Source organism: Lelliottia sp. RD5 (genome assembly GCF_056032945.1).
Genome location: NZ_JBVYHQ010000001.1, coordinates 1,479,336 through 1,537,006 on the forward strand (window position 1 = coordinate 1,479,336; position 57,671 = coordinate 1,537,006).

General features: G+C 52.9%; 54 protein-coding genes and 7 tRNA genes (2 of these 61 cut by a window edge). 44 read left to right on the forward strand and 17 right to left on the reverse strand.

What is annotated here, in order from left to right:
* On the reverse strand, positions 1-1,925 hold the 5' portion of the coding sequence (gene nagE / locus AC0LWE_RS07405) for an N-acetylglucosamine-specific PTS transporter subunit IIBC (RefSeq protein WP_202667172.1). It extends 97 nt beyond the left edge of the window; the window shows 1,925 of its 2,022 coding nt (coding positions 1-1,925); it begins with the start codon at positions 1,923-1,925; its stop codon lies beyond the left edge, outside the window.
* A gap of 324 nt (positions 1,926-2,249) precedes the next feature.
* Here nagE and nagB point away from each other — a divergent pair, with 324 nt between their 5' ends.
* The 12 genes from nagB to AC0LWE_RS07465 all read left to right on the forward strand — a co-directional run bounded on the left by nagB (position 2,250) and on the right by AC0LWE_RS07465 (position 9,124).
* On the forward strand, positions 2,250-3,050 hold the full coding sequence (gene nagB, locus AC0LWE_RS07410; protein ID WP_012016593.1) for a glucosamine-6-phosphate deaminase: 801 nt from the start codon (positions 2,250-2,252) through the stop codon (positions 3,048-3,050).
* 59 nt (positions 3,051-3,109) lie between these two features.
* Entirely contained in the window at positions 3,110-4,258 is a 1,149-nt protein-coding gene (gene nagA, locus AC0LWE_RS07415; RefSeq protein ID WP_216981715.1) for an N-acetylglucosamine-6-phosphate deacetylase, read from the forward strand.
* A gap of 8 nt (positions 4,259-4,266) precedes the next feature.
* Positions 4,267-5,487, forward strand: coding sequence for a DNA-binding transcriptional regulator NagC (nagC, locus tag AC0LWE_RS07420; protein ID WP_174342292.1), 1,221 nt, complete (start codon positions 4,267-4,269; stop codon positions 5,485-5,487).
* 47 nt (positions 5,488-5,534) lie between these two features.
* On the forward strand, positions 5,535-6,287 hold the full coding sequence (gene nagD / locus AC0LWE_RS07425; protein WP_012016590.1) for a ribonucleotide monophosphatase NagD: 753 nt from the start codon (positions 5,535-5,537) through the stop codon (positions 6,285-6,287).
* 250 nt (positions 6,288-6,537) lie between these two features.
* The gene (gene asnB, locus AC0LWE_RS07430; RefSeq protein WP_012016589.1) at positions 6,538-8,202 is read left to right on the forward strand and encodes an asparagine synthase B; all 1,665 of its coding nucleotides are present in this window, start codon (positions 6,538-6,540) and stop codon (positions 8,200-8,202) included.
* Between the two features lie 223 nt (positions 8,203-8,425).
* A tRNA-Met gene (locus AC0LWE_RS07435) sits at positions 8,426-8,502 on the forward strand.
* Between the two features lie 9 nt (positions 8,503-8,511).
* Positions 8,512-8,596: transfer RNA gene (locus tag AC0LWE_RS07440), tRNA-Leu, on the forward strand.
* 22 nt (positions 8,597-8,618) lie between these two features.
* A tRNA-Gln gene (locus tag AC0LWE_RS07445) sits at positions 8,619-8,693 on the forward strand.
* 31 nt (positions 8,694-8,724) lie between these two features.
* Positions 8,725-8,799: transfer RNA gene (locus AC0LWE_RS07450), tRNA-Gln, on the forward strand.
* Positions 8,800-8,815: 16 nt separating this feature from the next.
* Positions 8,816-8,892 (forward strand) — tRNA-Met (locus tag AC0LWE_RS07455).
* A gap of 45 nt (positions 8,893-8,937) precedes the next feature.
* A tRNA-Gln gene (locus AC0LWE_RS07460) sits at positions 8,938-9,012 on the forward strand.
* Between the two features lie 37 nt (positions 9,013-9,049).
* Positions 9,050-9,124, forward strand: a tRNA-Gln gene (locus tag AC0LWE_RS07465).
* 102 nt (positions 9,125-9,226) lie between these two features.
* Here AC0LWE_RS07465 and ubiF read toward each other — a convergent pair.
* Positions 9,227-10,402, reverse strand: coding sequence for a 3-demethoxyubiquinol 3-hydroxylase (gene ubiF, locus AC0LWE_RS07470; RefSeq protein ID WP_131487643.1), 1,176 nt, complete (start codon positions 10,400-10,402; stop codon positions 9,227-9,229).
* 136 nt (positions 10,403-10,538) lie between these two features.
* Here ubiF and miaB point away from each other — a divergent pair, with 136 nt between their 5' ends.
* From miaB to rihA, 10 genes are all read left to right on the forward strand, one after another.
* Positions 10,539-11,963: a tRNA (N6-isopentenyl adenosine(37)-C2)-methylthiotransferase MiaB gene (gene miaB, locus AC0LWE_RS07475; protein ID WP_059178651.1), complete on the forward strand. Its 1,425-nt coding sequence runs from the start codon at positions 10,539-10,541 to the stop codon at positions 11,961-11,963.
* Positions 11,964-12,135: 172 nt separating this feature from the next.
* On the forward strand, positions 12,136-13,182 hold the full coding sequence (locus tag AC0LWE_RS07480) for a PhoH family protein (protein WP_202665228.1): 1,047 nt from the start codon (positions 12,136-12,138) through the stop codon (positions 13,180-13,182).
* Positions 13,179-13,646 (forward strand): rRNA maturation RNase YbeY, encoded by a 468-nt coding sequence (gene ybeY, locus AC0LWE_RS07485; RefSeq protein ID WP_012016585.1) that lies wholly within the window; start codon positions 13,179-13,181, stop codon positions 13,644-13,646. The genes AC0LWE_RS07480 and ybeY overlap by 4 nt, the downstream gene beginning before the upstream one ends.
* A 103-nt stretch (positions 13,647-13,749) precedes the next feature.
* Entirely contained in the window at positions 13,750-14,628 is an 879-nt protein-coding gene (corC, locus tag AC0LWE_RS07490) for a CNNM family magnesium/cobalt transport protein CorC (protein ID WP_059178653.1), read from the forward strand.
* A gap of 5 nt (positions 14,629-14,633) precedes the next feature.
* Positions 14,634-16,172 (forward strand): apolipoprotein N-acyltransferase, encoded by a 1,539-nt coding sequence (gene lnt / locus AC0LWE_RS07495; RefSeq protein ID WP_174342294.1) that lies wholly within the window; start codon positions 14,634-14,636, stop codon positions 16,170-16,172.
* Between the two features lie 357 nt (positions 16,173-16,529).
* Positions 16,530-17,435, forward strand: coding sequence for an amino acid ABC transporter substrate-binding protein (locus tag AC0LWE_RS07500; protein ID WP_012016582.1), 906 nt, complete (start codon positions 16,530-16,532; stop codon positions 17,433-17,435).
* Positions 17,436-17,590: 155 nt separating this feature from the next.
* A complete protein-coding gene (locus AC0LWE_RS07505; protein ID WP_012016581.1) occupies positions 17,591-18,331 on the forward strand; it encodes an amino acid ABC transporter permease in 741 nt (246 codons plus the stop codon).
* Positions 18,331-19,008 carry a glutamate/aspartate ABC transporter permease GltK gene (gene gltK / locus AC0LWE_RS07510; RefSeq protein WP_012016580.1) on the forward strand — a complete coding sequence of 226 codons (678 nt, stop codon included), beginning with the start codon at positions 18,331-18,333 and terminating at the stop codon, positions 19,006-19,008. The genes AC0LWE_RS07505 and gltK overlap by 1 nt, the downstream gene beginning before the upstream one ends.
* Positions 19,005-19,730, forward strand: a complete 726-nt coding sequence (locus AC0LWE_RS07515) for an amino acid ABC transporter ATP-binding protein (protein WP_059178655.1) — start codon at positions 19,005-19,007, stop codon at positions 19,728-19,730. Before gltK ends, AC0LWE_RS07515 begins: the two co-directional genes overlap by 4 nt.
* Before the next feature lie 125 nt (positions 19,731-19,855).
* The gene (gene rihA / locus AC0LWE_RS07520; RefSeq protein ID WP_474265128.1) at positions 19,856-20,791 is read left to right on the forward strand and encodes a pyrimidine-specific ribonucleoside hydrolase RihA; all 936 of its coding nucleotides are present in this window, start codon (positions 19,856-19,858) and stop codon (positions 20,789-20,791) included.
* 169 nt (positions 20,792-20,960) lie between these two features.
* Here the strand turns inward: rihA and AC0LWE_RS07525 are convergent, their stop codons facing one another.
* Positions 20,961-21,443 (reverse strand): zinc ribbon-containing protein, encoded by a 483-nt coding sequence (locus tag AC0LWE_RS07525; protein ID WP_059178750.1) that lies wholly within the window; start codon positions 21,441-21,443, stop codon positions 20,961-20,963.
* A gap of 214 nt (positions 21,444-21,657) precedes the next feature.
* Here AC0LWE_RS07525 and leuS point away from each other — a divergent pair, with 214 nt between their 5' ends.
* The 14 genes from leuS to lipA all read left to right on the forward strand — a co-directional run bounded on the left by leuS (position 21,658) and on the right by lipA (position 36,623).
* Positions 21,658-24,240, forward strand: coding sequence for a leucine--tRNA ligase (leuS, locus tag AC0LWE_RS07530; protein WP_165500929.1), 2,583 nt, complete (start codon positions 21,658-21,660; stop codon positions 24,238-24,240).
* A gap of 14 nt (positions 24,241-24,254) precedes the next feature.
* Positions 24,255-24,824, forward strand: a complete 570-nt coding sequence (gene lptE, locus AC0LWE_RS07535) for an LPS assembly lipoprotein LptE (protein WP_059178657.1) — start codon at positions 24,255-24,257, stop codon at positions 24,822-24,824.
* Positions 24,824-25,855 carry a DNA polymerase III subunit delta gene (holA, locus tag AC0LWE_RS07540; RefSeq protein ID WP_216981719.1) on the forward strand — a complete coding sequence of 344 codons (1,032 nt, stop codon included), beginning with the start codon at positions 24,824-24,826 and terminating at the stop codon, positions 25,853-25,855. Before lptE ends, holA begins: the two co-directional genes overlap by 1 nt.
* Complete coding sequence (nadD, locus tag AC0LWE_RS07545; RefSeq protein ID WP_202667177.1) at positions 25,848-26,519, forward strand: nicotinate-nucleotide adenylyltransferase; 672 nt, start codon at positions 25,848-25,850, stop codon at positions 26,517-26,519. Before holA ends, nadD begins: the two co-directional genes overlap by 8 nt.
* A gap of 258 nt (positions 26,520-26,777) precedes the next feature.
* The gene (gene rsfS, locus AC0LWE_RS07550) at positions 26,778-27,095 is read left to right on the forward strand and encodes a ribosome silencing factor (protein ID WP_012016572.1); all 318 of its coding nucleotides are present in this window, start codon (positions 26,778-26,780) and stop codon (positions 27,093-27,095) included.
* Positions 27,096-27,098: 3 nt separating this feature from the next.
* Entirely contained in the window at positions 27,099-27,566 is a 468-nt protein-coding gene (gene rlmH, locus AC0LWE_RS07555; RefSeq protein ID WP_012016571.1) for a 23S rRNA (pseudouridine(1915)-N(3))-methyltransferase RlmH, read from the forward strand.
* Positions 27,567-27,594: 28 nt separating this feature from the next.
* Positions 27,595-29,496 carry a peptidoglycan DD-transpeptidase MrdA gene (gene mrdA / locus AC0LWE_RS07560; protein WP_219346881.1) on the forward strand — a complete coding sequence of 634 codons (1,902 nt, stop codon included), beginning with the start codon at positions 27,595-27,597 and terminating at the stop codon, positions 29,494-29,496.
* 2 nt (positions 29,497-29,498) lie between these two features.
* Entirely contained in the window at positions 29,499-30,611 is a 1,113-nt protein-coding gene (mrdB, locus tag AC0LWE_RS07565) for a peptidoglycan glycosyltransferase MrdB (protein WP_012016569.1), read from the forward strand.
* 16 nt (positions 30,612-30,627) lie between these two features.
* Positions 30,628-31,743: an endolytic peptidoglycan transglycosylase RlpA gene (gene rlpA, locus AC0LWE_RS07570; RefSeq protein ID WP_059178661.1), complete on the forward strand. Its 1,116-nt coding sequence runs from the start codon at positions 30,628-30,630 to the stop codon at positions 31,741-31,743.
* A 139-nt stretch (positions 31,744-31,882) separates the two neighbouring features.
* Entirely contained in the window at positions 31,883-33,094 is a 1,212-nt protein-coding gene (dacA, locus tag AC0LWE_RS07575; RefSeq protein ID WP_012016567.1) for a D-alanyl-D-alanine carboxypeptidase DacA, read from the forward strand.
* 105 nt (positions 33,095-33,199) lie between these two features.
* A complete protein-coding gene (gene ybeD / locus AC0LWE_RS07580; protein WP_012016566.1) occupies positions 33,200-33,463 on the forward strand; it encodes a DUF493 family protein YbeD in 264 nt (87 codons plus the stop codon).
* 94 nt (positions 33,464-33,557) lie between these two features.
* Positions 33,558-34,199: a lipoyl(octanoyl) transferase LipB gene (gene lipB / locus AC0LWE_RS07585; RefSeq protein WP_202667179.1), complete on the forward strand. Its 642-nt coding sequence runs from the start codon at positions 33,558-33,560 to the stop codon at positions 34,197-34,199.
* Positions 34,200-34,499: 300 nt separating this feature from the next.
* The gene (locus AC0LWE_RS07590; protein ID WP_202667180.1) at positions 34,500-35,453 is read left to right on the forward strand and encodes a YbeF family transcriptional regulator; all 954 of its coding nucleotides are present in this window, start codon (positions 34,500-34,502) and stop codon (positions 35,451-35,453) included.
* A 204-nt stretch (positions 35,454-35,657) separates the two neighbouring features.
* Positions 35,658-36,623 carry a lipoyl synthase gene (gene lipA, locus AC0LWE_RS07595; RefSeq protein ID WP_012016563.1) on the forward strand — a complete coding sequence of 322 codons (966 nt, stop codon included), beginning with the start codon at positions 35,658-35,660 and terminating at the stop codon, positions 36,621-36,623.
* An 81-nt stretch (positions 36,624-36,704) separates the two neighbouring features.
* On the opposite strand, the gene tatE is transcribed toward lipA, so the two are convergent.
* On the reverse strand, positions 36,705-36,908 hold the full coding sequence (gene tatE, locus AC0LWE_RS07600) for a twin-arginine translocase subunit TatE (protein ID WP_059178664.1): 204 nt from the start codon (positions 36,906-36,908) through the stop codon (positions 36,705-36,707).
* 128 nt (positions 36,909-37,036) lie between these two features.
* Positions 37,037-37,825 carry a deaminated glutathione amidase gene (locus AC0LWE_RS07605; RefSeq protein WP_219346882.1) on the reverse strand — a complete coding sequence of 263 codons (789 nt, stop codon included), beginning with the start codon at positions 37,823-37,825 and terminating at the stop codon, positions 37,037-37,039.
* Between the two features lie 66 nt (positions 37,826-37,891).
* On the opposite strand from AC0LWE_RS07605, the gene crcB reads away from it, so the two are divergent.
* The gene (gene crcB, locus AC0LWE_RS07610) at positions 37,892-38,275 is read left to right on the forward strand and encodes a fluoride efflux transporter CrcB (protein ID WP_219346883.1); all 384 of its coding nucleotides are present in this window, start codon (positions 37,892-37,894) and stop codon (positions 38,273-38,275) included.
* A gap of 220 nt (positions 38,276-38,495) precedes the next feature.
* Here crcB and cspE read toward each other — a convergent pair whose 3' ends face one another.
* From cspE to AC0LWE_RS07645, 7 genes are all read right to left on the reverse strand, one after another.
* Positions 38,496-38,705, reverse strand: a complete 210-nt coding sequence (cspE, locus tag AC0LWE_RS07615; protein WP_000034826.1) for a transcription antiterminator/RNA stability regulator CspE — start codon at positions 38,703-38,705, stop codon at positions 38,496-38,498.
* A 191-nt stretch (positions 38,706-38,896) separates the two neighbouring features.
* Positions 38,897-39,472: a lipid IV(A) palmitoyltransferase PagP gene (gene pagP / locus AC0LWE_RS07620; protein WP_131489549.1), complete on the reverse strand. Its 576-nt coding sequence runs from the start codon at positions 39,470-39,472 to the stop codon at positions 38,897-38,899.
* 161 nt (positions 39,473-39,633) lie between these two features.
* Entirely contained in the window at positions 39,634-42,750 is a 3,117-nt protein-coding gene (locus AC0LWE_RS07625) for an efflux RND transporter permease subunit (protein ID WP_219346884.1), read from the reverse strand.
* Positions 42,747-43,952, reverse strand: a complete 1,206-nt coding sequence (locus tag AC0LWE_RS07630; RefSeq protein WP_219346885.1) for an efflux RND transporter periplasmic adaptor subunit — start codon at positions 43,950-43,952, stop codon at positions 42,747-42,749. Before AC0LWE_RS07630 ends, AC0LWE_RS07625 begins: the two co-directional genes overlap by 4 nt.
* The gene (locus tag AC0LWE_RS07635; protein WP_219346886.1) at positions 43,949-45,205 is read right to left on the reverse strand and encodes a TolC family protein; all 1,257 of its coding nucleotides are present in this window, start codon (positions 45,203-45,205) and stop codon (positions 43,949-43,951) included. The genes AC0LWE_RS07630 and AC0LWE_RS07635 overlap by 4 nt, the downstream gene beginning before the upstream one ends.
* Before the next feature lie 11 nt (positions 45,206-45,216).
* Positions 45,217-45,528 (reverse strand): copper-binding protein, encoded by a 312-nt coding sequence (locus tag AC0LWE_RS07640; RefSeq protein ID WP_219346887.1) that lies wholly within the window; start codon positions 45,526-45,528, stop codon positions 45,217-45,219.
* Positions 45,529-45,584: 56 nt separating this feature from the next.
* Positions 45,585-45,986: a hypothetical protein gene (locus tag AC0LWE_RS07645; RefSeq protein WP_059178672.1), complete on the reverse strand. Its 402-nt coding sequence runs from the start codon at positions 45,984-45,986 to the stop codon at positions 45,585-45,587.
* Between the two features lie 341 nt (positions 45,987-46,327).
* Between AC0LWE_RS07645 and dcuC the strand changes: the two genes are divergently transcribed.
* Positions 46,328-47,701 carry an anaerobic C4-dicarboxylate transporter DcuC gene (dcuC, locus tag AC0LWE_RS07650; protein WP_059178673.1) on the forward strand — a complete coding sequence of 458 codons (1,374 nt, stop codon included), beginning with the start codon at positions 46,328-46,330 and terminating at the stop codon, positions 47,699-47,701.
* A gap of 89 nt (positions 47,702-47,790) precedes the next feature.
* On the forward strand, positions 47,791-48,600 hold the full coding sequence (rna, locus tag AC0LWE_RS07655; RefSeq protein ID WP_202665237.1) for a ribonuclease I: 810 nt from the start codon (positions 47,791-47,793) through the stop codon (positions 48,598-48,600).
* A 36-nt stretch (positions 48,601-48,636) separates the two neighbouring features.
* On the opposite strand, the gene AC0LWE_RS07660 is transcribed toward rna, so the two are convergent.
* Positions 48,637-49,260 carry a flavin reductase family protein gene (locus AC0LWE_RS07660; protein ID WP_059178675.1) on the reverse strand — a complete coding sequence of 208 codons (624 nt, stop codon included), beginning with the start codon at positions 49,258-49,260 and terminating at the stop codon, positions 48,637-48,639.
* 91 nt (positions 49,261-49,351) lie between these two features.
* The gene (locus AC0LWE_RS07665) at positions 49,352-50,182 is read right to left on the reverse strand and encodes an alpha/beta fold hydrolase (RefSeq protein ID WP_219346888.1); all 831 of its coding nucleotides are present in this window, start codon (positions 50,180-50,182) and stop codon (positions 49,352-49,354) included.
* A gap of 255 nt (positions 50,183-50,437) precedes the next feature.
* On the opposite strand from AC0LWE_RS07665, the gene rnk reads away from it, so the two are divergent.
* The 3 genes from rnk to uspG all read left to right on the forward strand — a co-directional run bounded on the left by rnk (position 50,438) and on the right by uspG (position 51,639).
* Positions 50,438-50,848 (forward strand): nucleoside diphosphate kinase regulator, encoded by a 411-nt coding sequence (gene rnk / locus AC0LWE_RS07670; protein WP_131489542.1) that lies wholly within the window; start codon positions 50,438-50,440, stop codon positions 50,846-50,848.
* Between the two features lie 137 nt (positions 50,849-50,985).
* Positions 50,986-51,075 carry a small membrane protein YldA gene (yldA, locus tag AC0LWE_RS07675; protein ID WP_273542855.1) on the forward strand — a complete coding sequence of 30 codons (90 nt, stop codon included), beginning with the start codon at positions 50,986-50,988 and terminating at the stop codon, positions 51,073-51,075.
* Positions 51,076-51,210: 135 nt separating this feature from the next.
* Entirely contained in the window at positions 51,211-51,639 is a 429-nt protein-coding gene (gene uspG / locus AC0LWE_RS07680) for a universal stress protein UspG (RefSeq protein ID WP_059178678.1), read from the forward strand.
* Positions 51,640-51,704: 65 nt separating this feature from the next.
* On the opposite strand, the gene ahpF is transcribed toward uspG, so the two are convergent.
* Positions 51,705-53,270 (reverse strand): alkyl hydroperoxide reductase subunit F, encoded by a 1,566-nt coding sequence (gene ahpF / locus AC0LWE_RS07685; protein ID WP_202694207.1) that lies wholly within the window; start codon positions 53,268-53,270, stop codon positions 51,705-51,707.
* 391 nt (positions 53,271-53,661) lie between these two features.
* Complete coding sequence (ahpC, locus tag AC0LWE_RS07690) at positions 53,662-54,225, reverse strand: alkyl hydroperoxide reductase subunit C (protein WP_059178680.1); 564 nt, start codon at positions 54,223-54,225, stop codon at positions 53,662-53,664.
* A gap of 664 nt (positions 54,226-54,889) precedes the next feature.
* Between ahpC and AC0LWE_RS07695 the strand changes: the two genes are divergently transcribed.
* Together AC0LWE_RS07695 and AC0LWE_RS07700 are read left to right on the forward strand one after the other, a co-directional pair.
* Positions 54,890-56,113, forward strand: coding sequence for a phosphoadenosine phosphosulfate reductase (locus AC0LWE_RS07695; RefSeq protein ID WP_216981724.1), 1,224 nt, complete (start codon positions 54,890-54,892; stop codon positions 56,111-56,113).
* A complete protein-coding gene (locus AC0LWE_RS07700; protein ID WP_219346889.1) occupies positions 56,098-56,724 on the forward strand; it encodes an IbrB-like domain-containing protein in 627 nt (208 codons plus the stop codon). The genes AC0LWE_RS07695 and AC0LWE_RS07700 overlap by 16 nt, the downstream gene beginning before the upstream one ends.
* Here the strand turns inward: AC0LWE_RS07700 and AC0LWE_RS07705 are convergent, their stop codons facing one another.
* Positions 56,725-57,671 carry the 3' portion of a pyridoxal phosphate-dependent aminotransferase gene (locus AC0LWE_RS07705; RefSeq protein ID WP_219346890.1) on the reverse strand. 214 nt of this gene lie beyond the right edge of the window, so 947 of the gene's 1,161 nt are visible here — the last part of the coding sequence; its start codon lies beyond the right edge, outside the window — the gene reads right to left on this strand; it ends in the stop codon at positions 56,725-56,727.

A 57,671-nucleotide genomic window follows, 5' to 3' on the forward strand; every position in this document is an offset into this window, starting at 1 on the left:
ACAACCGGGCTTATCATGGAGCGCGCATGGGCGTTCAGGAAGTCCAGATCCATTTCCAGAATCGGCTCACCTGCGACCACTTCTGCGCCCTCTTCAACCAGACGCGTAAAGCCTTTACCCCCCAGAGCAACCGTATCAATGCCCATATGGACAACGATTTCGGCACCCTTTTCGGTTTCCAGACAGAACGCATGGTTGGTGTTGAAGATTTTAACGATAGTGCCGGCCGCTGGTGATACGACGAGTTTTTCGGTTGGAATCACTGCCACACCGTCGCCCACCGCTTTGCTGGCAAAGGCTTCGTCAGGAACCTGTTCAATCGCCACAACTTCGCCGGTCACTGGCGAAACCAGCGCTGCAATAGTGGTTGCGTTGGGGACGGCCTGCGGTTTGGCGGCGACTGGCGCTGCAACTGGAGCAGAACCGGATTCTGATGCGGCAACCGGACCGGTGGTTTTCATTGCGTTAGCGATTTTTTCGGCAACGAAGCCAACAATAATCTGCACGCTGGTTTTATTCAGACGAATCACGCCTGATGCACCCAGGCGTTTTGCCAGCGCTTCGTTAACCAGAGAGGAGTCTTTCACGTTCAGGCGCAGACGCGTGATGCATGCATCAATCCCCGTCAGGTTATCAGAACCGCCCACTGCGGCGATGTACTGACGCGCCAGACCGGCAACATCCTGGTCTGCGTTGCCACTCACATTCACGTCCTGACCATCCGCTTCGCTACCGGCAACAGCCAGTTCACGACCCGGAGTCATCAGGTTGAATTTAGTGATTGTGAAGCGGAACACCACGTAATAGATCGCGAAGAACACCAGACCCTGCGGGATCAGCATCCACCAGTGCGTCGCCAGCGGGTTACGAGAGGACAGCACCATATCCACCAGACCTGCGCTGAAGCCGAAACCTGCAATCCAGTGCATTGACGCGGCGATGAACACAGAGATACCGGTCAGCACGGCGTGAATGAAGTACAGCACCGGCGCAACGAACATGAAGGAGAATTCCAGCGGCTCGGTGATACCGGTGAAGAAGGCTGCAAACGCACCCGCCATCATGATACCCAGAACTTTCGCTTTGTTCTCTGGACGCGCGCAGTGGTAGATGGCCAGCGCCGCACCCGGCAGACCGAACATCATGATCGGGAAGAAGCCCGCCTGGTAACGACCCGTGATACCGACAACCGCTTTACCTGCTTCGATGGACTGTGCGCCACCCAGGAAGTTAGGAATATCGTTAATACCCGCAACGTCAAACCAGAATACAGAGTTCAACGCGTGATGCAGACCGACTGGAATCAGCAAGCGGTTGAAGAACGCATACACGCCCGCACCGGCAGAACCCAGTTTCTGAATGTGTTCACCAAAGTTCACCAGACCATCAAAGATCAGCGGCCAGATGTACATCATGATGAAGGCAACAACGATCATCACGAAAGAGGTCAGAATCGGCACCAGACGACGACCGCTGAAGAAGGAGAGCGCTTTTGGCAACTCTACGCTGCTGAAGCGGTTGTACAGTTCAGCGGAGATAATACCCACCATAATACCCACGAACTGGTTGCTGATTTTACCGAACGCAGCAGGCACCTGATCTGCTGGGATCTTCTGAATCATCGCCACCGCCGCCGGTGAACACAGAGTGGTCAACACGAGGAAGCCCACAAAACCGGTCAGCGCCGCAGCACCGTCTTTATCTTTGGACATGCCGTAAGCGACACCAATCGCAAACAAAACGGACATGTTGTCGATGATGGCGGAACCCGATTTAATGAAGAGCGCCGCTAATGCGTTGTCTCCACCCCAGCTAACCGGGTCAATCCAGTAACCGACACCCATCAGAATTGCTGCCGCTGGCAGCGTGGCTACCGGCACCATCAGTGCGCGGCCAACCTTTTGTAAATAACCTAGAATACTCACTTTCTTCCCCCTTGAGACCCCGTTTAAGGCACGTTCTCAGCTGTTTTTTATTGTGTCACTAACTTATCTATACAGTTGATGAATCACTGGCATTCTGAGTGTGTGAAAAATTAATTCGTATCGCAAATTAAATGCGTACTTTTTGTGAGTTTTGTCACCAAATATCGTTATTAACCCTCCCTTCCACTGGCTAACAGGCAAAACTTATTTTATCATTCAAAAAATCAAGACGGATTGCCCCTGCTTGACGTGATCCAGGTTACGCTTATTAAAACTCCAGGCGCGCCATCCGCCCACTTTTTTTACTTAACTTAGAGGTGAACAATGAGACTGATTCCCCTGGCAACGGCTGAACAAGTCGGTAAATGGGCCGCTCGCCATATCGTTAACCGCATTAATGCGTTTAAACCGACTGCCGATCGTCCTTTCGTTCTGGGTCTCCCAACCGGCGGTACACCGCTGACGGCGTATAAAGCATTAGTCGAAATGCATAAAGCGGGCCAGGTTAGCTTCAAACATGTGGTGACTTTCAATATGGACGAATATGTCGGCCTGGCGAAAGAGCATCCAGAAAGCTATCACAGCTTCATGCACCGTAATTTCTTTGATCATGTTGATATCCCAGCTGAAAATATTAACCTGCTGAATGGCAACGCGCCTGATATTGACGCAGAATGCCGTCAGTACGAAGAAAAAATCCGCTCATACGGCAAAATTAACCTGTTTATGGGTGGCGTGGGTAACGATGGTCACATTGCGTTTAACGAACCTGCGTCCTCTCTGGCTTCTCGCACCCGTATTAAAACGCTGACGCATGACACCCGCGTGGCAAACTCTCGCTTCTTCGACGGCGATGTCAGCCAGGTGCCTAAATATGCACTGACTGTTGGCGTGGGTACGCTGCTGGATGCAGAGGAAGTGATGATTCTTGTGCTGGGTAACGTGAAAGCACAGGCGCTTCAGGCTGCCGTTGAAGGCAACGTCAATCACATGTGGACCATCAGCTGCCTGCAGTTGCATCCAAAAGCCGTCGTCGTGTGCGATGAGCCATCCACGATGGAACTGAAAGTGAAAACGCTGAAATACTTCAACGAGTTAGAAGCTGAAAACATCAAAGGTCTGTAATTGAATTACCGTCTCTTCATAATAGAGAGAGACGGTCGCATTTTTAACCGGGGGTCGTTATGTACGCTTTAACCCACGGTCGGATTTATACCGGCCATGAAATTCTGGATGACCATGCGATTGTTATCGCTAATGGCCTGATTGAACGTGTCTGCCCACTGGCTGACTTGCCGCCAGGGATCGAGCAGCGCTCACTCAATGGAGCAATACTCTCCCCCGGTTTTATCGACGTTCAGCTCAACGGCTGCGGCGGCGTGCAGTTTAATGACACGGCGGAGGCCGTTACGGTCGACACGCTGGAGATCATGCAGAAAGCCAATGAGAAATCAGGCTGCACCAGCTATCTGCCCACACTTATCACCACCAGCGATGACCTAATGAAACAAGGTATCCGTGTGATGCGTGAATACCTGGCAAAACATCCGAATCAGGCGTTGGGTCTGCATCTGGAAGGGCCGTGGCTGAACATCGTCAAAAAAGGAACGCACAACCCAAGCTTCGTGCGTAAACCCGATGCCGAGCTGGTCGATTTTATGTGCGCAAACGCAGATGTGATCACCAAAGTGACACTCGCCCCCGAAATGACGGGCCCAGACGTGATCAGCAAACTGGCGGCGGCAGGCATTGTGGTATCGGCTGGTCACTCCAATGCCACGTTAAAAGAGGCTAAAACCGGTTTCCGTGCAGGGATTACTTTTGCCACCCATCTGTATAACGCGATGCCGTACATTACGGGCCGCGAACCAGGCCTGGTAGGCGCGATTCTGGATGAACCCGACGTGTACTGCGGCATTATCGCCGACGGCCTGCACGTGGATTACACCAACATCCGCAATGCCAAACGCCTCAAGGGCGATAAGCTGTGCCTGGTGACTGACGCGACGGCTCCAGCAGGGGCAAACATTGAACAGTTCATTTTTGCTGGTAAAACAATATACTACCGTAATGGATTGTGTGTGGATGAGAACGGTACGCTGAGCGGCTCTGCGCTGACGATGATCGAAGGGGTACGCAACCTGGTTGAACATTGCAGCATCGCACTGGACGAAGTGCTGCGTATGGCAACGCTCTATCCGGCTCGCGCTATCGGTGTAGACAAACAGCTGGGCGGGATTGCGCCGGGCATGGTTGCCAACCTGACCGCCTTCACGCACGATTATAAAATTACTAAGACCATCGTTAATGGTAACGAGGTCGTCACTGAGTAAGTAAAAGTATGACATCTGGCGGACAAGCTCAAATCGGTAATGTTGACCTCGTTAAACAACTTAACAGTGCGGCAGTTTATCGCCTGATTGACCAGCACGGTCCGATCTCGCGCATACAGATTGCTGAACAGAGCCAGCTTGCTCCCGCCAGCGTGACAAAAATTACGCGTCAGCTTATTGAACGCGGATTGATCAAAGAAGTCGATCAGCAGGCCTCCACCGGAGGCCGACGCGCCATCTCTATCATTACCGAAACCCGCAATTTCCACGCCATCGGCGTGCGCCTGGGCCGTCATGACACCACGCTGACATTGTACGATTTGAGCAGCAAAGTGATCGCAGAAGAGCACTACCCGCTTCCCGAACGCACTCAGGAAACGCTTGAACATGCGTTGCTCAACACCATCGCGCAGTTTATTGAAAACAGTCAGCGCAAAATCCGTGAGCTGATCGCCATCTCTGTCATTCTGCCAGGGCTAGTTGATCCAGAAACAGGCGTCATTCGTTATATGCCGCACATTCAGGTTGAAAACTGGGGCCTGGTGGGCGCGCTCGAAAAGCGTTTCAACGTTACCTGTTACGTCGGCCATGATATTCGTAGTCTGGCGCTGGCTGAGCACTATTTTGGTGCGAGCCAGGACTGTGAAGACTCCATTCTGGTGCGGGTACACCGGGGAACCGGCGCCGGAATTATCTCTAACGGGCGAATTTTCATTGGCCGTAACGGCAACGTCGGTGAGATCGGTCATATCCAGGTCGATCCGCTCGGCGAGCGCTGCCATTGCGGCAATTTCGGCTGTCTGGAAACGGTTGCGGCTAACGCTGCCATTGAACACCGCGTCCGACATTTGCTTGAACAGGGCTACCAAAGCCGTATCACGCTGGACGATTGTAAGATCCATACCATTTGCAAAGCCGCCAACAAAGGCGATGCCCTGGCATGTGAAGTGATTGAGCAGGTGGGTCGCCACTTAGGGAAAACCATTGCTATCGCCATCAACCTGTTCAACCCGCAAAAAGTGGTTATCGCAGGCGAAATTACTGAAGCAGAAAAAGTGCTGCTTCCGGCCATTGAAGGCTGCATTAATGCTCAGGCGCTGAAAGCCTTTCGCCAGAATTTACCCGTCGTGCGTTCAACGCTCGATCACCGCTCTGCGATTGGCGCGTTTGCGCTGGTCAAACGCGCCATGCTTAACGGTCTGCTGCTCCAGCGTTTGCTGGAAAGCTAAGCACCCTTTATAGTGACCCCTTCTTTTTTCGAGATGCCAGGTAGTCCATGACCATTCAGAATGTGATTTGTGATATTGACGGCGTGCTGATGCACGATAACGTTGCTGTGCCCGGTGCAGCAGAATTTCTGAACCGCATCATGGAAAAAGGGATGCCGCTGGTACTGCTCACGAATTATCCGTCACAAACTGGGCAAGACCTGGCAAATCGTTTTGCCACTGCCGGTGTGAATGTGCCGGACAGCGTGTTTTATACCTCAGCGATGGCTACCGCTGACTTTCTGAAACGTCAGGAAGGGAAAAAAGCCTACGTCGTGGGTGAAGGCGCATTAATCCACGAACTGTATAAAGCGGGATTTACCATCACTGATGTGAATCCGGATTTTGTGATCGTGGGTGAAACGCGTTCCTATAACTGGGAAATGATGCATAAAGCGTCTTATTTTGTGGCCAACGGCGCGCGCTTTATCGCCACTAACCCGGATACCCATGGCCGCGGTTTTTATCCCGCCTGTGGCGCACTCTGCGCGGGAATCGAGAAGATTTCTGGACGCAAGCCTTTCGTTGTCGGTAAACCCAGCCCGTGGATTATTCGCGCGGCGCTGAACAAAATGCAGGCCCATTCCGAGCACACCGTGATCGTGGGCGATAACCTTCGCACCGATATCCTGGCTGGATTCCAGGCCGGGCTTGAAACTATCCTCGTGCTTTCCGGCGTGTCGACCATCGATGACATCGACGCCATGCCGTTCCGGCCAAGCTGGATATACCCCTCCGTCGAAGAAATTGACGTTATCTGATAATCAACCACGCCCAAGCGCGTGGTTTTTCATTTCTAACGCTCAAAAACGCAATCGCATCTAACAAAACCCGTTAAAAATTGAATTTTCATCAATAAAACAGTCTGCTAAGTGTTCGTTTTTCAACATTCAGCAATCACTATTGCACTTTTTACGTTTTACTCCGTAAAAGCCTTGCGCGCGCCCCCCTTTTTACGGCATTTTCATAAGCAAGCAACATCACAATGCAACAGGGTTAACGGAGAAGGTTATGTGTTCAATTTTTGGCGTACTGGATATTAAAACTGACGCAGTCGAACTGCGTAAAAAGGCACTTGAGTTGTCTCGCCTGATGCGCCATCGCGGTCCGGACTGGTCCGGCGTTTATGCCAGCGATAAAGCGATTCTGGCTCACGAACGTCTGTCGATTGTTGACGTCAACGCAGGCGCGCAGCCGCTGTATAACGATAAAAAAACGCACGCGCTGGCCGTTAACGGTGAAATTTATAACCATCAGGCGTTGCGTGCAGAATATGGCGATCGCTATGCATTCCAGACCGGTTCCGACTGTGAAGTGATTCTGGCGCTGTACCAGGAGAAAGGACCTGAATTCCTCGACGATTTGCAGGGTATGTTCGCCTTCGCATTGTACGACAGCGAAAAAGACGCCTACCTGATTGCCCGTGACCATATCGGTATCATCCCGCTGTATATGGGCCACGACGAACACGGCAACTTCTATGTTGCCTCTGAAATGAAAGCCCTGGTACCGGTTTGCCGTACTATCAAAGAATTCCCGGCGGGCAGTTTCCTGTGGAGTAAAGACGGCGAAATCCGTTCTTACTACCAGCGTGACTGGTTCGATTACGATGCCGTTAAGGATAACGTGACCGATAAAGCCGAACTGGCGCAAGCGCTGGAAGATGCAGTGAAAAGCCATTTGATGTCAGACGTTCCTTACGGCGTGCTGCTGTCTGGCGGCCTGGATTCTTCGGTTATCTCGGCAATCACCAAAAAATTTGCTGCGCGTCGCGTAGAAGATCAAGAACGCTCTGAAGCCTGGTGGCCGCAGCTGCACTCTTTTGCCGTTGGCCTTGAAGGTGCGCCGGATCTGAAAGCCGCGCAGGAAGTCGCCAACCATTTGGGCACCGTGCACCATGAAATTCACTTCACCGTGCAGGAAGGTCTCGACGCGATCCGCGACGTGATTTATCACATCGAAACGTATGACGTGACAACTATTCGCGCGTCAACGCCGATGTATTTGATGTCCCGTAAAATCAAGGCTATGGGCATTAAAATGGTGCTGTCAGGCGAAGGCTCTGACGAAGTCTTCGGCGGTTACTTGTACTTCCATAAAGCACCAAATGCCAAAGAACTGCATGAAGAAACGGTGCGCAAACTGCAGGCGCTGCATATGTTTGACTGCGCTCGCGCCAACAAAGCCATGTCCGCATGGGGTGTGGAAGCCCGCGTCCCGTTCCTGGATAAGAATTTCCTCGACGTGGCAATGCGGATCAACCCGCAGGATAAAATGTGTGGCAACGGCAAAATGGAAAAACACGTTCTGCGCGAATGTTTTGAATCTTATTTGCCTGCAAGCGTCGCATGGCGTCAGAAAGAACAGTTTTCCGACGGCGTGGGCTACAGCTGGATCGACACGCTGAAAGAGGTGGCAGCGAAGCAGGTTTCAGATAAGCAACTGGAAACCGCGAGCTTCCGCTTCCCGTACAACACGCCAGGCTCAAAAGAAGCCTATTTGTACCGTGAGATTTTCGAAGAATTGTTCCCGGTGCCAAGTGCTGCAGAATGTGTGCCAGGCGGTCCGTCAGTGGCCTGCTCTTCTGCAAAAGCTATCGAATGGGACGAATCGTTCAAATCCATGAACGATCCATCAGGCCGCGCTGTAGGCGTGCACCAGTCTGCCTACAAATGATCCAAACGATCGACAACAGGCCCTTCGGGGCCTTTTTTATTGCTCGTGTTTCGTTAAATAAAATCGATTAATAACCAATAATTGCCGAATATTCGGTCACGCTGTTCGCAACCTAACCAAACACTCACATTCTGGCCATTTTCGTTGAAAAAGGTGTTGACGCTGCAAGGGTCTATACGCATAATGCGCCCCGCAACGCCGATAAGGTAGCGTGAAAAAAGATGGCTACGTAGCTCAGTTGGTTAGAGCACATCACTCATAATGATGGGGTCACAGGTTCGAATCCCGTCGTAGCCACCATCTTTTTTTGCGGGAGTGGCGAAATTGGTAGACGCACCAGATTTAGGTTCTGGCGCCGCAAGGTGTGCGAGTTCAAGTCTCGCCTCCCGCACCATTCTCATTTAGCGTTGCACGGATGGGGTATCGCCAAGCGGTAAGGCACCGGTTTTTGATACCGGCATTCCCTGGTTCGAATCCAGGTACCCCAGCCATTTTCTTCGATTTGCGGTTCTCCGTGGTTATTGGGGTATCGCCAAGCGGTAAGGCACCGGTTTTTGATACCGGCATTCCCTGGTTCGAATCCAGGTACCCCAGCCATCGAAGAATGCAGTTCGGCTACGTAGCTCAGTTGGTTAGAGCACATCACTCATAATGATGGGGTCACAGGTTCGAATCCCGTCGTAGCCACCAAATTAGGGACGTATCGATTAACGTCGGTCACCCAGAAAAAATTGTTGGGGTATCGCCAAGCGGTAAGGCTCTGGTTTCTGATACCAGCATTCCGAGGTTCGAATCCTCGTACCCCAGCCAATTTTAAAAAGTCGTTGACCCTTTTGTTTAACGCAATTGGGGTGTCGCCAAGCGGTAAGGCACTGGTTTCTGATACCAGCATTCCGGGGTTCGAATCCCTGCACCCCAGCCAATAAGTCACAAAAAAGCCCGCTCTGCGGGCTTTTTTGTTTTTGTCGTTATAGTGCAGCCCTTCCCTTTCCCCGAAGGGAAAAGGGAAGAGTCAGTGCAAAGTTTAAAGACCCAAGGCGTACTTCAAGGCCTGACGCTTAAGGCCGCCCGCACGTTCCGCAGCCATCAGCCCCACATTACGCAACACGCGCAACGGACCGAGATCGTTGCTGAATCCCGCGTAAAACAAGTCCATCCCCGACTGCATCAGAAAATTATCCGCCATACGCCGCATCTGGTAACGCTTAAGCACTGCCGCGCTCGCCCAAGGCTCTGCGTGTCCTCGTGCACTCTGTAATACGTCCAGCAACGCTTCGACATCACGATAGCCGAGATTAACGCCCTGTCCTGCCAGCGGATGAATGGTATGGGCCGCATCGCCCACCAGCGCCAGTCCTTCCTGAGTATATTGCAGCGCGTGCCGACGCGTTAACGGGAAACCGCCCGCCGCAACCGGAGTCACCTTACCGAGCCGCGCCGGGAAATGGTGTTCAATTTCGCGCTGTAACTGCTCCATCGACAGCCCTTGTAGCTGACGAATTCGTGCAGGCGTGTCGTACCACACCAGCGAAGCCCAGTTATCAAAAAGCGGCAAAAAGGCATGCGGGCCGTTTGGCGTAAAATGCTGCCAGGTGCTGTTACCTGGATCGTTCTCGCATTTAACCGTAATCAGCATACAAGACTGCTGATACTGCCAGGCATGAATACCCATCCCCGCCATCTGTCGGACCTGCGAATTCGCGCCGTCCGCCCCAACGACCAGCGTGACTGCCAGCTCATCGCCGTTGTCCAGCACGAGTAAATGCCCACTGTCGTGACGATGAAGTGCTTTCAGCGAAGCCGGGACGCGTAACGTGACGTTTGGGTGCGCCTCAAGCGCCTGCCAGAGCGCCAGTTGCAGGATATTATTTTCCACCATGTAACCCAGCAGCGGCAATTTCAGCTCGGCGGCATCAAACGTGACATGGGCGTTTTCCCACTCCCAGGTTTCCAGGCGGCGATACGGATGGGCGCGCATCGCCAGGATTGCATCCCAAATCCCCAGCCCACGCAGAAGATCCACCGATGCCGCACTGATCGCGGAGATCCGAACATCGGGTTGCTGCGTATTATCAAACGCAGGTGGTGCGGCCTGTTCGATGACCGTTACCTGAAATCCCTGCTGTGCCAGCCCGAGCGCCAGTGCGCCGCCGACCATCCCGCCGCCGACAACGGCAATTTCGGTTTGTTGGAGTGTCATGGTCAATAATCCTTTTAAGAGAATCCCTTCAGTTTACCGGATTTTTACGCCCTTGCGGCTGCCAACCTTCATACTGGTCACAACCCCACCAAAGCATTACAATACGCGGCTTGCAATCCTGAGCCTGAGCAAGTCGATGACTAAAAAACTCCATATAAAAACCTGGGGCTGTCAGATGAACGAATACGATTCATCAAAGATGGCCGATCTGCTGAATGCGACCCACGGGTATGAACTGACCGAACTCGCAGAAGAAGCCGATGTGCTGCTGCTTAACACCTGCTCAATTCGTGAAAAAGCGCAGGAAAAAGTCTTCCATCTGTTAGGCCGCTGGAAACTTCTCAAAAAGAAAAATCCGGATCTGATCATCGGTGTCGGTGGTTGCGTGGCCTCGCAAGAAGGTAAACTGATTCGCACCCGCTCCCCGTACGTTGATATCGTATTTGGCCCGCAGACTTTGCATCGCCTGCCAGAAATGATCAACTCGGTGCGCGGCGACCGCAGCCCGGTTGTCGATGTAAGCTTCCCGGAAATCGAAAAATTTGACCGCCTGCCGGAGCCCCGTGCCGACGGCCCGAGCGCGTTCGTCTCTATCATGGAAGGCTGCAATAAATACTGCACTTACTGCGTGGTGCCTTACACCCGCGGCGAAGAAGTCAGTCGCCCGTGTGATGACATCCTGTTTGAAGTCGCCCAGCTTGCGGCGCAAGGCGTACGTGAAGTGAACCTGCTAGGCCAGAACGTCAACGCCTGGCGCGGCGAAAACTACGATGGCAGCACCGGTACTTTTGCCGAACTGCTGCGTCTGGTTGCCGCTATCGACGGTATTGATCGCGTACGCTTTACCACCAGCCATCCGATCGAATTCACGGATGACATCATTGACGTTTATCGCGATACCCCAGAACTGGTGAGTTTCCTGCATCTGCCGGTCCAGTGCGGTTCTGACCGTATACTGAACCTGATGGGCCGCACCCATACCGTGCTGGAATACAAAGCTATCATCCGTAAGCTGCGTGAAGCGCGTCCGGATATCCAGATAAGCTCCGATTTTATCGTTGGCTTCCCTGGCGAAACGACCGACGACTTTGAGCGCACCATGAAGCTTATCGGTGAAATCAATTTTGACGTCAGCTTTAGCTTTATCTTCTCCGCACGTCCGGGAACACCTGCTGCCGATATGGTTGACGATGTGCCGGAAGACGAAAAGAAACAGCGCCTGTACATTTTGCAGGAGCGTATTAACCAGCAGGTCACGGCCTGGAGTCGTCGCATGCTTGGCACGACCCAGCGTATTCTTGTGGAAGGCACGTCCCGCAAGAGCGTCATGCAGCTTTCAGGCCGTACCGAGAACAACCGCGTGGTTAACTTTGAAGGCACGCCGGACATGATCGGCAAGTTTGTCGACATTGAAATTCTGGAAGTGCTCACCAACTCCATGCGTGGCAAAGTGGTCCGTACAGAAGATCAGATGGGACTGCGCGTGGCGGAAACACCTGCCTCCGTCATTGCCCGTACGCGCAAAGAAAATGATTCAGGCGCGGTGGTGTATCAGCCGTGATGCGTTCAGGCCTGCCCGTCTGGCAGGCCTTGTAATTCCCTTCTGCATCCCCAATATGCAAGCATAAGCTTGCGCCTTTAATCTGTGGCGTGAATAATTTCGTTATGACGACTCGTCTGTAGGCCGGATTTGCATATCGCAATCCGGCAATACACACCTTAAGAGGAACAGTTTGAATACAGAAACGCGTGAAATGTCCCTTGAGCCAGCAGACAACGCTCGCCTGCTGAGCCTGTGCGGGCCGTTTGATGACAACATCAAACAACTGGAGCGACGTCTGGGTATTGAAATCAATCGTCGCGATAATCACTTCAAACTCACCGGACGCACCATCTGCGTCAACGCCGCGGCGGATATCCTGCGCAGCCTGTATGTCGATACCGCCCCGATGCGCGGAGAGACGCAGGATATTGAGCCTGAAAAAATTCACCTCGCGATTAAAGAAGCGCGCGTACTGGAACAGAGCGCGGACAGCGTTCCTGAATACGGCAAGGTGATTAATATCAAAACCAAGCGCGGCGTCATCAAGCCACGCACGCCGAATCAGGCGCAGTACATCGCCAACATTCTTGATCATGACATCACGTTCGGCGTCGGCCCTGCGGGGACAGGTAAAACGTATCTGGCCGTTGCAGCGGCAGTGGATGCGCTGGAACGCCAGGACATTCGCCGAATTCTGCTGACCCGTCCCGCGGTCGAAGCCGGTGAAAAACTGGGCTTCCTGCCGGGCGATTTGAGCCAAAAAGTCGATCCGTATCTGCGTCCATTGTATGACGCCTTGTTCGAAATGCTGGGCTTTGAAAAAGTCGAAAAGCTGATTGAACGAAACGTTATCGAAGTCGCCCCGCTGGCCTACATGCGCGGCCGTACGCTGAATGACGCGTTTATTATTCTTGATGAGAGCCAGAACACCACCATCGAACAGATGAAGATGTTCCTGACGCGTATTGGCTTCAACTCGAAAGCCGTGATTACCGGCGATATTACCCAGATCGACCTGCCGCGCAGCACGAAATCCGGTCTGCGCCACGCCATTGAAGTGCTGGCGGAAGTGGATGAAATCAGCTTTAACTTCTTCAACAGCGAAGACGTGGTCCGCCATCCGGTGGTAGCGCGCATCGTTAACGCCTATGAGGCATGGGAAGAGGCAGAGCAAAAACGTAAAGCAGAACACGCAGCGGAACGCAAACGCGAATCCCAGGAGCAAGAGAATAAATGAGTCAGGTGATCCTCGATTTACAGCTGGCATGTGAAGACAATTCCGGTTTGCCGGAAGAGAGTCAGTTCCAGAAATGGCTGGATGCGGTGATTCCCCAGTTTCAGGAAGAGTCAGAAGTGACGATTCGTGTGGTGGATGAAGCGGAAAGTCACGAGCTCAACCTGACCTACCGCGGGAAAGACAAGCCGACTAACGTGCTCTCGTTTCCGTTTGAAGCACCTCCTGGTATTGAGCTGCCGCTGCTGGGCGATTTAATCATCTGCCGCCAGGTAGTTGAACAGGAAGCTAAAGAGCAGCAAAAACCGCTCGACGCGCATTGGGCGCATATGGTCATTCACGGTAGCCTGCATCTGCTTGGTTACGATCATATCGAAGACGAAGAAGCGGAAGAGATGGAATCCCTTGAGACAGAGATAATGCTTGCTCTGGGCTATGAGGATCCGTACATTGCCGAGAAAGAATAGTCAGCGAAGCTTATGTAGCTGAACTGACACATCATGCCGCCGCAAAGGGACATTTCCTGCGGCGGTGCGCTTTACACTGACGAGAGAACCCTTAACAAACGCCATGAGCGACGACAATTCACACAGTAGCGACACGACAACCAGTAAGAAGGGATTTTTCTCCCTCATTCTGAGCCAGCTTTTCCACGGTGAGCCAAAAAACCGTGATGAACTTCTGGAGCTGATTCGTGATTCCGGGCAGAACGATCTTATCGATGAAGATACGCGCGAAATGCTCGAAGGGGTCATGGACATCGCCGACCAGCGCGTTCGCGATATTATGATCCCCCGCTCGCAGATGATTACCCTGAAACGCAACCAGACGCTGGACGAGTGCCTCGATGTCATCATCGAATCTGCCCACTCGCGTTTCCCGGTCATCAGCGAAGACAAAGATCACATCGAAGGGATTCTGATGGCGAAAGATCTGCTGCCGTTTATGCGCAGCGATGCCGAAGCCTTCAGCATGGAAAAAGTGTTACGCCAGGCGGTGGTGGTTCCGGAAAGTAAGCGTGTTGATCGCATGCTGAAAGAGTTCCGCTCCCAACGCTACCACATGGCGATTGTTATCGATGAATTTGGCGGTGTTTCCGGCCTTGTTACGATTGAAGACATTCTCGAACTGATTGTCGGCGAGATTGAAGACGAATATGACGAAGAAGACGATATCGAATTCCGTCAGTTGAGTCGTCACACCTGGACCGTGCGCGCGCTGGCCTCTATTGAAGAGTTCAACGAAACTTTCGGCACCCACTTCAGCGATGAAGAGGTCGATACCATCGGTGGTCTGGTGATGCAGGCATTCGGTCATCTTCCTGCGCGTGGCGAATCCGTTGAAATCGACGGTTACCAGTTTAAGGTCGCCATGGCCGACAGTCGCCGTATTATACAGGTTCACGTCCGAATGCCGGACGACTCCCCGGTACCAAAACTGGAAGACTAATGTAAATGGCATTTGCCCCATTATTTGAACGCCAGCGCGTACGTTTGCTGCTGGCGCTGTTATTCGGAGCCAGCGGAACGCTGGCTTTTTCTCCTTACGACATCTGGCCCGCTGCGCTTATTTCGCTGATGGGTTTGCAAGGATTAACGCTTAACCGTCGCCCGGTACAGGCCGCCGCAATCGGCTACTTCTGGGGGCTTGGCCTGTTCGGCTCAGGCATTAACTGGGTTTACGTCAGTATCGCGCAGTTTGGCGGAATGCCGGGGCCGGTTAACGTTTTCCTTGTGGTGCTGCTGGCCGCCTATCTTTCACTGTATACCGGTTTGTTTGCAGGCGTTCTCTCGCGCCTGTGGCCTAAAACGACCTGGATTCGTGTCGCCATTGCTGCGCCAGTGGTCTGGCAAATTACCGAATTCCTGCGCGGCTGGGTGCTCACCGGCTTCCCGTGGCTCCAGTTCGGTTACAGCCAGATTGACGGTCCATTGAAAGGACTCGCGCCCGTCATGGGCGTTGAGGCGATCAACTTCCTGCTGATGGTGGTCACCGGCCTGCTCGTTCTGGCACTGATTAAACGTAACTGGAAACCGCTGGTTGTTGCGGTTGTGCTGTTCGCATTGCCCTTCCCGCTGCGTTACATCCAGTGGTTTACGCTGGAGCCTGAACGCGCCACCCAAGTGTCTATGGTACAGGGCAATATCCCTCAGTCGCTGAAGTGGGACGAGAACCAGCTCATTAACACGCTGAAAATCTATCTCGATGCGACGCAAAAAGAGATGGGTAAATCGCAGCTGATTATCTGGCCTGAGTCGGCGATTCCGGATCTGGAAATCAATCAGCAACGTTTTCTGAGCATGATGGACGATCTACTGCGTGCGCGTAATAGCACGCTGATCACCGGGATTGTCGACGCGCGGCTGAATAAGCAAAACCGTTACGACACCTACAACACCATCATTACGCTTGGTAAAGACAACCCGTACAGCTACGAGTCGACCAACCGCTACAACAAAAACCACCTGGTGCCGTTTGGCGAATTTGTCCCTCTGGAAACGATTCTTCGCCCGCTCGCCCCGTTCTTCGATCTGCCGATGTCGTCATTTAGCCGCGGCCCCTACGTCCAGCCACAGCTGCATGCCCATGGGTTAGCGCTGACCCCCGCCATTTGCTACGAAATTATTCTTGGCGAGCAGGTCCGCGACAACTTCCGCGCTGACACCGATTATCTGCTGACCATTTCAAACGATGCCTGGTTTGGTAAGTCGATTGGCCCGTGGCAACATTTCCAGATGGCGCGTATGCGTTCGCTGGAGCTGGCCCGACCGTTACTGCGCAGCACCAACAACGGCATCACCGCAGTGATTGGCCCGCAGGGCGAAATCCAGGCGATGATCCCGCAGTTCACCCGTGCGGTATTGACCACAAAAGTTACACCAACCACTGGCCTGACGCCGTACGCTCGTACCGGAAACTGGCCGCTGTGGATCCTGACTGTGCTATTTGGTTTTGGCGCGCTACTGATGAGTTTACGTCAGCGTCGTCGTTAAGCCCTTCCTTTGCCCGGCCACGCGTTGTGTGTCGGGCAAACAAATCCTGCCTTATTTGCCATTTCTGGCACACCTATTGCTTTGTTAAATCACATATTCAGTCGTTTGGCTTAACGTGCAACCCAGTCGCACCATCGCAGTTCAGCGGTAGCACCGAAACGGTGCAACGAAAGATTATTGCCTCTGAATGGTGCGGCGCGCTTCGCAAAAATAAACAATAACGCAGCAAAATCTTTACATTAAGCCAGACTAAATGTTAACAAGCTTGCATAACACTGCACTCGCATAGCGCGAGATATAACAACATCACAATGGGTATCGATGCGTCTCTGGCGCAGATAATAAAAGGAGTTGGGTATGCAATTACGTAAACTGGCCACAGCAATGCTGGTAATGGGAATGTCCGCAAGCGTCGTTCACGCTGAAGACGCCCCGGCAGCCGGGAGCACTCTCGACAAGATTGCCAAAAATGGCGTGATCGTGGTCGGCCACCGTGAATCTTCCGTCCCGTTCTCATACTACGACAACACGCAAAAAGTCGTGGGTTACTCACAGGATTACTCCAACGCAATCGTTGAAGCCGTCAAGAAAAAGCTGAACAAACCCGATCTTGAGGTGAAGCTGATTCCAATTACCTCACAAAACCGCATTCCGCTGCTGCAAAACGGCACCTTCGATTTTGAGTGTGGTTCTACGACGAACAACCTTGAGCGTCAAAAACAAGCGGCCTTCTCCGACACCATTTTCGTGGTCGGTACGCGTCTGCTGACCAAAAAAGGCGGCGACATTAAAGACTTCGCGGACCTGAAAGGCAAAGCCGTTGTTGTGACCTCGGGTACCACTTCTGAAGTTCTGCTGCACAAGCTGAACGAAGAGAAGAAAATGGATATGCGCATCATCAGTGCGAAAGACCACGGTGATTCCTTCCGTACGCTGGAAAGCGGTCGTGCAGTGGCCTTTATGATGGATGACGCTCTGCTGGCTGGCGAACGTGCAAAAGCGAAGAAGCCTGATAACTGGGAAATCGTCGGCACCGCGCAGTCTAAAGAAGCTTACGGCTGTATGCTGCGTAAAGACGATGCGGACTTCAAAAAGCTGATCGATGACACCATCGCGAAAACGCAGACCTCTGGCGAAGCGGAAAAATGGTTCGATAAGTGGTTCAAGAACCCGATTCCACCAAAAAATCTCAACATGAACTTTGAACTGTCTAGCGACATGAAAGCCCTGTTCAAAGAACCAAACGACAAAGCACTTAACTAATTAGAACCATAGGGGCGGGATCTCCTGCCCTCTCGATTGTCGGGAAGCGTGGACAGACTATACGCTGAGTGGTCGTTCCCCACTCAGCGCGAAAATTGAGCTTCTCACCAATCTTCGAGGGTAGCGCTGCTACCCTTTTTTTTCTGGAGTTGATTATGTCAATAGACTGGAACTGGGGCATTTTTCTGCAACAAGCTCCGTTCGGCAACACAACCTATCTCGGCTGGCTGTGGAGCGGCTTTCAGGTCACCGTTGCGCTCTCTATAACGGCCTGGATTATCGCTTTCCTTGTCGGCTCGCTGTTCGGTATTTTGCGTACCGTACCTAACCGTTTTCTCTCTTCTCTTGGCACGCTTTACGTTGAACTGTTCCGTAACGTTCCGTTAATCGTGCAGTTCTTTACGTGGTATCTGGTCGTTCCTGAACTGTTACCTGAAAATCTCGGCATGTGGTTTAAGTCGGAGCTGGACCCTAACATTCAGTTCTTCGTCTCCTCCATGCTCTGCCTTGGGTTGTTCACCGCGGCGCGCGTCTGTGAGCAGGTTCGTTCAGGCATCCAGTCTCTGCCGCGTGGGCAAAAAAATGCCGCGCTGGCAATGGGACTGACGCTGCCACAAGCCTACCGCTATGTGCTGCTGCCAAACGCCTATCGCGTGATCGTGCCGCCGATGACCTCAGAGATGATGAACCTGGTGAAAAACTCGGCTATCGCCTCGACCATCGGTCTGGTCGATATGGCGGCGCAAGCGGGCAAGCTTTTGGATTACTCCGCGCACGCGTGGGAATCCTTCACCGCGATCACGCTCGCCTATGTGCTGATTAACACTGTCATCATGCTGGTGATGAACCTGGTTGAACGTAAAACTCGCCTGCCGGGCAATCTGGGGGGCAAATAATGTACGAGTTTGACTGGAGTTCCATCGTCCCATCGATGCCGTATCTGCTGGACGGACTGTTGATTACCTTAAAAATCACCGTCATTGCCATCGTTATCGGTATTGTCTGGGGCACGATTCTGGCGGTCATGCGCCTGTCGAGCTTTAAACCGTTTGCCTGGTTCGCCACGGCTTATGTCAACGTTTTCCGCTCCATTCCACTGGTAATGGTGCTGCTGTGGTTTTATCTGATCGTACCGGGTCTGTTGCAAAACGTGCTTGGGCTTTCGCCGAAAGCGGATATCCGCCTGATCTCTGCAATGGTCGCTTTCTCGATGTTTGAGGCGGCTTATTATTCAGAAATTATTCGCGCAGGTATTCAGAGCATTTCGCGTGGGCAATCCAGCGCAGCGCTTGCGTTAGGCATGACTCACTGGCAGTCAATGAAGCTCATCATTCTGCCGCAGGCGTTTCGCGCCATGGTTCCACTGCTGCTCACGCAGGGTATTGTCCTCTTCCAGGATACGTCACTTGTGTATGTGCTGAGCCTCGCGGACTTCTTCCGCACAGCTTCCACAATCGGTGAGCGTGACGGTACGCAGGTGGAGATGATCCTGTTCGCAGGTGCGGTTTATTTTGCAATTAGTTTAAGTGCATCGCTATTGGTCAGCTGGCTGAAGAAAAGGACAGTGCAATGATTTCCCTGAAAAATGTTTCAAAATGGTATGGGCACTTTCAGGTGCTGACCGACTGCTCAACGGAAGTGAAAAAAGGCGAAGTGGTGGTGGTTTGCGGGCCGTCAGGTTCCGGTAAATCTACGCTTATCAAAACGGTTAACGGCCTTGAACCTGTTCAGCAGGGTGAGATTACCGTCGATGGCACGAAGGTGAACGACAAAAGCACTGACCTCGCGAAATTGCGTTCTCATGTCGGCATGGTATTCCAGCACTTTGAGCTGTTCCCGCATCTGTCGATTATTGAGAACCTGACGCTGGCGCAGATTAAAGTGCTCAAACGCGACAAAACGGCCGCGCGTGAAAAAGGGTTAAAGCTTTTGGAACGTGTCGGGTTGTCTGCCCATGCAAATAAGTTCCCGGCGCAGCTTTCCGGCGGTCAGCAGCAACGTGTGGCTATCGCCCGCGCGCTGTGTATGGACCCGATTGCCATGCTGTTCGATGAACCCACTTCTGCACTCGATCCAGAGATGATTAACGAAGTGCTGGACGTCATGGTTGAACTGGCTCACGAAGGCATGACCATGATGGTGGTGACCCACGAAATGGGCTTTGCCCGTAAAGTGGCGAATCGTGTGATCTTTATGGATGAAGGCAAGATTGTCGAAGATTCTCCGAAAGAAGATTTCTTTGCCAATCCGCAATCCGATCGCGCTAAAGACTTCCTCGCAAAAATCCTGCACTAATCAATACCGTGCGCAATCTTCGGATTGCGCACGACTTCACGCTTTGCCTCTCTTTTTCTCGTCTGTATCACATCGCGGCGTTAACCTTGTCACAAACTCACGCTCAGAATGGAGAACAGAACGCTATGGCACTGCCTATTATTCTCGATTGCGATCCGGGTCATGATGACGCTATCGCACTTGTTCTTGCCCTCGCATCACCGGAGTTGGCCCTCAAAGCAGTTACCTCTTCCGCTGGAAATCAAACACCCGACAAAACGTTGCGTAACGTGTTGCGCATGTTGACGTTGCTTAACCGTACCGATATTCCGGTGGCGGGTGGCGCGCGCAAGCCCCTGATGCGTGATTTAATTATTGCTGATAACGTCCATGGCGTGACCGGCCTTGACGGCCCGGCACTGCCAGAACCGGCTTTCAAACCCCAGGAGTGTACGGCGGTCGAACTTATGGCCAACGTGCTGCGCGCAAGCGATGAACCCGTCACGCTGGTGGCAACCGGCCCGCAAACGAACGTGGCGCTACTGCTCAATAGCCACCCAGAGCTGCACAGTAAGATCGCGCGTATTGTGATCATGGGTGGATCGATGGGGTTAGGGAACTGGACGCCTGCCGCCGAATTTAACATTTTCGTCGATCCCGAAGCGGCTGAGATTGTGTTCCAGTCCGGCTTACCGATTGTCATGGCAGGCCTTGACGTCACCCATCGTGCGCAAATTATGGCAGCAGATGTTGAGCGTTTCCGCGCGATTGGCAACCCTGTTGCGACCACCGTGGCAGAATTGCTCGACTTCTTTATGGAGTACCACAAAGCGGAAAAATGGGGATTCCATGGCGCGCCGTTACACGATCCTTGTACGATTGCCTGGCTGTTAAAACCGGATCTGTTTACCACAGTTGATCGCTGGGTCGGCGTGGAAACCCAGGGGAAATACACGCAAGGGATGACGGTGGTGGATTATTATTCGCTGACCGGTAACAAACCGAATACCACGCTGATGGTCGATATCGACAGACAAGGTTTTGTGGATTTACTCTCGGAGCAGCTGAAGTTTTACAACTAGTGCGTTCTGATGCCCTCTCCCACGTGAAGAGGGAGCAAACACTAAAAAAGGCAACTGGCGTTGCCTTTTTGCTTTTACCTTGTGCGGTCTCATGCCCTCAACCCGACCCTCTTTACAGGGAGAGGGGGTAAACACGTATTCTCTCCATTTCGGGAAAGAAGACATCTAGTTAGGGCTCAAACGGTCGCCTCTGGAACTGATCGTGACCACATTTTGGGCAGCGCGGCAGCACGTCAGGCGTGTATACCGCCAGGTGGAAGTGACAGTTCTCGCACACCAGATTACCCAATCCCACCACTTCGCCACTGTGATACACGCCGTGATGATTCAGATCCTGGAAAACTTCGCGCCATTCCAGCTGGGTTTTATCGGTAATATCCGCCAGCTCCTGCCACAGACTTTCTTTGATGACGCGCATAAATACGCTGTCCGTGATTTCATTCTGACTCTCTTCGTAGCTTCTCGCGAACTCTTCCAGATCGCGTCGCACGGCTCGCGTCACCTCTTCGACTTCGGTACGCGTTAATTCACCCGTTTGCACGACCCGCGCACGAGCCTGTTCGACCAGCGCGTCGATATCGCGTTCTCCGTTGCGCAGCCGTTCCGTCAGTGTGGCTACCAGTTCGCGGTAATATTGAGCAACCTTGTTCATCATTTCGCCTCCCGGGTAAGTAACTGTCTCTAATGATAGACCTTATTTGCGAAGCGCTGTGTCAGGTCATCCACACTCTGCGTAAATTCCTGCAAGCGCGTTTTTTGGGAAAGGCTGTTTTGAGGCGGACGTTTGGGCTATGCTAGGCGGATCTGAAATTCCCCATCCATTGGCTACGTTTGTAGCTGTATTGAGAACAGGACCACTGGCTGCCATGCAAGAGCAATACCGCCCGGAAGAGATAGAAACAAAAGTCCAGCAACACTGGGACGAGAAGCGTACTTTCGAAGTCACTGAAGACGAGAGCAAAGAGAAGTATTACTGCCTGTCGATGCTTCCCTATCCTTCTGGTCGACTACATATGGGCCACGTGCGTAACTACACCATCGGTGATGTGATCGCACGCTACCAGCGTATGCTCGGTAAAAACGTCCTGCAACCGATTGGCTGGGATGCGTTTGGTCTGCCTGCTGAAGGCGCGGCGGTGAAAAACAACACGGCCCCTGCGCCGTGGACGTACGACAACATCGCTTACATGAAAAACCAGCTCAAAATGCTGGGCTTCGGCTATGACTGGAGCCGCGAGCTGGCGACCTGTACCCCAGAGTATTACCGCTGGGAGCAAAAATTCTTCACCGAGCTGTACAAAAAAGGCCTGGTGTACAAGAAAACCTCTGCGGTGAACTGGTGCCCGAACGACCAGACCGTTCTCGCGAACGAACAGGTTATCGACGGCTGCTGCTGGCGCTGCGATACCAAAGTTGAGCGCAAAGAGATCCCACAGTGGTTCATTAAAATCACCGCTTACGCTGACGAACTGCTGCGCGATCTGGACAATCTGGATCACTGGCCAGACACCGTTAAAACGATGCAGCGCAACTGGATTGGCCGCTCTGAAGGTGTAGAAATCACCTTTAACGTTGAAAACAGCGATCAGACGCTCACGGTGTATACCACGCGTCCCGACACCTTCATGGGTGCGACTTACCTGGCCGTTGCCGCGGGTCATCCGCTGGCACAGCAGGCTGCTGCGAACAATCCAGCGCTGGCCGCTTTCATCGACGAATGCCGCAATACCAAAGTGGCAGAAGCCGATATGGCGACGATGGAGAAAAAAGGCGTTGCGACAGGTTTTAACGCCATTCACCCACTGACCGGCGAAGCGGTTCCCGTTTGGGCAGCCAACTTTGTGCTGATGGAATACGGCACGGGTGCAGTTATGGCCGTTCCGGGCCACGATCAGCGTGATTACGAATTTGCGACTAAATACGGCCTGAACATCAAGCCGGTTATCCTGGCCGCTGACGGTTCAGAACCGGATCTGTCTGAGCAGGCGCTCACCGAAAAAGGCACCCTGTTTAACTCTGGCGAATTCAGCGGATTGAGCTTCGAAGAAGGCTTCAACGCTATCGCGGATAAACTGGCCTCCCTGGGCGTCGGTGAGCGAAAAGTGAACTATCGTCTGCGCGACTGGGGTGTTTCCCGTCAGCGTTACTGGGGTGCGCCGATTCCAATGGTCACGCTGGAAGATGGCACCGTGCTGCCAACGCCAGAAGATCAACTGCCGGTTATTTTACCGGAAGACGTGGTCATGGACGGGATCAGCAGCCCGATTAAAGCCGATCCGGAGTGGGCGAAAACCACCGTTAACGGTCAGCCAGCGCTGCGTGAAACGGATACATTCGACACCTTTATGGAGTCATCCTGGTACTACGCGCGCTACACCTGCCCGCAGTATCAGGAAGGTATGCTGGATTCCAAAGCAGCGAACTACTGGCTGCCGGTGGATATTTACATTGGTGGTATTGAACACGCCATCATGCACCTGCTCTACTTCCGCTTCTTCCATAAGTTGATGCGTGACGCGGGTCTGGTTAACTCTGACGAACCAGCAAAACAGCTGCTGTGCCAGGGCATGGTTCTCGCGGATGCGTTTTACTATGTCGGCGTGAACGGCGAGCGTAACTGGGTATCCCCGGTTGATGCGATCGTTGAACGCGACGAGAAAGGCCGTATCGTGAAAGCGAAAGACGCGGCGGGCAATGAGCTGGTGTATACCGGCATGAGCAAGATGTCCAAGTCCAAAAACAACGGCATCGATCCGCAGGTGATGGTTGAACGTTACGGTGCAGATACCGTGCGTCTCTTCATGATGTTTGCGTCCCCGGCGGATATGACGCTGGAATGGCAGGAATCAGGCGTAGAAGGCGCGAACCGCTTCCTGAAACGCGTCTGGAAACTGGTCTACGAGCATACGTCTCAGGGCGAAGCGCCCGCCCTGAACGTCGGTGCGCTGAGTGAAGATCAGCAGGCACTGCGTCGCGATGTTCACAAAACTATCGCAAAAGTAACCGATGATATTGGTCGTCGTCAGACCTTCAACACCGCAATTGCGGCTATTATGGAACTGATGAACAAGCTGGCGAAAGCACCGCTGGAAGGCGAGCAGGATCGTGCCTTGATGCGTGAAGCGCTGTTGGCCGTCGTTCGTATGCTGAACCCGTTCACACCACATGCATGCTTCACATTGTGGCAGGAATTGAAAGGCGAAGGCGATATCGATAACGCCCCGTGGCCTGTTGCTGATGAGTCAGCAATGGTTGAAAACACCATGCTGGTTGTGGTTCAGGTCAACGGTAAAGTGCGCGGTAAAATTACCGTTGCAGTCGATGCAACTGAAGAACAGGTTCGTGAACGCGCAGGCCAGGAACATCTGGTTGCGAAATACCTTGAGGGCGTTACCGTGCGTAAAGTGATCTACGTACCCGGTAAACTGCTGAATCTGGTCGTTGGCTAAGCGCGGGAGGAAACGTGCGACAACTGGCAACATTACTCTTATCCCTGACGGTGCTTGTCACCGCAGGTTGTGGCTGGCATCTGCGTAACACTACTGCAGTGCCTGAACAAATGAAAACGATGATCTTCGATTCGGGGGACCCAAATGGTCCACTGAGCCGTGCGATTCGTAACCAGCTGCGTCTCAATGGCGTTGAGCTTATCGAGAAAGGAACGCTGCGCCAGGATATTCCATCATTCCGCGTATTAAGCTCTTCACTGAGCAAAGATACCGCGTCCATCTTCCAGGATGGCCGTACAGCGGAATATCAGATGGTGATGTCGGTGAGTGCTGCCGTGCTGATCCCGGGTCGCGACATTTACCCGATCAGCACCAAGGTCTATCGTTCGTTCTTTGATAACCCACAAACTGCGCTGGCAAAAGACGCCGAGCAGCAGATCATTATCAATGAAATGTACGACAAGGCTGCGGAACAGCTAATCCGCAAACTGCCGAGCATCCAGGTCGCGTCAAAAGACACCGATACGGAACACGCCGTTCCACTGGATACCACGCCGCAAGTTACCGGAACGCTGGGTAACTAATGCTACGGTTGTATCCTGAACAACTCCGCGCGCAGCTCAACGAAGGGCTGCGCGCGGCGTATCTGTTACTCGGAAACGATCCGCTTTTGCTCCAGGAAAGTCAGGATGCTGTGCGTCAGGCTGCTGCTTCACAGGGCTTTGACGAACACCATACTTTCCAGCTTGATAACAGCACCGACTGGCAGACGATCTTTTCGCTTTGCCAGGCGATGAGCCTTTTTGCATCTCGTCAGACGCTCCTGATTCAGCTACCGGAAAATGGTCCTAATGCGGCCATTAACGAGCAGCTCGCAACGCTGGTGAGTCTGCTGCACGCTGATTTACTCCTGATTGTTCGTGGCAATAAGCTCACCAAAGCACAGGAAAATGCCGCCTGGTTTACCCAGTTGGCAACCCATTCTGTTCAGGTTACATGCCAGACGCCTGAACAGGCGCAACTGCCAAAATGGGTTGCAGTCCGGGCGAAACAACTGAATCTCCAGTTAGATGACGCCGCTAATCAGCTGCTGTGTTATTGCTATGAGGGAAACTTGCTGGCACTCGCGCAAGCGCTGGATCGGCTGTCGTTGCTGTGGCCAGATGGCAAACTGACCTTGCCGCGTGTTGAACAAGCGGTTAACGACGCCGCGCACTTTACCCCGTTCCATTGGGTCGATGCTCTGCTGGCGGCGAAAAGTAAACGCGCACTGCACATTTTGCAGCAGCTGCGCCTGGAAGGAAGCGAACCGGTTATTTTGCTGCGCACTCTCCAGCGTGAGTTGTTACTGCTTAACACCTTAAAACGCCAGTCGGCCAACACCCCATTACGCGCGCTTTTTGATAAGCACCGTGTCTGGCAAAACCGTCGGGCGATGACCACCGAAGCGTTAAACCGGCTGAGCCACGAGCAGCTCCGTCAGGCAGTACAGCTTCTAACCCGTGCGGAGCTAACGCTGAAGCAGGATTATGGTCAGTCGGTTTGGGCCGAACTGGAAAGCCTCTCGCTGCTGCTGTGTCATAAGGCGCTGGCAGACGTGTTTATTGATGGTTGAGATGAACTCTTTACAGGCACTTTTTGGCGGTACATTCGATCCTGTCCATTATGGTCATTTGAAACCGGTTGAAATACTGGCGAATCTGATTGGCCTGCAGCGCGTGATCATCATGCCCAATAATGTTCCGCCGCACCGTCCTCAGCCGGAAGCGACAAGCGAACAGCGTAAACACATGCTGGAACTGGCCATCGCAGATAAGCCCCTTTTTCAGTTAGACGAGCGGGAATTGCGCCGGGATATGCCGTCTTACACTTCGCAAACTCTGATGGAGTGGCGCGCGGAACAAGGCCCCACCCGGCCATTAGGATTCATCATCGGTCAGGATTCATTGCTGAACTTCCCGACCTGGCATCAGTATGAAACGATTCTGCAAAACAGCCATCTCATCGTTTGCCGCCGTCCAGGCTATCCCCTCACGATGAAAGACGAGCAGTATCAGGCATGGCTTGAAGCGCATCTGACGCACAATGTGGAAGATTTGCATACTTTGCCTGCCGGTAAAATTTATCTGGCCGAAACGCCGTGGTTTGATATCTCTGCTACGTTGATACGTGAACGGCTGCAAAACGCACTACCCTGCGATGAACTGCTGTCCACGTCCGTGCTTGACTACATCCGCCAGCAAGGTTTGTATCAGAAAAGCACAGATGCATCAGACTAAGCGCGAAAAATCGGCTAATTCGACGCCGTGCCATTGACAGCCCCTTCCAGGCTGATATCCTCCGCAGCCTGACTTCTGCCAGTCATAGCTTTACAGAAATTGTTTTACAATAATGGCGATGCATTGTCAGGCAGAGGATGGGATGATACCCACCTTAAAAATTCCGTCTGGTGACATTTGTCCCGACACAGCCGTCAGTTCAGGTATACTGCCAGGCTACTCACTCATTGCTCAACTTCATTCACCCAGGGGGAAAACTTGCAGGGTAAAGAACTCCAGGATTTTGTTATAGACAAAATTGATGACCTGAAAGGTCAGGACATCATCGCTATCGACGTTCACGGTCGTTCCAGTATCACCGACTGCATGATTATTTGCACCGGTACTTCCACTCGCCACGTTGCCTCTATTGCTGACCACGTTGTTCAGGAATCTCGCGCTGCAGGGCTTATGCCACTGGGTGTGGAAGGCGAAGCCATTGCTGACTGGGTTGTCGTTGACCTCGGCGATGTGATTGTCCATGTCATGCAGGACGAAAGCCGTCGTCTGTATGAACTGGAAAAGCTCTGGGGTTGATGCGTGAAGTTGCAACTGGTAGCCGTCGGCACAAAAATGCCAGATTGGGTACAGACGGGTTTTACTGAATATCTGCGTCGTTTTCCTAAAGACATGCCGTTCGAACTGGTAGAGATACCAGCAGGAAAACGCGGCAAAAACGCAGATATCAAGCGTATTCTCGATAAAGAGGGTGAGTTGATGTTGGCTGCCGCTGGCAAGAACCGCATCGTGACCCTTGATATCCCGGGCAAACCCTGGGATACGCCGCAACTGGCGCAAGAGCTTGAGCGCTGGAAGCTGGATGGCCGCGACGTCAGTCTGCTGATTGGCGGGCCAGAAGGATTATCCTCCGCCTGTAAAGCGGCCGCAGAACAAAGTTGGTCCCTCTCCGCGCTTACGTTACCCCATCCGCTTGTCCGGGTGTTGGTAGCGGAAAGCCTTTACCGCGCGTGGAGCATTACTACCAACCACCCTTATCACCGTGAGTAATGATTGACCAGGGCAAATTAAGCAGCGGATGAAACTACAGAATTCTTTTCGCGACTATTCGGCTGAGTCCGCGCTGTTTGTGCGCCGGGCTTTGGTCGCCTTTATCGGGATTTTGCTGCTGACTGGCGTGCTGATCGCCAACCTCTATAATCTGCAAATCGTCCGCTTTACCGACTATCAAACGCGTTCCAACGAAAACCGTATCAAGCTGGTGCCTATCGCGCCTAGCCGCGGCATTATCTACGACCGTAACGGCACGCCGCTGGCGTTAAACCGTACCATCTACCAAATCGAGATGATGCCGGAGAAAGTGGATAATGTGCAGGACGCGCTGGATGCGCTGAAAGGCGTAGTCGATCTTACCGATGACGATATCACGGCCTTCAAGAAAGAGCGTGCACGTTCCCACCGTTTTACCTCTATTCCGGTCAAAACCAATTTGACGGAAGTTCAGGTTGCCCGCTTTGCGGTGAACCAGTATCGCTTCCCGGGAGTTGAGGTGAAAGGTTATAAGCGCCGCTATTATCCTTACGGCTCGGCGCTGACGCACGTCATTGGCTACGTCTCTAAGATTAACGATAAAGACGTTGAGCGCCTCGATAAAGACGGCAAGCTGGCAAACTACGCTGCAACCCACGATATCGGCAAGCTTGGCATCGAACGCTATTATGAAGACGTGTTGCACGGGCAGACCGGCTATGAAGAGGTTGAAGTCAATAACCGCGGTCGCGTTATCCGTCAGCTCAAAGAAGTGCCTCCGCAAGCAGGCCATGACGTCTACCTGACGCTCGATCTCAAGCTTCAGCAGTATATTGAAACGCTACTGGCCGGCAGTCGAGCCGCCGTGGTCGTGACCGACCCGCGCAGCGGGGGGATTCTGGCTCTGGTTTCGATGCCAAGCTACGATCCCAATCTGTTTGTGGATGGCATCTCAAGCAAAGAATACTCCGGCTTGCTGAACGATCCAAATACCCCACTGATTAACCGTGCAACACAAGGCGTCTACCCGCCAGCGTCCACCGTTAAGCCTTACGTCGCCGTCTCGGCGTTGAGTGCAGGCGTGATCAACCGCAATACCAGCCTGTTTGACCCTGGCTGGTGGCAGCTGCCTGGCTCCGAAAAACGTTATCGCGACTGGAAAAAATGGGGCCACGGTCACCTCAATATCACCAAATCTCTGGAAGAGTCGGCGGATACCTTCTTCTACCAGGTGGCTTATGATTTGGGTATTGATCGCCTCTCTGCATGGATGAGCAAGTTTGGTTACGGTCATTACACCGGTATTGACCTGTCGGAAGAGCGCTCAGGGAACATGCCGACGCGCGAGTGGAAGCTCAAACGCTTTAAAAAACCGTGGTATCAGGGCGACACCATTCCGGTCGGCATCGGCCAGGGTTACTGGACCGCTACGCCGATTCAGATGAGTAAAGCAATGATGATCCTCATTAACGATGGCGTGGTAAAAGTGCCGCACCTGCTGATGAGCACCATAGAAGACGGGAAGCAAGTGCCGTGGTCGCAACCGCATGAAGCCCCGGTGGGCGATATTCATTCCGGCTTCTGGGAAATTGCCAAAGACGGCATGTATGGCGTAGCGAATCGCCCGAACGGCACCGCACATAAATACTTCGCAGGCGCACCCTATAAAGTGGCGGCGAAATCGGGTACCGCGCAGGTCTTTGGCCTGAAGGCGAACGAAACGTATAACGCGCATAAAATTGCTGAACGCCTGCGTGACCATAAGCTCATGACGGCATTTGCACCTTATGATAATCCGCAGGTTGCGGTAGCGATGATTCTCGAGAACGGTGGTGCTGGCCCGGCAGTCGGGACAATCATGCGCCAAATCCTCGACCACATTATGCTGGGCGATAACAACACCGAGCTACCTGCTGAAACCCCAGCCGCTACAGCTGCGGAGGACCAATAATCATGACGGATAATCCGAACAGAAAATCGCTGTGGGACAAAATCCACATCGACCCGGCGATGTTGCTGATCCTGCTGGCATTGCTGACATACAGCGCCCTGGTTATCTGGAGTGCCAGCGGTCAGGATATCGGCATGATGGAACGTAAAATCGGCCAGATCGCGATGGGTCTGGTGATCATGGTGGTGATGGCACAAATTCCGCCGCGCGTTTACGAAGGCTGGGCGCCCTATCTATACTTTGTCTGTATCATTTTGCTGATCGCCGTCGATGCGTTCGGGGCGATATCAAAAGGGGCACAGCGCTGGCTGGATTTAGGGATTGTGCGTTTCCAGCCCTCTGAAATTGCCAAAATCGCCGTACCGCTGATGGTGGCCCGCTTTATCAACCGTGACGTCTGCCCGCCATCGCTAAAAAATACCGCTATCGCGCTGGTGCTGATTTTCCTGCCAACGCTCCTGGTGGCCGCGCAGCCAGACCTCGGGACGTCGATTCTCGTCGCATTATCTGGTCTGTTCGTTCTGTTCTTATCCGGGTTGAGTTGGCGACTGATCGGCATCGCGGTGGTGTTGATCGCCGCCTTTATACCGATACTGTGGTTCTTCCTGATGCACGATTATCAGCGACAGCGTGTCATGATGTTGCTCGATCCGGAAACCGATCCGCTCGGCGCGGGCTATCATATTATTCAGTCTAAGATTGCCATTGGTTCAGGTGGATTGCGCGGCAAAGGCTGGCTACACGGTACGCAGTCGCAGCTTGAATTCTTGCCGGAGCGTCACACGGACTTTATCTTCGCCGTTCTGGCAGAAGAGCTGGGTCTGGTTGGCATCTTGATTTTGCTGGGATTATACCTCCTGCTGATTATGCGTGGCCTGTGGATTGCCGCACATGCGCAAACCACATTTGGTCGCGTCATGGCCGGCGGGTTGATGTTGATTCTGTTCGTTTATGTCTTCGTAAATATTGGTATGGTGAGTGGAATTCTGCCCGTCGTTGGCGTGCCGCTCCCGCTGGTGAGCTACGGAGGCTCGGCACTGATCGTCTTGATGGCTGGGTTCGGGATAGTCATGTCTATCCATACCCACAGAAAAATGTTGTCCAAGAGCGTATAAAAATAAGGGGATTGCAATGCGCAAGCAGTGGCTGGGTGTCTGCATCGCGGCAAGTTTACTTGCTGCCTGTTCAAGTGATGATGGTCAACAGCAGGCGACCATCGCGCCGCCGCAGCCTGCGGTTTGTAACGCTCCGGTGGTTGAAATCAGCGGTGCCGATCCGGTATACGAGCCGCTGAATGCGACCGCCAATCAGGATTACGAGCGCGACGGCAAGCGGTATAAAATCGTTCAGGATCCGTCCCGTTTCAGCCAGGCAGGTTTTGCGGCGATTTATGACGCAGAGCCAGGCAGTAACCAGACCGCATCGGGTGAAGCGTTTGATCCCATGCAAATCACCGCGGCGCACGCGACCTTACCTATCCCAAGCTACGTGCGCGTCACTAACCTCGCCAACGGTCGTATGATTGTGGTGCGTATTAATGACCGCGGACCGTACGGCACTGACCGCGTGATTTCGCTGTCGCGCGCGGCGGCTGACCGTCTTAATACCTCGAACAATACCAAAGTCCGTATCGATCCTATTATTGTCGCGCAGGACGGGACGCTCTCCGGCCCTGGCACGGTGTGTACCACCGTCGCGAAGCAGACCTATGCCCTGCCCTCACGCCCGGATTTAAGCGGGGGTATGGGCGGTGCTTCTTCTGCTCCCGAGCCAATGCAGCCTCAGGGTGACGTACGCGCGATCAGCAACGATACGCTGAAAAGTGACGATACGACCGGCGCCCCTGTAAGCAGCAGCGGTTTCCTGGGTGCACCGACCACGCTCGCGACGGGTGTGCTGGAAGGCAGTGAACCTACGCCTGCACCGGTCGTTGCGACACCTGCCGCGCAGCCAGCTCCCGTCGTGGCGCCGGTCGCTGCACAGAATACGGCAACCCCTGCCCCAGCCGCAGCATCTACTGCAGGTGGATTTGTGGTTCAGGTCGGCGCGGTGAGCGATCAGGCACGTGCGCAGCAGTATCAACAACGTCTGACGCAACAGTTCGACGTTCCGGGTCGTGTCGTGCAGAACGGCGCCGTCTGGCGTATCCAGATGGGCCCATTCGCCAGCAAGTCACAGGCCAGCGCGTTACAGCAACGCCTGCAAAGCGAAGCGCAATTACAGTCGTTTATCGCTGTTGCAAACTAATTAATCGGCGGTATCCGAATTGTCAGCTTGTGTAACCAACGTTCACAAACTCGTGCTGAAAGTCGGATGCCTGCCTGTATAGCTTTTGCTATAGTAAGGCACTTTTTTTAATTCCATCACGGATGTCGTTGTTCTGACCATGAAGACCACTTTCTCCGCTCGTTTTTTGCAGCGCATGGCGCTGACCACGGCCCTTTGCGCAGCAACGCTGTCAGTTGCTCACGCTGATGACCTGAATATCAAGACCATGATCCCTGGCGTTCCGCAAATCGACGCGGAATCTTACATCCTGATCGACTACAACTCTGGCAAAGTGCTGGCGGAAATGAACGCGGATTCGCGCCGTGACCCGGCTAGCCTCACCAAGATGATGACCAGCTATGTCATCGGTCAGGCCATGAAAGCGGGCAAGTTCAAAGAGACTGATCTGGTCACCGTGGGCAACGATGCATGGGCTACCGGTAACCCGGTGTTCAAAGGCTCTTCCCTGATGTTCCTGAAACCAGGCATGCAGGTTCCCGTATCGCAGCTGATCCGTGGTATCAACCTGCAATCGGGTAACGATGCCTGTGTTGCGATGGCCGATTTTGCGGCAGGCAGCCAGGATGCGTTCGTTGGCTTGATGAACAGCTACGTTTCCGCGCTGGGTCTGAAAAACAGCCACTTCCAGACCGTTCATGGACTGGACGCTGAAGGTCAGTACAGTTCTGCGCGTGACATGGCGCTGATTGGTCAGGCACTAATTCGCGACGTTCCCAACGAATACACCATCTATAAAGAAAAAGAATTTACCTTTAACGGCATCCGTCAGACCAACCGCAACGGCTTACTGTGGGATAACAGCCTGAAGGTTGATGGCATCAAAACGGGCCATACTGATAAAGCGGGTTACAACCTTGTGGCGTCCGCAACGGAAGGTCAGATGCGTTTGATCTCCGCCGTGATGGGTGGTCGCACCTTTAAAGGCCGCGAAACCGAAAGCAAAAAACTGCTGACCTGGGGCTTCCGTTTCTTCGAAACCGTGAACCCACTGAAAGCCGGTAAAGAGTTTGCTTCAGAGCCCGTGTGGTTTGGCGACAACGACCGTGCGTCACTGGGGGTTGATAAAGATCTGTATCTGACGATCCCTCGTGGCCGTATGAAAGACCTGAAAGCCAGCTACGTGCTCAACACCAGTGAACTGCATGCGCCACTGAAGAAAAACCAGGTTGTTGGCACCATCAACTTCCAGCTGGATGGAAAAACCATCGATCAGCGCCCTCTGGTTGTTCTTGACGAAATTCCTGAAGGCAATTTCTTCGGCAAAATCATTGATTACATTAAATTGATGTTCCACCACTGGTTTGGTTAATAATTGAACACTTGAAAGTGTGATTTCCATCCCCATATACTAGGTATCCAGATAACTCCCACCCGTCGTGGGAGTTATTATTTTTGATGTACTGCCGGAGCTGACATGAAAACCAAACTTAACGAACTGCTTGAATTCCCAACCTCATTTACTTACAAAGTAATGGGTCAGGCATTGCCGGAGCTGGTTGACCAGGTGGTTGAAGTGGTACAGCGCCATGCGCCAGGTGACTACTCTCCGACGGTAAAACCGAGCAGCAAAGGCAACTACCATTCCGTCTCAATCACCATCACTGCTACGCATATTGAGCAAGTTGAGACGCTGTACGAAGAGCTTGGTAATATCGATATCGTTCGTATGGTGCTGTAATCCCCGTGGTTACCCGCTTTGCCGGGTAACCCACTTTGACCTCTGTGATATACTCCCCGCACCCTTTTGTTGCCACATCCCCGGAGTTGCTGTTTTGTATCAGGATAAAATTCTTGTCCGCCATCTTGGGCTGCAACCCTATGAGCCAGTCTCTCAGGCCATGCATGATTTCACCGATTCTCGCGATGACCACACGCCAGACGAAATCTGGCTGGTAGAGCATCCACCCGTTTTCACGCAAGGCCAGGCTGGAAAAGCAGAGCACGTATTGGTTCCAGGTGACATTCCTGTTATCCAAAGTGACCGCGGCGGGCAAGTGACCTATCACGGGCCTGGTCAGCAGGTGATGTACGTTCTCCTGAATCTGAAGCGCCGAAAGTTGGGTGTCCGCGAATTGGTCACATTGCTGGAACAAACCGTGGTCGATACATTGGCAGAGTATGATATTGACGCTCATCCACGTGCCGATGCGCCGGGGGTGTATGTCGGTGAGATGAAGATCTGCTCGCTGGGTTTGCGCATCCGAAAAGGGTGTTCGTTTCATGGGCTTGCGCTCAATATCAACATGGATCTTTCCCCCTTCCTGCGCATCAATCCCTGCGGTTATGCCGGAATGGAAATGACCCAAATGCACCAGTGGGTAGAAAACGTCACACCGGGTATTATTGGCCCTGTCCTGGTGACTAAGCTTTTAGCACTGCTAAACAATCCCCCGCACGAATATATTACAGCTTAATATATTATACATGATGGCCTTTTTATTTAGCAGGCCATCGCGTATTTACCGCTTTTCAGCTTTACAATAATCCGCATATTCTATATTTTCGAAGCGCTTGAGCGAGTGGAACTAATTTCATCTTTTTTTATTCAGTAAATGAATATTTACTGAATAAATGGTCATCATTTGATCAGAAGTTTCTCAACTGATTGATTTTGATAGAAAAGTGAAATCCACAAAACACTTCAAAAAATCACTACAAGCATAATATATAAATTCAACTATCATTCATATTGTGAATGAATACGGAGTGACAGCGTGGATTATAATAATTTACCAGCTAAACGACTGATTGATCCTGGTGGACAAGACAAGCCGCAAGTTTTTCGGACTTTACGCAATATTGACCTCAATTTATTAACGATCTTTGAGGCAGTATATGTCCATAAGGGTATCGTTAATGCTGCGAAAATTCTTAATCTCACCCCTTCGGCAATTAGTCAGTCCATTCAAAAATTGCGAGCCATTTTTCCTGATCCCCTTTTTATTCGTAAGGGCCAGGGAGTCACACCTACTGCGTATGCCACTCACCTGCATGAGTACATTAGCCAGGGGCTAGAGTCGATTCTCGGTGCGCTGGATCTGACCGGAAGTTATGACAAGCAACGGACCATTACCATTGGCACCTCCCCTTCGGTAGGCGCGCTGGTCTTACCCACGATTTATCAGGCAGTCAAACGTGAAGCGCCGCAGTTATTGCTGCGGAATATCCAGGTTAATGACACCGAGACTCAGCTTGCTCAGTTCCAGACAGACCTGATCATCGACAGCAACTCTTTCGGCTCGCGCGCCCTGGCGCACAGCGTCCTTTATGCCGATGGACTGCTGCTGGTGTGCCGCAAAAATCATCCTGCTCTGAGCCAGACCGCAACAATGGAAAATTTGCGCGACTATGAATACGCCTTATTCATGAACGAGGGGCACAATCTAAATCATCTTCGACAGCGTATTAACGATCTCTTCCCCGATCGCAAGGTTAACTTTAGCAGTTACAATATGTTCACGATTGCCGCACTGATTGGCAGCAGTGACTTGATCACAATTATGCCTGCGCGACTGTACAATCTGCTGCGTCACTGTTGGCCACTTGAGCAAATTCCTTTCGCTCCCCTAAATGCGGAATCCATCGAGATCTCACTGCATTACAACAAACTCAGCCTTCGCGATCCGGTGCTGGAAAATGTTATCAACATTGTCCGCCAGGCATTTTGAGGATCAGCCCAACACGCGTGCTGCCCCCAACAGGGGCAAAAGCACAAAACAACAACTATTTTACAATTTGGCGACCTCACAGGCTGCTTTATCGTCCTTATCAATGATATACTGCCTGTCGTTCGTTCAAAAATAGTTGATAAATACAACATTCCCTTGAATTGAAACGCTTTCCCTCGATTTCGCAACTGGAACACGCACGCTATGAGTAAACCCATTGTGATGGAACGCGGTGTTAAGTACCGCGACGCCGATAAAATGGCCCTTATCCCGGTTAAAAACGTGGTTACGGAGCGCGAAGCGCTGTTAAGAAAACCGGAATGGATGAAAATCAAACTTCCGGCTGACTCGTCACGCATTCAGGGTATCAAAGCGGCGATGCGTAAGAACGGCCTTCACTCTGTCTGTGAAGAAGCCTCTTGCCCTAACCTTGCGGAATGTTTCAACCACGGTACCGCCACCTTTATGATTCTGGGGGCCATTTGCACCCGTCGCTGCCCGTTCTGCGATGTGGCTCATGGTCGTCCAGTCGCACCTGACGCCAACGAACCGCTTAAGCTGGCTCAGACCATTGCTGACATGGCGCTTCGCTACGTGGTGATTACCTCCGTTGACCGTGACGATCTCCGTGATGGTGGCGCACAGCACTTTGCAGATTGTATTAGTGCCATCCGCGAGAAGAGCCCAAGCATCAAGATTGAAACCCTGGTCCCTGATTTCCGTGGTCGTATGGATCGCGCACTGGAGATTCTCACCGCGACGCCTCCAGATGTGTTTAACCACAACCTGGAAAACGTTCCACGTGTTTATCGTCAAGTACGACCGGGCGCAGACTACAACTGGTCTCTGAAGCTTCTGGAGCGCTTTAAAGAAGCACATCCGCATATCCCGACCAAATCTGGTCTGATGGTGGGTCTGGGCGAAACCAATGCCGAAATTATTGAAGTGATGCGCGATCTGCGTCGCCATGGCGTAACCATGCTGACCCTAGGTCAGTATCTGCAGCCAAGCCGCCACCACTTGCCGGTACAGCGTTATGTTAGCCCGGATGAGTTTGATGAAATGAAAGCCGAAGCGATGGCGATGGGCTTTACCCATGCAGCCTGCGGCCCGTTTGTTCGCTCATCTTACCATGCTGATATGCAGGCGAAAGGCGAAGAAGTGAAGTAACACGTTATTACACTTTACCCATAAAAAAACCGGCTTATAAGCCGGTTTTTTTCTTTCCGAACACCTGGAAAGATGTTGCCATTACTCTTTATGCGAGAGCTTTTCAGCCGTAACGTCGCCCTCTGCGGTTTTCTTCGCATTAGCATCGTCATCGTTCATCGCTTTTTTGAAGCCTTTAATGGCCGTACCCAGGTCTCCGCCCAGCGTACGTAACTTCTTGGTACCAAACAGCAGAACAACCAGCGCCGCGACCACCAGCAGTTTGGTAATACTAATCTCACCCATAGATACCTTCTTTCACTGAAAACAGGCTGCATACAGCGCCAAAAAACCTGATCTTATTAACGGACATTCGACGCGCGGACACAATAGCAATCTGTAACAAGGTGAATCAAGCACTGATGAAAAAAACGTCATAATAATTGCGGTGGCGCAAACCGTCTGTTGCGTAGCACCGGTAATTGTCGACGCGCAAGCGCGATTCGCGCGCGGTCAATCTCTGCCATCAGGAGCGCGGGCGACTCACCTGCCGCCGCGATAGTCACCCCGAGCGGATCGACAACACGGCTTTGCCCGATATTTTTATTGCCGCACTCGCCTGACGCCACCACATAGCATGTGGTATCCAGCGCCCGCGCGGTGAGCAATGTTGCCCAATGATGCTCTTTAAGCGGGCCTTTCACCCATGCTGCGGGCAGAACCAGCGCGTCGGCCCCAGCTATTGCAAGACTCAGCGCCATCTCCGGGAAACGTAAATCGTAGCACGTCATCAATCCAAACCGGATGCCGTCGATCTCAATCAGCGGCGGAATTTGATTCCCGGGGTCAACCAGCCGGGATTCCTGAACGTTGAACGCATCGTAGAGATGGAGTTTTGCATAGTGCGCAATGATTTTCCCTTCACGCAAAACGACAAGCGTGTTTTCGGCTCTGCCCTGAATCGTCGGGACGTGGACCGTTAATATCGTGGCGAGTCGGTTACTTTTGCTCTCTGCCAGTAAAAGCGTCAAAAAGCCGCCGTCGAGCGGCTGCGCAGACTTAACGGAAAGATCAGGATCGTTATCATCCCGCGCCAAAAGCGCTTCGGGCAGCACCAGCAATGCAGCGCCCTGTCTCGCCGATTGCGCCATCAATTCGACACAGAGACGCGCATTTTCATGCCAGTCAGCCGTTACAGCGAACTGCCCAACAGCAACAATCATATTTATCTCCAACGTTAATCAGCGCTACACTTGGCCTCTTACTACATCAAATAGCAGGATTTGAGCGTGTTACAACTCCTTTTAGCGGTTTTTATTGGTGGTGGCACAGGTAGCGTTGCGCGATGGTTTCTCAGCATGCGCCTTAACCCTATGCACCAGGTCATTCCATTGGGGACGCTTACTGCGAACCTCATAGGTGCCTTTATTATTGGGATGGGGCTGGCCTGGTTTAACCGAATGACTCACATTGACCCGATGTGGAAACTGCTGATCACCACCGGATTCTGCGGAGGGCTGACGACCTTTTCAACATTCTCTGCTGAAGTGGTTTTTCTGTTGCAGGATGGGCGGATAAACTGGGCGCTGGCTAACATTGCCGTCAATATGCTGGGATCGTTCGCGATGACCGCGCTCGCATTTTGGTTATTTTCTGCCGTAAGCGCGCAGTAAACACCCTGGCGTTAATGTTGGCTTAATTTTTCTCTGTCACTCTTGTCGCAATACTGATTGAGGGTGATGGCATGAAAGAGAATTTAACGAGCGCGGGAATGGTATTACTGAGCGTAGTGATCGTCGCCACTTTTCTACGATTATATTTATTTAGCTGATTACACGCCAAAAAAAACCCGCTCATTGAGCGGGTTTTGAAGTTCTTGCTGACCTGTCTGAATTACAGAGCAGTTACGTTAGCAGCAGAAGGACCTTTGGCACCGTTAGTGATTTCGAACTCAACGCGCTGGCCTTCAGCCAGGGTTTTGAAACCATTAGTCTGGATTGCAGAGAAGTGAACGAACACATCTTTGCTGCCATCTTCCGGAGTAATGAAACCGAATCCTTTGGATTCATTAAACCACTTAACGTTACCTTTAATCTTAGACATCAAAATTACCTTTGCATGAAAAATGGACACAAATGCTGTGTCGGGTATCAGTACAACAATTGTGACGCGTTTTGTCCAGAGGTTCTTTGCTAAAAAGTGACAAAAGTCGCGTTAATTTTATCGACTGGCGATTTGTCCTTAATCCCCTCAAAACTGGTCTGTTTTTACACCAATTTGTGGACAATTTTCAGTTAAAACTGGAAGCGCATCCAGGCGAAATACACATTTCCGTTGTTATACGTTCCAGGAATGTAGGTCATCTGGAAGGTCGCCGGGCCGTAGCCGATTGACGCCAGCGGTAACAGCACCGGGATGGGGATGTATTTCCAGTTATCACGCGCCGTAAAGCCTGCCGTGTACCCCAGACCCAAATGGAAATTATCATCTGCCAGCGGACGCCAGGTTTTCTCCCAGCCATAGCCGCCGATAGGTTCCCATTTGTTATAGGAATCTTTAAACGCCATCAGATACAAACCGTGCCAGTTGCCTTTGTCGTCCCAGCGTGACTGACCAAAACCCGCACCCCATGGGCGCTCGTTGTAACGGTCCGTTTTCTCTTTGTCGTACGCAAAACGGGCATGCCACGTTATAGCCGGCACATACAGATCGTAATGCTCTGGCTCATTCCATGTCTGCGTTACGTTGTCGATGAAGGTCGAGAACCCTCCTTTATGCGATGTAGTCTCATCCGCGACTGCCGAAGTCAAAAGCGCAAGCTGTGCAAAAATAAACAACACAAACACATAAATATTATTTTTTACCGTCACAATACATTTACCATTTTTAGTATTCGGCAGGATTTTAACAAACTTTAATTGAATGAAACCATAACGGCATTGGAGAAAGTCCGAATTATTAAGTTACAAAATGGGAATAGTCCTACAGAACGCAACGATGCGCCTTGAAATAAGCAAGGCGCATACATTACCTAACGTTTATGCAACAATTTATACAGTGCGGGAATAACTAACATCGACAATAATGGCGCAGTGACCATCCCCCCTATCATCGGCGCAGCGATGCGCTGCATGACCTCGGAACCGCTGCCTCCGCCCCACATAATCGGCAGTAACCCCGCCATAATCGTCGCAACGGTCATCACCTTGGGACGTACGCGAAGGACTGCGCCTTCATGGATCGCGCGCATTAACATGCCGTTTCCACCATCAGGTTCTTGCTGACGATATTTATCAAGCGCCTGATTGAGATACAGCACCATAATAACGCCAAACTCGGCAGCAACACCGGCAAGGGCTATAAAGCCGACGGCACCCGCAACGGAAAGATTATATCCCAGCAGCCAAAGCAACCACACGCCGCCGATAAGCGCAAAGGGTAATGTCCCCATTATTAATAAGACATCCGAAATGCGTTTAAAGGTCAGCCACAAAAGAATAAAGATAATCATTAAGGTTATTGGGAGCACTAATTTGAGTTTCTCTGTGGCACGCTCCAGATATTCAAATTGCCCGGACCACGATAGCGAGACGCCCTGCGGCAGCGTGACGTTCTCCGCGACCCGCTGCTGCATTTCGATCACCGCTGACTTTAAGTCGCGTCCACGCAGATCCACATAAATCCAGTTTGAGAGCCGCGCATTTTCACTTTTCAGCATCGGCGGACCTTGAGTGACGACGATATCCGCCAGTTCACCCAGTGCAATCTGGCTCCCATTCGCGGTGATAACAGGTAACATCTGGAGCTTATCGACACTATCGCGAACGTCGCGGGGATAGCGCACATTGATGGGGTAACGCTCTCGGCCCTGAAGGACTTCACCGATATTGTCACCGCCAATCAAGGTGGAGACCATCCCCTGAAGTTCATCAACCGACACGCCATACCGTGCGGCTTTTTGCCTGTCGATACGGATATCCACGTAGTGCCCACCCGCCAGCCGTTCCGCCAGTGCGGACGTCACGCCTGGCACCTGTTTCACAATCTGTTCAATCTGTGCAGCAACGCGTTCAATATCGGCAATATTGCTGCCGTTCACCTTAATCCCCACCGGACTTTTAATGCCCGTCGCCAGCATATCGAGGCGATTGCGAATCGGCGGTACCCACACGTTCGCGATCCCCGGTATTGAGACGACTTTGTCCAGTTCTTCGACCAATTTTGCGGGCGTCATTCCCGGCCGCCACTGGTCGCGCGGGACAAAGTGGATCGTTGTTTCCAGCATTGTGAGCGGCGCAGGATCGGTCGCTGAGTCCGCCCGTCCAGCCTTACCAAACACGCTCGCCACTTCCGGCACGCTTTTAATTAACCGATCCGTTTGTTGCAGCAAACGGCTGGCTTCGCGCGCCGAGATTCCCGGCAGCGTGGACGGCATATACAGCAGATCGCCCTCGTCCAGCGGGGGCATAAATTCACTGCCAAGACGACTCAGCGGCCACAGCGTCACCAGTAAAAGCAGCAATGCCAGCGTCAGCGTGGTTTTTGGAAACGCCAACACTTTATCCAGCAGCGGTTCATAAAGCCGAATCAAAAAACGGTTAATCGGGTTGGCTTTTTCATCAGGGATTTTACCCCGGATAAAATAGCCCATCAGCACCGGAATGAGCGTAATGCCAAGCCCCGCGGCCATCGCCATCGCCCACGTTTTAGTAAAGGCCAGCGGTGAAAACATCCGCCCTTCCTGCGCTTCAAGGGAAAATACCGGAATAAACGACAGCGTAATAATCAGCAGACTGCAAAACAGCGCAGGTCCCACTTCTACCGCCGCGCGCTCTGCCAGATGCCAATAGTCTGCCGATGTCGGTTCTTCATCAGGGTGAGTATGACGCCACTGCTCCAGCACTTTGTGCATGTTTTCGATCATCACGATCGCGGCATCCACCATCGCCCCGATGGCAATGGCAATCCCGCCCAGCGACATAATATTGGCGTTGATGCCCTGATAGTGCATTACGACAAACGCGCCCAAAATCCCTAATGGCAAGGAAACGATCGCCACCAGCGCCGAACGGAAGTGAAAGAGGAACAGCGCACACACCAAAACGACGACAGCAAACTCCTCCAGCAACTTATGGGTGAGCGTTTTGACCGACTCCTCAATCAGCTTCGATCGGTCGTAGACCGGCACAATCTCCACCCCTTCTGGCAGCGTTTTTTGCAGCGCACTGAGCTTTTCCTTCACGGCGTGAAGCGTTTCAAGCGCGTTCTGCCCGTAACGCATCACCACCACGCCGCCCACAACTTCGCCTTCACCGTTAAGCTCCGCCACACCCCGACGGATTTCCGGCCCCATGCCGACCGTCGCCACGTCTTTTAACAAGACAGGGATCCCGTCGCGCGTGGCGATCACCACGTTCCTGAAATCATCCAGCGTGCGCAGATAACCGGTGGTACGCACCATATATTCCGCTTCGCCCTTCTCCAGCAACGCGCCGCCGCTCTCCTTGTTTGCCGCCTGTACCGCGCTCACGATCTGCCCGTGCGTAATATTCAGCGCGCGCATTTTCTCGGGAGCGACCACAATCTGATACTGGCGCACCATTCCGCCGATGCTGGCAATTTCAGAGACATTCGGCACCGTCTTCAGCTCAAACTTGAGCGTCCAGTCCTGAAGTGCGCGTAAATCGGCAAGGCTGTGTTTGCCCGTGCGATCGACGAGCGCGTACTCATAGATCCAGCCCACGCCCGTCGCATCCGGTCCCAGAGAGGCTTTCACCCCCGCCGGTAATTGCGACTGCACCTGGCTTAAATACTCCAGCACCCGTGAGCGCGCCCAGTAAAGATCTGTGCCATCTTCAAACAGCACATACACATAGGCGTCGCCAAACATCGAAAAACCGCGCACGGTTTTGGCGCCAGGCACCGACAGCATCGACGTGGTCAGCGGCCAGGTCACCTGATCCTCAATCACCTGCGGTGCTTTGCCCGGATAACTGGCTTTGACAATGACCTGCACATCCGACAGGTCGGGTAATGCATCCAGCGGTGCGCGTTGCACCGCCCACCAGCCCCAGCCCGCCATCACACAGGCCGCCAGAATCACCAGCAGACGGTTACGTAACGAAGCGCGAATGACGGCGGCGATCATTTCTTCACCTCCGGCAGGGCGCTACGCAGACTGGCTTCCGAGTCGATCAGGAATTGCCCTGACGTTACCACGGTGTCACCCGCCTGCACCCCAGAGACAATCTCCGTCCAGCCATCGGCGCTCACGCCCGTTGTGACGTTCACCGGATGGAAAAAGCCCTCGCCGGTTGCCAGCAGTACACGCTGCGATTCCCCGCTATTAATCACCGACTCCTCCGGTACTGCCAGCACCGATGCCCCCGGTTTTTGCTCTGCGCGAACGACGTTCAGGAACATCCCCGGCTTGAGCGTGTGTTGCGGATTGTCCATCACAATTCGAGCCTTGAGGGTACGCGTGGCAGTATCCATCTGCGGCAACAGCTCGCTGACGGTGCCGTGAAAGCGCTGGCCCGGAAAGCTTTCCGACGTCGCAATCATTTCGCTGCCCACCGTGAGCGCTTGCGCCTGCGTTTGCGGGTAATCGACCACCAGCCAGACGCTGTCCAACGACGCCATATCAAACACCGGTGCAGTAGCCGCCACCTGCGCGCCCTCCCGGACGTTCAGCTTTGCCACATACCCTGCCTGTTCCGACCTCAGGGTTAATCGGGTTTGCGGTTTTCCACTGCGCTCCAGCGCGCGGATCGTCTCTTCCGGCATAAACTGGAGCGCCAGCCTCTCCCGCGCGGCGCGGGTTAACATCGCATCGCCAAGCTGACGGACGGCAAGATACTCCTGCTGCGCGGTCGTCCACTGCGGAACCCAGATCTCTGCCAGCGCGTCACCGGCCTTGACCTGCTGTTGCTCGGCACGCACGTACAGTTTTGCAATCACGCCGGCGGTAGGCGCAGGGAGCGTCGTGAGCGTTCTCTCATTGAGAGACACGGTCGCAAATGCCGTAAAAGGCTGCGTAAGCTGACGCATCTGCACTTTGGCGGTTTTCATCCCGAGGTTTTGCTGCTGTTGAGCGCTCACTCCCACGCCCGTCGCCGCTTTCTCTTCGTCGGCATAACGCGCCACCAACTCCATGTCCATAAACGGGGATTTACCCGGCATATCAAAACGCTGGCCGGGCATCATCGGGTCGTACCAATAGAGCACGTTGCGCTCTGCCTTTTTCACAATTTCAGGTGCGGTAGGCGACTGGCGCTGCCCAAAAAAATATCCCCCGCCAGCAGCAAGCAGTACGGCGAGCGCCACAGCGGTTAACGTTGTTGTTTTCATTGTGTGATTTCCTGTGGGATCAGCCATTGAATCGCTGCCCAGGTTCGCGCCATTTCACGCTCGGCCTGATTTACGGCCAGTTCGGTATCCAGCACGCTGCGACGCGCCTCGAGCAACGCGGACAGCGCCGACTGTCCGGAGCGGTACTGAGCGGCGAGCACGTTCAGACGCGCGGACTGCAACGGTAAAATGTCATCGCGCTGGCGTAACCACAGCGTTTGCGCAGCCTGATACTGCGCCACCAGCGACTGCACCTGGGCCAGATGTTCACGTTGAATCAACGTCAGCTGATCCACCGCCTGCATCGAGCGCGACACGTCAGCGGCATAATCTTTATCCTGTCGACGCGACTGAAACAGCGGCAGATCGACGGTAAACATGACCCCGGCCATATCGTCGTACCCTTCGGCGCGATGGGAATAGAACACTTCCACATCCACGTCGGGAATAGCTGCAACAGCCGACTGCGCCGAGCGGGCTTTCGCCGTTTCTGACTCGCGCAGCGCGGCCTCAACTTCGGGATGCCGGACAATCGCGTCGGCCAGCGTTTTTTGATCCGCCGGTAACCGCTGATAGCGCGGCAACGGGCCTTGCACCTCGGTTATCGCCTGGCCGGTCAACTGAAACAGACGACTTTGCGCCAACTGCACATCCCGGTTCGCCAGCGTCACGCTGTCGCGCATCGCGCTAAGCGTCATCTGGAGCGACAACACGCTGTCGGGCGTGGCGCTGCCTGCCGCCACGCTCGCCTTCTGCACGCCCTGCTGGCGCTCAGTTTCGCTTACGCGTTTGTGAGCCGTTGTCAGCGCCTGCTGAGCAAGCGCTAAATCGAGCCACGCCTGCGCGGTATCTCGCTGAAGCGCGGCGCGAACGGTCGCAGACTTCGCCACCACGCTTCGGGCCTGCGCCTGCAAAGTCTGCGATTTACGCTCGCGCTTTTCGGCACTCACATAACTCTGCATGATGCCAATACGCTGCATGGTCATGCCTTCGCGGGTAAAGCGCTGGTCGTTACTGCCCTGAACCGGCACGTTTTCGATGCCGAATTTCAGTTTGGGATCGGGAAGTTGAGTTGCGGATTCCGCCATCGCATCCAGCGCCTGCGCTTCGTTACGACTGGCGGAAAGTTCGGCAGAATAGCGTTGGGCCACGGTAAGGGTTTGCGCCAGCGTCCATGGCTCCGCCTGAGCGGCGGAGCTTAACAAGCCGAGCAACACCCCACCGAGCCAGATGCTCAGTGTTGTTTTTTTCATGATGTCCTCGCTTAGTGCAGCGGCGTCAGAGAGCGAATCTGAAAGCCATCGCCCGCCCGCTCAAGCGTGAACGTGACGCGATCGCCAGGCTTAACCGAGGAGGTCTCAGCGCTATTTGCGAGGGTGAAAGGCATGGTCATCGCGGGCCAGTTCAGTTCGGGAATGGCCTGATGCTCAAGAATGATTTTGGGTGGTGAGATTTCCAGAACGCGTCCCTCCCCCTGCCAGCGCTGTGCGGTAGCAGACGGTTCGGTGGCCTGAACGGAAAAAGAAGAAAGGAAAAACAGCACGCCTATTAGCGCGAAAACACGTAAAGCTCGCATGATAAAACTCCTGTTAAACGTAAATTAAAAAATCAATTCAACGAATGAACAGGTTTCTACTCCCGGAACCGGCAAAAACGGATCGTTGCCGGTGGCCCCACGGCGGGCGGGGTGAGTGACCATGCAGAATGCGCGATTTCGCTGCATTGCGGCGTGTTAAGGGCGAGCGTCATGACGGCGGGTAAGGCCACCAGATGCGGTTGCGCTGGATCTTTTTGCACCTGATCCGGCACGCAATGTTTTTCACACAGCGGGGATGCACTGACGACATCGTGGGAAAGCGGTTTTGCCTTCATGTCCATATGCTGGAGAGCGGCGGTCTCACCGCGCGGATCCAGCGAACAATCATGAGAAGCAATCGCCACCTGACTCTGGATCACCAGCCAGCCAAAGGCTAACAAAAACATCAAAAGATGCTTTTTAAGGAAGCGCAGGCGATAGGTCCAGCTGGCGTGCATATTCGCGTCGTCGGGTCATAAAAGGAATGCGAGTATAAGAACAGCTTTCGCAGAAATTAAAGTTATTTTAATCAGTTTTACGTTCTTAATCCGTTGCGGGGTAAAAGCACCGAATAACCTCAACAAAACGTTATCATTCCGATGACATCCGTTAATGATTGATTCGGTCAATACTGTGATGACATAAATGGCACACTAATGGCAAAATATCGTTGATTACTCCTTTAGTAGTCGTTTTATTGATTTTAGTCATCAATGACTGACCATTAATTCGGCACATTCTCACCCTTCATTTTTTTGATTTTCCGTGCTCTCTGGGGAGCGCATTAACAGGGGAAACCATGCTTACCTTTATCGAACTCCTCATGGGAGTGGTCGTCATTGTTGGCGTCGCCCGCTACATCATAAAAGGCTATTCCGCTACCGGAGTATTATTCGTCGGTGGTTTGGTACTGCTGATTGTTAGCGCGCTAATGGGCCATAAAGTATTACCCGCCTCCGCCGAGAGCACCGGTTATTCCGCTACGGATATTGTGGAATATATTAAAATCCTGCTGATGAGTCGCGGTGGCGATCTCGGCATGATGATTATGATGCTGTGTGGTTTCGCGGCGTATATGACACATATTGGCGCCAACGATATGGTGGTGAAGCTGGCCTCCAAACCGCTGCAATATATTAATTCCCCGTACATCCTGATGATTGCCGCCTATTTCGTTGCCTGCCTGATGTCTCTGGCGGTGTCGTCTGCGACCGGTCTGGGCGTATTACTGATGGCTACCCTGTTCCCGGTGATGGTGAACGTCGGGATCAGCCGGGGTGCCGCTGCGGCCATTTGTGCCTCTCCCGCGGCCATTATTCTCTCCCCGACCTCAGGCGACGTGGTGCTGGCCGCCAAAGCCGCTGAAATGCCGCTGATTGATTTCGCCTTTAAAACCACGCTGCCGATTTCTATTGCCGCGATTATCGGCATGGCGGTTGCTCACTATTTCTGGCAGAAGTATCTCGATAAAAAAGAAAACATCAGCCACGAGATGTTGGACGTCAGCGAAATCACCACCACCGCCCCGTCGTTTTACGCCATTCTGCCGTTCACCCCTATCGTGGGCGTACTGATTTTTGACGGCAAGTGGGGCCCGCAGCTGCACATCATTACCATTCTGGTGATCTGTATGTTGCTGGCAGCGGTGCTGGAATTTGTGCGCGGCTTTAACACGCAAAAGGTCTTTTCCGGTCTGGAAGTGGCGTATCGCGGTATGGCGGATGCCTTCGCCAGCGTGGTGATGCTGCTGGTAGCGGCGGGCGTATTTGCCCAGGGTCTGAGCACCATCGGCTTTATTCAGAGCCTGATCTCTATCGCCACCTCGTTTGGTTCCGCAAGCATCATTTTGATGCTGGTGCTGGTGATCCTCACCATGCTGGCGGCGATGACCACCGGGTCCGGTAACGCCCCGTTTTATGCGTTCGTCGAGATGATTCCAAAACTGGCGCACTCTTCCGGCATTAACCCGGCGTACCTTTCTATTCCGATGCTGCAGGCCTCTAACCTGGGCCGTACTATTTCACCGGTTTCAGGGGTGGTTGTGGCAGTCGCGGGGATGGCGAAAATCTCTCCGTTCGAAGTCGTGAAACGCACCTCCGTTCCTGTTCTGGTGGGGCTGGTGATTGTGATTATCGCGACCGAAATTCTGGTTCCTGCCACGATCGCAGGCTAAGCATCACACTTCTCAAAAGCGCCTGCGGGCGCTTTTTGTGCTTTAATAAGTTCCTGGAATTAATTTGCGTTAAATCATCAGGAATTCACATGTTCAGGAAGGATATCGTCAGTCGATTCAGTGCGGCGGCTCTCGCGCTTTGTGCTTTCTCGGCAGAATCAGCCCCACTTCAGGCCACCCAGTACGCCGATTTCGATCGCTACGTTCTTGCCCTGTCGTGGCAAACAGGATTTTGCCAGAGCATGCACGAGCGCGATCGCAACGAGCCTGATGAGTGCCGTCTGCAAAAAGAGAGCAAAACCAAAACCGATTTCCTGACGGTTCACGGCCTCTGGCCGAGCCTGCCAAAATCCATCTCTGCGCGCGGCGTGGACGACCGCCGCTGGATGCGCTTTGGCTGCGCTACGCGTCCCCTTCCCAACATGCCCGAGGCCAAAGGCAGCCGCAAATGTGCGGCAGCAGAAACCGGCCTGTCGCTGGAATCCGCCGCCAAACTGAGTGGCGTGATGCCCGGCGCAGGCGGTAATTCTTGTCTGGAACGCTATGAATATGCCAAGCATGGCGTGTGCTTTGGTTTTGACCCGGATGCCTATTTTGGCACCATGGTGCGTATGAATCAGGAAGTGAAAGTCAGCGAACTGGGCAAACTGCTGGCAGATAACTACGGTAAAACGGTCAGCCGTAAAGCCGTTGATCGCGCTATCGCGAAAAGCTGGGGCGACGCGTCAGTCAAAGCCGTTAAGTTGACCTGCAGCGGTAATCCCGCTTATCTGACCGAGATTCAACTCTCCCTCAACGCTGCAACCATTAACGCTCCGCTGTCTGCGGCGTCGTTTGCCGCGCAGCCGCATCCCGGCAACTGCGGAAAACAGTTTGTCATTGATAAAGTCGGCTACTAAACATTCACCCGGCGCAGGCTGTGCCGGGTAAAAAGATTAGCCTCTGCGACGTGCATCCGGGCGCACCAGGTCAAACCGCTGCGCTTCGCTTATCGAATAGTAGGCCGTCGGGCCACCCGCACGCAGAATCGGATTCGCTTTGGCGGTCTGATAAATCCCGTCCTCCAGCAGCGTTTCGCGGATGTGAATTCCGACGACTTCGCCCAGTACCAGCCAGGTTTCAATAGGCGTACCGTCTGCGCCAGTGAGCTGAATGCACTGCGACAGACGACATTCAAAGTTAACCGGGCTTTCCGCCACGCGCGGCGCGTTCACCAGCTGGCTGGCGACGGGCGTTAAGCCGGAGAAGGAAAATTCGTCTTCCTCATGCGGGAGCGTGGCGGAGGTTTCATTCATCGCCTGCGCCAGTTCGACCGTTGCCAGATTCCAGACGAATTCGCCGGTCTGGACAATGTTTTGCACGCTGTCTTTCCAGCCATTACTGGAGAAACCAATGATCGGCGGGTGATAATTGAAGCAATTAAAAAAACTGTAGGGGGCAAGATTCAGTCGCCCTTCGCTGTCCTGGCTTGAAATCCAGCCGATAGGACGGGGGCCAACAATGGCATTTAAGGGATCGTGCGGCAGGCCGTGTCCCTGGGATGGCTGATAGAAATACATGGCACTCTCTGCGTGAAATTTAACAGGCACGAATTACGCTTCGCTCATTCCCCTGATTCAGGACGATCAGCGTAGCGCAATCCGTTAAAAATTATGACTGAATAAATTTCAGTAAGTCTTCATTGATCTGGTGTTTATGCGTGGTGCAAATCCCGTGCGAACCGCCCTCGTACACCTTGAGCTGGGAATCCGGCAGGATCTCTGCCGCCACTTTCCCGCAGGTTTCAAACGGCACGATTTGATCGTCATCGCCATGTATCACAAGCGTTGGGATGGTCATCTTTTTCAGATCTTCCCGCAGGTCGGTTTCCGAAAATGCCTTGATGCAGTCATATAGCCCTTTAATCGATCCCTGAAGCCCTTGCTCAACAAAGCTTTCCCGGACCGCTTTAGACTCTTTCGCACCCGTGCGGTTATAACCATAAAAGGCCGCAGTCAGTTCATAAAAGAACGCTGCGCGATCGTTGATTACGCCTTCCCGAATACCATCAAACACCTCTTTCGGCACCCCATTTGGGTTGAAATCGGTTTTGATCATAATCGGCGTCACCGCGCTAATCAGCACGGCTTTTGCGACCCGTTCAGTTCCATGCCGACCAATATAGCGCGCCACTTCGCCGCCGCCGGTGGAGTGACCGACATGCACCGCATCGTTAAGATTCAGATGCGCGGTCAGTTCTGCCAGATCGTCAGCGTACTGATTCATATCGTTCCCATCCCAGGTCTGGGCAGAACGACCGTGCCCACGCCGATCGTGTGCGATCACGCGAAATCCTTTCGACCCCAGATACAACATTTGATCTTCAAAGGCATCCGCCGTTAATGGCCAGCCATGACTAAATACAATGGGCTGCCCGCTGCCCCAGTCTTTGAAATGCAAATAACTGCCGTCTTTCAAGGTAAGTTTGTCGTAATCGCTCATGAGATCTCCTGAATGGAACACCGTGTGCAGATCGTCGCCCGTAAAAGGGCGCTTAAAAAGCATACTGCAAATCTGAGAACGATCACGTTTTTCGCCAAAAATTCATCTGCGCGATGAATGTGACATTCATCACTTCAAACTTCGGTGTTCAGCCAGTATCATCAGGAGAGATAAAACCCTCGCTGCCATACGGCGAGGGTTTTCTTTTGGATTGGTTTCTGCGCGACACGCAGCACTAAAGACATGGAGTAATAAATGTCCAGACCCACCCTCATTATCAATGAACTTGATGCAGAACGTATCGACCGTCTGCTGGAGAAACCCGCGTTCGCGTCGCTGCCGATTGCGGATGCGCTGAACGACGAACTGGACCGCGCGCAAATGTGTACGGCAGAGTCGATGCCGCATGACGTCGTCACCATGAACAGCCAGGTGAGATTCCGCGATCTCACGTCCGGTGAAGAGCACACCCGCACGCTGGTGTATCCTGCGCAGATGACCGACAGCAGCACTCAGCTCTCCGTTCTCGCGCCCGTCGGTGCCGCGCTCCTTGGCCTGCGCACGGGTGATACCATCCACTGGGAACTGCCAGGTGGTGCATCGGCACACCTTGAAGTGCTGGAACTGCTCTACCAGCCAGAAGCTGCCGGCGATTACCTTCGTTAATCCCATCTGAATAAGCGTTAACCGCTTTGCCCAGAGGATGCGTCCGCATCCTCTTTCCGAAAATCACCCTTTTTTCCTATGGCGCGCCAAATCCCCTTAATCCAGGCTTAATCCGTTTCAGTGCCGCGGGGACGGTCATGAATGAGATACTGGGCATATCGCTGGTATATTTCATTTTTTTGGCGATTATCGTCACGGCCGTGCTTTATCTTGAACGCTACTGGTAGACCGTATACCGCTCATTTCTCCGCAAAGTTAAGTCAATAAACGCCAAAACGTGAAAAACTGCCTGACAGATAGCAGAAACAAATAATATTTTATGTTTGAATGTTTTCAGCGTTTATAAACAAGGAGAAACGGGTATGTATCAGACAATCATTATGCCGGTTGATGTTTTTGAAATGGAACTGAGCGACAAGGCCGTGCGCCACGCCGAATTCCTGGCGCAGCAGGACGGCATCATTCATCTTTTACACGTTTTGCCAGGCTCTGCCAGCCTGAGTCTGCACCGCTTCGCCGCCGACGTGCGCCGCTTTGAGGAGCATCTGCAACGCGAAGCAGAAACCCGCCTGCAAACCATGGTGGGGCATTTCAGCATCGATCCGGCGCGGATTAAAACCCATGTGCGGTTTGGTAGCGTTCGCGACGCGGTGAACGAAATGGCGAACGAACTCAAAGCCGACGTGGTAGTGATCGGTTCGCGCAATCCTTCTATCTCCACCCACCTGCTGGGTTCGAATGCCTCCAGCGTAATCCGCCACACGCATATCCCGGTGTTGGTCGTCAGATAACGCGCATAAAAAACCCCGCTTTCGCGGGGTTTTTATTTTTGCAGGTGTAGCCTTACTTTCTTTTGTTATGCTGTTTTGGTGCGAATCAGGTAATCAAACGCGCTGAGAGACGCTTTCGCCCCTTCGCCCGTCGCGATAATAATCTGTTTGTACGGCACGGTCGTACAGTCACCCGCAGCAAAGACGCCTTTCACGCTGGTTTCACATTTGGCATCAATCATGATCTCGCCCATGCGGTTGCGCTCAATCGCGCCTTCCAGCCAGGTGGTGTTTGGCAGCAAACCGATCTGCACGAAAATGCCTGACAGCGCCACGTTGTGCACATCACCGCTGACGCGGTCACGGTATTCCAGACCGGTCACTTTACTGCCGTCGCCTTTCACTTCCGTGGTCTGAGCATTCAGTACGATATCGACGTTTTTCAGGCTGCGGACTTTATCCTGCAATACCTGGTCGGCTTTCATTTCAGGGGCAAATTCCAGCAGCGTGACGTGCTCAACGAGCCCCGCCAGATCAATTGCCGCTTCCACACCGGAGTTACCCCCGCCGATCACCGCCACGCGTTTGCCTTTAAACAGCGGGCCGTCGCAGTGCGGACAGTAGGTCACGCCTTTGGTGCGATACTGATCTTCTCCCGGCACGTTCATATTGCGCCATTTCGCACCCGTCGCGATGATCACGCTTCGCGCTTTTAGCACCGCACCGGAGGCCGTTTCAATCTGGTGTAAGCCGCCTTCTGTCGCAGCCGGGACCAGTTTGCTGGCGCTTTGGCTGTCGATGACATCGACATCGTAATCATCGACGTGCGCTTTCAGTGCGCCCGCCAGCTTTTGGCCTTCGGTTTTTGGCACGGAAATGTAGTTTTCGATATCTACGGTATCCAGAACCTGGCCACCAAAGCGCTCGCCCATCAGGCCGGTACGAATCCCTTTACGTGCCGAGTAGACCGCTGCCGCAGCACCCGCAGGGCCGGAACCGACAATCAGCACGTCGTAAACATCACGCTTGTTGAGTTCTTCCGCCGCGCGCTTTTCAGCACCGGTATCAATTTTGGCCACGATTTCCGTCAGCGTCATACGACCCTGACCAAACTCTTTCCCGTTCACGAACACCGCCGGAACGCCCATCACATTACGATCGGTGATTTCATTCTGGAACACGCCGCCGTCAATCGCAGTGTGCTTAATGCGCGGGTTCAGCACGGCCATCAGGTTCAGAGCCTGCACCACGTCCGGGCAGTTGTGGCATGACAGCGAGTAGTAGGTTTCAAACTCAAAATCACCGTTGATATCGCGGATTTGCTCCAGCAGCGTCTGCGCTTCTTTCGATGGGTGACCACCGGTCCACAGCAGCGCCAGCACCAGCGACGTAAATTCATGCCCAAGCGGAGAACCGGCAAAGCGCGGTCCCTGGTCTGAGCCTGGATTGGTAATCAGGAATGACGGCTTACGCACCGCCAGGCTGTTGTCTTCTTTAAAGGTCACTTTAGGTGACAGTTCGGCGATTTCCGCCAGCAGTTCCTTGATTTCTGCCGATCTGGCGCTGTCATCCAGCGTGGCAATCAACTCAACAGGTTTGGTCAGTTTCTCAAGATAGGCCTTGAGCTGGGTTTTCATGTTGGTGTCGAGCATCGTTAATCTCCTGCTTTACGCTTCCTCATTTAAGCCGCCTCTTACTGGCGACCGCCCGCCGCGATGCGGCTTAAATGAGATTGCGTAATGAAATTTGAAAATCGGGTGCAAGATTTTGCACCCGATAAAGCATACTTTTTTCAATGGATTTCGCGTCAGAGCAAGGCGGCTAGCCTCAGTATCCCCGGAAGCTGACACAAGTCAGTGACCGGGGTGAACACAGACGCTGCCAACGCAGCACTGGCGCGATAACCGAAGAAAATGTATTTCCCTAAGTATTTCGTGCCAGAGCAAGACGGCTAGCCTGAGAATCCCCGGGAGCTGACACAGGTCAGTGACCGGGGTGAACAGGCGCTGCCAACGCAGCACTGGCGCGAAAGACGACGGGAAATTAGATTTTGCCGACCAGGTCCAGAGATGGCGCTAAGGTCGCATCACCCTCTTTCCATTTCGCCGGGCACACTTCGCCTGGGTGAGACGCAACGTACTGTGCCGCTTTGATTTTACGCAGCAGGTCAGACGCATCACGGCCGATACCTTCAGCGGTAACTTCGATGGCCTGGATGATGCCCTGCGGGTCAACAACGAAGGTTGCACGATCTGCCAGACCTTCATCTTCACGCATGTTGTCAAAGTTACGGGTCAGGGCGCCAGTTGGGTCGCCGATCATCGCGTATTTGATTTTGGCGATGGTGTCGGAGCTGCCGTGCCATGCTTTGTGAGTGAAGTGGGTGTCAGTGGAAACGGAATAAACGTCCACGCCCAGTTTCTGCAGTTCGTCGTAATGATCCGCTACGTCGCCCAGTTCGGTCGGGCAAACGAAGGTGAAGTCAGCTGGATAGAAGAAGAACACACTCCAGCGGCCTTCGGTGTCTTTCTCGGTGACTTCGATGAATTCGCCGTTTTTGAACGCCTGGTTTTTGAAAGGTTTAATTTTGGTGTTAATCAAGGACATCTGTACTTCCTCCGTGTTTTCGTTGAGAGCTAAGGTAACGAACTTCATCTGATGGAGCCAATGCGTTTACCGTATCAAATCAATCAGCGATACCTTACAACCCGACCATCACTTGCCTTGACGGTGCTTTTCGGTCTGCAAAACGTAAAAAGGCCGCCTCAACGGGCGGCCCTGTTACCTGAACGTCCCGCAGGTCGATTCAGTGCCAGATAACCTGGCGATGCGTTGCGCTCTACAGGACCTTAGCCGATCCGTTACAGCAACGTGATTACACCACCCGCGCGAGCGTTGGGCAATGCGCAGCAGCGGCATTCGTGCCTATGGCTGCGATAGGAATTGCCTAACTTTTTTGGATAAATCCATTAAGACGATATCCTGTGACAATATTAATCTTCATTAAATAAATTTAATTCAGTAATAAAAAATAAATTAGTCATTAATATAAATTATTATAAAAACAAAACTATCAATCAAAACTCAACGCTCACCCCCTCAAAATAAAAAATCCATTTTCTAAAACCGGCACGATAAAAACTGACAAGCCCCACAGAATTTTTATTTATGTAAAACTTTATCCCTCACCCCAAAGGGAATTGCTTTAGAATTGCACAATGCGCTGCATTAAATATATGCATTCCGATATATACTCAAAATGAGATTCACCATGTCAATATATAAATACCCACTGGATCTGAACGTTCTGGATGCCGCAAAAGAACGCATCGGATGGGCACTGGAAAATTTACCTCACGTTTGCGTCTCTTTTTCCGGAGGCAAAGACTCCACCATCCTGTTGCATTTGACCGCACAAATCGCGCGGAAGCAGAAACGTAAAATTAGCGTCTTATTTATCGACTGGGAGGCGCAATTTTCCTGCACCATTCACCATATCGAAAACATGCGCGCGCTGTACCGCGATGTCATCGACCACTTTTTTTGGGTCGCTCTGCCGCTCACAACCCAAAACTCGCTTTCACAATTCCAGCCCGAATGGCAATGCTGGGAACCCGGTACTGACTGGGTTCGTCAACCGCCTGAAGACGCCATTACTGACCCTGGCTATTTTGATTTTTACCAGCAAGGAATGACTTTCGAAGCGTTCGTCAAAGGATTTTCAGGCTGGTTTGCGCAAAAGCGCCCGGCAACGGTGATGATTGGCATTCGTGCAGATGAATCCTATAACCGTTTTTTGGGCATCGCGAACGCGCGTAAAAAGCGGTTTGCGGATGATAAACCCTGGACCACCGTCGCGCCGGGCGGCCATGCCTGGTATATCTATCCGCTTTATGACTGGAAAACGGCCGACATCTGGACCTGGTTTGCAAAAAGCGGCTGCTGCTATAACCCCTTATACAATCTGATGTATCAGGCAGGCGTGCCGCTGCGCTATATGCGTATTTGCGAACCTTTCGGCCCTGAACAGCGCCAGGGCTTGTGGCTCTATCATGTGCTCGAACCGGAACGCTGGGCAGCCATGTGCGAACGCGTTAGCGGCGTCAGAAGCGGCGGTATTTACGCGGGTCACGACAACCATTTTTACGGCCATCGAAAAATCCTCAAACCTGAACATTTGTGCTGGAAAGAATACGCCATGCTCTTACTCAACAGCATGCCGCACGTCACCGCCGAACATTATCGCAATAAAATCGCCGTCTATTTGCACTGGTATAAAAAGCAAGGCATGAGCGATATTCCTGATACCCAGACGGGTGATATTGGCTCCACTGATATTCCGTCCTGGCGCCGAATTTGTAAGGTACTTCTTAATAATGATTACTGGTGTCGGGCCCTCTCTTTCAGCCCAAATAAACCAAAGCATTACCAACGCTACAGTGAACGGATCAAAAATAAACGCAAGGAGTGGGGGATTTTATGCAACAACGATTAATTCATGACGTGCAAAATTATTTGCAATCACTTTCTGAAGACCAGCGAATTGAGGCAATCAACGCTTTTCGCCAGGCGATTCATGAACTCAGCCCTTTTCGGGAGCAGCCCGTTGATTGTGTGCTGTGGATTAAACAGGACGCTATTACCGCTAACGATTACAACCCCAATAATGTTGCGCCGCCGGAGAAAAGACTGCTCTGTAAATCACTGGAGCTGGATGGATTCACGCAGCCCATCGTGGTCACCGAAAACGTTCCGCATCATTACGAAATTGTGGATGGATTTCATCGACATGAAATTGGCACTCACCGTGCGGCTTTGAAGCGCCAGCTGAAAGGCTATTTACCGGTGACCTGCCTGCGCAAAGAGAGAAAGGACAAAATTGACCGGATGGCCGCGACCATTCGCCATAACCGCGCGCGGGGACGCCACCAAATAAATGCCATGTCCGAGATTGTACGTGAGCTGGTATTACTCGGTTGGGACGAAACCAAAATCGGGACGGAGTTGGGCATGGACAGCGATGAAGTGTTGCGTCTGAAGCAAATCAACGGCCTGCTGGAGCTGTTTGCAGACCGTCGTTTCTCAGAAGCCTGGACCGTCAAATAGTCAGAGCGTATTCAGACGCTCTGCCGCGGCTAACAGCGTCGATTCCTGCTTCGCAAAACAGAGACGAATCAGTTTATGTGGGAACGGATCGGCGCAAAACACCGATAACGGAATGGCGGCCACGCCCGCCTCTTTGGTGAGCCACTGACAGAAACTCACGTCATCCAGATCGGAAATGGCGCTGTAATCTGCCAGCAAAAAGTAGGTCCCCTCGCAGGGCAAAATCTCCAGACGGCTCGCGCCTAACGCGTTCACAAATAGATCGCGACGGGCGCGATAAAATTCCGGTAACTCACGATAATGTTCCGGCTCGGCGCGGAGCATATCCGCCAGCGCCAGCTGCGCCGGAGTATTCACCGCAAACGTCAGATACTGATGCACTTTGCGCAGTTCCGCGCTAATAGCGGCGGGAGCAACGCAATACCCCACTTTCCAGCCGGTCATGTGATAGGTTTTGCCAAAAGACGAAACGGCAATCGCGCGCTCGCGCAGCTGCGGATGCGCCAAAACGCTGGCGTGTCCCTCTTCGGCAAAACAGATATGTTCGTAAACTTCATCGCTCAGGACATAAATTTCGTGTTCAGCAATCGCTTCCCACAGCGCAGCAAAATCCGCTTTTCGCCAGACCGTGGCCGACGGATTGTGCGGCGTATTCAGGATCACCAGACGGGTTTTGTCGCTGAGTAACGCCGCAAACGCCTGCCAGTCAGGACGGAAATACGGCGGATGCAGCGCAATACGTTTTACCACACCGCCCGATAATTCAATCGCTGGCGCATAGCTGTCGTAGCTCGGGTCAAAGCAAATCACCTCATCACCCGCCCGCACCAGCGCCGTAATCGCCGCGTATAACGCTTCCGTCGCTCCCGCCGTAACGGTCACGTCGCTGTTGGCGTCCGGTTTGTAGCCGTACAGTTCCTGCGTTTTATCGGCAATGGCTTCACGCA

Bases quoted from the DNA above. Each gene is read 5' to 3' on its own strand.
- nagB (WP_012016593.1), top strand. From the start codon at position 2,250: ATGAGACTGATTCCCCTGGCAACGGCTGAACAAGTCGGTAAATGGGCC.
- nagA (WP_216981715.1), top strand. From the start codon at position 3,110: ATGTACGCTTTAACCCACGGTCGGATTTATACCGGCCATGAAATTCTG.
- nagC (WP_174342292.1), top strand. From the start codon at position 4,267: ATGACATCTGGCGGACAAGCTCAAATCGGTAATGTTGACCTCGTTAAA.
- nagD (WP_012016590.1), top strand. From the start codon at position 5,535: ATGACCATTCAGAATGTGATTTGTGATATTGACGGCGTGCTGATGCAC.
- asnB (WP_012016589.1), top strand. From the start codon at position 6,538: ATGTGTTCAATTTTTGGCGTACTGGATATTAAAACTGACGCAGTCGAA.
- ubiF (WP_131487643.1), bottom strand. From the start codon at position 10,402: ATGACACTCCAACAAACCGAAATTGCCGTTGTCGGCGGCGGGATGGTC.
- miaB (WP_059178651.1), top strand. From the start codon at position 10,539: ATGACTAAAAAACTCCATATAAAAACCTGGGGCTGTCAGATGAACGAA.
- ybeY (WP_012016585.1), top strand. From the start codon at position 13,179: ATGAGTCAGGTGATCCTCGATTTACAGCTGGCATGTGAAGACAATTCC.
- corC (WP_059178653.1), top strand. From the start codon at position 13,750: ATGAGCGACGACAATTCACACAGTAGCGACACGACAACCAGTAAGAAG.
- lnt (WP_174342294.1), top strand. From the start codon at position 14,634: ATGGCATTTGCCCCATTATTTGAACGCCAGCGCGTACGTTTGCTGCTG.
- AC0LWE_RS07500 (WP_012016582.1), top strand. From the start codon at position 16,530: ATGCAATTACGTAAACTGGCCACAGCAATGCTGGTAATGGGAATGTCC.
- AC0LWE_RS07505 (WP_012016581.1), top strand. From the start codon at position 17,591: ATGTCAATAGACTGGAACTGGGGCATTTTTCTGCAACAAGCTCCGTTC.
- gltK (WP_012016580.1), top strand. From the start codon at position 18,331: ATGTACGAGTTTGACTGGAGTTCCATCGTCCCATCGATGCCGTATCTG.
- AC0LWE_RS07515 (WP_059178655.1), top strand. From the start codon at position 19,005: ATGATTTCCCTGAAAAATGTTTCAAAATGGTATGGGCACTTTCAGGTG.
- rihA (WP_474265128.1), top strand. From the start codon at position 19,856: ATGGCACTGCCTATTATTCTCGATTGCGATCCGGGTCATGATGACGCT.
- AC0LWE_RS07525 (WP_059178750.1), bottom strand. From the start codon at position 21,443: ATGAACAAGGTTGCTCAATATTACCGCGAACTGGTAGCCACACTGACG.
- leuS (WP_165500929.1), top strand. From the start codon at position 21,658: ATGCAAGAGCAATACCGCCCGGAAGAGATAGAAACAAAAGTCCAGCAA.
- holA (WP_216981719.1), top strand. From the start codon at position 24,824: ATGCTACGGTTGTATCCTGAACAACTCCGCGCGCAGCTCAACGAAGGG.
- nadD (WP_202667177.1), top strand. From the start codon at position 25,848: ATGGTTGAGATGAACTCTTTACAGGCACTTTTTGGCGGTACATTCGAT.
- mrdA (WP_219346881.1), top strand. From the start codon at position 27,595: ATGAAACTACAGAATTCTTTTCGCGACTATTCGGCTGAGTCCGCGCTG.
- mrdB (WP_012016569.1), top strand. From the start codon at position 29,499: ATGACGGATAATCCGAACAGAAAATCGCTGTGGGACAAAATCCACATC.
- rlpA (WP_059178661.1), top strand. From the start codon at position 30,628: ATGCGCAAGCAGTGGCTGGGTGTCTGCATCGCGGCAAGTTTACTTGCT.
- dacA (WP_012016567.1), top strand. From the start codon at position 31,883: ATGAAGACCACTTTCTCCGCTCGTTTTTTGCAGCGCATGGCGCTGACC.
- ybeD (WP_012016566.1), top strand. From the start codon at position 33,200: ATGAAAACCAAACTTAACGAACTGCTTGAATTCCCAACCTCATTTACT.
- lipA (WP_012016563.1), top strand. From the start codon at position 35,658: ATGAGTAAACCCATTGTGATGGAACGCGGTGTTAAGTACCGCGACGCC.
- tatE (WP_059178664.1), bottom strand. From the start codon at position 36,908: ATGGGTGAGATTAGTATTACCAAACTGCTGGTGGTCGCGGCGCTGGTT.
- AC0LWE_RS07605 (WP_219346882.1), bottom strand. From the start codon at position 37,825: ATGATTGTTGCTGTTGGGCAGTTCGCTGTAACGGCTGACTGGCATGAA.
- cspE (WP_000034826.1), bottom strand. From the start codon at position 38,705: ATGTCTAAGATTAAAGGTAACGTTAAGTGGTTTAATGAATCCAAAGGA.
- AC0LWE_RS07625 (WP_219346884.1), bottom strand. From the start codon at position 42,750: ATGATCGCCGCCGTCATTCGCGCTTCGTTACGTAACCGTCTGCTGGTG.
- AC0LWE_RS07630 (WP_219346885.1), bottom strand. From the start codon at position 43,952: ATGAAAACAACAACGTTAACCGCTGTGGCGCTCGCCGTACTGCTTGCT.
- AC0LWE_RS07635 (WP_219346886.1), bottom strand. From the start codon at position 45,205: ATGAAAAAAACAACACTGAGCATCTGGCTCGGTGGGGTGTTGCTCGGC.
- AC0LWE_RS07640 (WP_219346887.1), bottom strand. From the start codon at position 45,528: ATGCGAGCTTTACGTGTTTTCGCGCTAATAGGCGTGCTGTTTTTCCTT.
- AC0LWE_RS07645 (WP_059178672.1), bottom strand. From the start codon at position 45,986: ATGCACGCCAGCTGGACCTATCGCCTGCGCTTCCTTAAAAAGCATCTT.
- dcuC (WP_059178673.1), top strand. From the start codon at position 46,328: ATGCTTACCTTTATCGAACTCCTCATGGGAGTGGTCGTCATTGTTGGC.
- rna (WP_202665237.1), top strand. From the start codon at position 47,791: ATGTTCAGGAAGGATATCGTCAGTCGATTCAGTGCGGCGGCTCTCGCG.
- AC0LWE_RS07660 (WP_059178675.1), bottom strand. From the start codon at position 49,260: ATGTATTTCTATCAGCCATCCCAGGGACACGGCCTGCCGCACGATCCC.
- AC0LWE_RS07665 (WP_219346888.1), bottom strand. From the start codon at position 50,182: ATGAGCGATTACGACAAACTTACCTTGAAAGACGGCAGTTATTTGCAT.
- rnk (WP_131489542.1), top strand. From the start codon at position 50,438: ATGTCCAGACCCACCCTCATTATCAATGAACTTGATGCAGAACGTATC.
- yldA (WP_273542855.1), top strand. From the start codon at position 50,986: ATGAATGAGATACTGGGCATATCGCTGGTATATTTCATTTTTTTGGCG.
- uspG (WP_059178678.1), top strand. From the start codon at position 51,211: ATGTATCAGACAATCATTATGCCGGTTGATGTTTTTGAAATGGAACTG.
- ahpF (WP_202694207.1), bottom strand. From the start codon at position 53,270: ATGCTCGACACCAACATGAAAACCCAGCTCAAGGCCTATCTTGAGAAA.
- ahpC (WP_059178680.1), bottom strand. From the start codon at position 54,225: ATGTCCTTGATTAACACCAAAATTAAACCTTTCAAAAACCAGGCGTTC.
- AC0LWE_RS07695 (WP_216981724.1), top strand. From the start codon at position 54,890: ATGTCAATATATAAATACCCACTGGATCTGAACGTTCTGGATGCCGCA.
- AC0LWE_RS07700 (WP_219346889.1), top strand. From the start codon at position 56,098: ATGCAACAACGATTAATTCATGACGTGCAAAATTATTTGCAATCACTT.